47 protein-coding genes (1 of these 47 cut by a window edge) are annotated in these 57,671 nt (G+C 34.8%); 27 read left to right on the forward strand and 20 right to left on the reverse strand.

The genetic code is table 11. The annotated features are described in order from the left end of the window. The 9 genes from QBK95_RS05470 to QBK95_RS05510 all read left to right on the forward strand — a co-directional run. Positions 1-5,062: beta strand repeat-containing protein (locus QBK95_RS05470; protein WP_280931386.1), on the forward strand; the 5,062-nt coding region annotated here is incomplete at its 5' end. A 55-nt stretch (positions 5,063-5,117) separates the two neighbouring features. Next, positions 5,118-5,783 (forward strand): hypothetical protein, encoded by a 666-nt coding sequence (locus QBK95_RS05475; RefSeq protein ID WP_280931388.1) that lies wholly within the window; start codon positions 5,118-5,120, stop codon positions 5,781-5,783. Positions 5,784-5,800: 17 nt separating this feature from the next. Next, positions 5,801-11,284, forward strand: a complete 5,484-nt coding sequence (locus QBK95_RS05480) for a beta strand repeat-containing protein (protein WP_280931391.1) — start codon at positions 5,801-5,803, stop codon at positions 11,282-11,284. Positions 11,285-11,293: 9 nt separating this feature from the next. After that, positions 11,294-12,454, forward strand: a complete 1,161-nt coding sequence (locus tag QBK95_RS05485; protein ID WP_280931393.1) for a T9SS type B sorting domain-containing protein — start codon at positions 11,294-11,296, stop codon at positions 12,452-12,454. Between the two features lie 230 nt (positions 12,455-12,684). Then, on the forward strand, positions 12,685-14,142 hold the full coding sequence (locus tag QBK95_RS05490) for a PA14 domain-containing protein (protein WP_280931395.1): 1,458 nt from the start codon (positions 12,685-12,687) through the stop codon (positions 14,140-14,142). Positions 14,143-14,296: 154 nt separating this feature from the next. Further along, positions 14,297-14,845 carry a ClpP family protease gene (locus tag QBK95_RS05495; protein WP_280931398.1) on the forward strand — a complete coding sequence of 183 codons (549 nt, stop codon included), beginning with the start codon at positions 14,297-14,299 and terminating at the stop codon, positions 14,843-14,845. Between the two features lie 164 nt (positions 14,846-15,009). Next, a complete protein-coding gene (locus QBK95_RS05500) occupies positions 15,010-15,735 on the forward strand; it encodes a M15 family metallopeptidase (RefSeq protein WP_280931400.1) in 726 nt (241 codons plus the stop codon). A gap of 50 nt (positions 15,736-15,785) precedes the next feature. Continuing rightward, on the forward strand, positions 15,786-16,271 hold the full coding sequence (locus tag QBK95_RS05505) for a CAP domain-containing protein (protein ID WP_280931402.1): 486 nt from the start codon (positions 15,786-15,788) through the stop codon (positions 16,269-16,271). A 173-nt stretch (positions 16,272-16,444) separates the two neighbouring features. Continuing rightward, positions 16,445-17,209 (forward strand): M48 family metalloprotease, encoded by a 765-nt coding sequence (locus QBK95_RS05510; protein ID WP_280931403.1) that lies wholly within the window; start codon positions 16,445-16,447, stop codon positions 17,207-17,209. A 65-nt stretch (positions 17,210-17,274) separates the two neighbouring features. Here the strand turns inward: QBK95_RS05510 and QBK95_RS05515 are convergent, their stop codons facing one another. Then, positions 17,275-17,655, reverse strand: coding sequence for an ankyrin repeat domain-containing protein (locus tag QBK95_RS05515; protein WP_280931405.1), 381 nt, complete (start codon positions 17,653-17,655; stop codon positions 17,275-17,277). Between the two features lie 501 nt (positions 17,656-18,156). On the opposite strand from QBK95_RS05515, the gene gpmI reads away from it, so the two are divergent. The 3 genes from gpmI to QBK95_RS05530 all read left to right on the forward strand — a co-directional run bounded on the left by gpmI (position 18,157) and on the right by QBK95_RS05530 (position 21,518). Next, on the forward strand, positions 18,157-19,674 hold the full coding sequence (gpmI, locus tag QBK95_RS05520) for a 2,3-bisphosphoglycerate-independent phosphoglycerate mutase (protein WP_280931407.1): 1,518 nt from the start codon (positions 18,157-18,159) through the stop codon (positions 19,672-19,674). A 178-nt stretch (positions 19,675-19,852) separates the two neighbouring features. Continuing rightward, positions 19,853-20,419, forward strand: coding sequence for an RNA polymerase sigma factor (locus QBK95_RS05525; protein ID WP_280931408.1), 567 nt, complete (start codon positions 19,853-19,855; stop codon positions 20,417-20,419). A 25-nt stretch (positions 20,420-20,444) separates the two neighbouring features. Further along, a complete protein-coding gene (locus tag QBK95_RS05530; RefSeq protein WP_280931410.1) occupies positions 20,445-21,518 on the forward strand; it encodes a FecR domain-containing protein in 1,074 nt (357 codons plus the stop codon). Between the two features lie 404 nt (positions 21,519-21,922). Here the strand turns inward: QBK95_RS05530 and QBK95_RS05535 are convergent, their stop codons facing one another. Further along, positions 21,923-22,786, reverse strand: a complete 864-nt coding sequence (locus QBK95_RS05535) for a hypothetical protein (protein WP_280931412.1) — start codon at positions 22,784-22,786, stop codon at positions 21,923-21,925. A gap of 426 nt (positions 22,787-23,212) precedes the next feature. Between QBK95_RS05535 and map the strand changes: the two genes are divergently transcribed. Both map and QBK95_RS05545 read left to right on the forward strand, forming a co-directional pair. After that, a complete protein-coding gene (map, locus tag QBK95_RS05540) occupies positions 23,213-24,031 on the forward strand; it encodes a type I methionyl aminopeptidase (RefSeq protein WP_280931414.1) in 819 nt (272 codons plus the stop codon). 14 nt (positions 24,032-24,045) lie between these two features. Further along, positions 24,046-24,813, forward strand: coding sequence for a class I SAM-dependent methyltransferase (locus tag QBK95_RS05545; RefSeq protein WP_280931416.1), 768 nt, complete (start codon positions 24,046-24,048; stop codon positions 24,811-24,813). A 26-nt stretch (positions 24,814-24,839) separates the two neighbouring features. Here QBK95_RS05545 and QBK95_RS05550 read toward each other — a convergent pair whose 3' ends face one another. The 6 genes from QBK95_RS05550 to QBK95_RS05575 all read right to left on the reverse strand — a co-directional run bounded on the left by QBK95_RS05550 (position 24,840) and on the right by QBK95_RS05575 (position 32,671). Continuing rightward, positions 24,840-25,442 carry an RNA polymerase sigma factor gene (locus QBK95_RS05550; protein WP_280931419.1) on the reverse strand — a complete coding sequence of 201 codons (603 nt, stop codon included), beginning with the start codon at positions 25,440-25,442 and terminating at the stop codon, positions 24,840-24,842. Positions 25,443-25,941: 499 nt separating this feature from the next. Further along, positions 25,942-26,934 carry an FAD:protein FMN transferase gene (locus tag QBK95_RS05555; protein ID WP_280931420.1) on the reverse strand — a complete coding sequence of 331 codons (993 nt, stop codon included), beginning with the start codon at positions 26,932-26,934 and terminating at the stop codon, positions 25,942-25,944. A gap of 8 nt (positions 26,935-26,942) precedes the next feature. Then, positions 26,943-27,320, reverse strand: coding sequence for a DUF8840 domain-containing protein (locus QBK95_RS05560; protein ID WP_280931421.1), 378 nt, complete (start codon positions 27,318-27,320; stop codon positions 26,943-26,945). Between the two features lie 34 nt (positions 27,321-27,354). Further along, positions 27,355-30,780, reverse strand: a complete 3,426-nt coding sequence (locus QBK95_RS05565; RefSeq protein WP_280931423.1) for a DUF2135 domain-containing protein — start codon at positions 30,778-30,780, stop codon at positions 27,355-27,357. Positions 30,781-31,034: 254 nt separating this feature from the next. Then, the gene (locus tag QBK95_RS05570) at positions 31,035-31,721 is read right to left on the reverse strand and encodes a hypothetical protein (RefSeq protein ID WP_280931425.1); all 687 of its coding nucleotides are present in this window, start codon (positions 31,719-31,721) and stop codon (positions 31,035-31,037) included. A 71-nt stretch (positions 31,722-31,792) separates the two neighbouring features. Further along, positions 31,793-32,671: a DUF4846 domain-containing protein gene (locus QBK95_RS05575; protein WP_280931427.1), complete on the reverse strand. Its 879-nt coding sequence runs from the start codon at positions 32,669-32,671 to the stop codon at positions 31,793-31,795. Positions 32,672-32,860: 189 nt separating this feature from the next. Here QBK95_RS05575 and QBK95_RS05580 point away from each other — a divergent pair, with 189 nt between their 5' ends. Next, a complete protein-coding gene (locus tag QBK95_RS05580) occupies positions 32,861-33,517 on the forward strand; it encodes a hypothetical protein (protein ID WP_280931428.1) in 657 nt (218 codons plus the stop codon). A gap of 65 nt (positions 33,518-33,582) precedes the next feature. Here the strand turns inward: QBK95_RS05580 and nqrF are convergent, their stop codons facing one another. The 6 genes from nqrF to QBK95_RS05610 form a co-directional block, all read right to left on the reverse strand. Then, entirely contained in the window at positions 33,583-34,890 is a 1,308-nt protein-coding gene (gene nqrF, locus QBK95_RS05585) for an NADH:ubiquinone reductase (Na(+)-transporting) subunit F (protein ID WP_280931430.1), read from the reverse strand. Position 34,891: 1 nt separating this feature from the next. Further along, positions 34,892-35,605 (reverse strand): NADH:ubiquinone reductase (Na(+)-transporting) subunit E, encoded by a 714-nt coding sequence (nqrE, locus tag QBK95_RS05590; protein ID WP_280931432.1) that lies wholly within the window; start codon positions 35,603-35,605, stop codon positions 34,892-34,894. A gap of 61 nt (positions 35,606-35,666) precedes the next feature. Next, positions 35,667-36,359 (reverse strand): NADH:ubiquinone reductase (Na(+)-transporting) subunit D, encoded by a 693-nt coding sequence (locus QBK95_RS05595; protein ID WP_280931434.1) that lies wholly within the window; start codon positions 36,357-36,359, stop codon positions 35,667-35,669. Between the two features lie 3 nt (positions 36,360-36,362). Continuing rightward, positions 36,363-37,118, reverse strand: coding sequence for a Na(+)-translocating NADH-quinone reductase subunit C (locus QBK95_RS05600; protein ID WP_280931436.1), 756 nt, complete (start codon positions 37,116-37,118; stop codon positions 36,363-36,365). 2 nt (positions 37,119-37,120) lie between these two features. Then, positions 37,121-38,344: an NADH:ubiquinone reductase (Na(+)-transporting) subunit B gene (locus QBK95_RS05605; RefSeq protein ID WP_280931438.1), complete on the reverse strand. Its 1,224-nt coding sequence runs from the start codon at positions 38,342-38,344 to the stop codon at positions 37,121-37,123. 4 nt (positions 38,345-38,348) lie between these two features. After that, positions 38,349-39,701, reverse strand: coding sequence for a Na(+)-translocating NADH-quinone reductase subunit A (locus QBK95_RS05610; protein ID WP_280931440.1), 1,353 nt, complete (start codon positions 39,699-39,701; stop codon positions 38,349-38,351). Between the two features lie 190 nt (positions 39,702-39,891). On the opposite strand from QBK95_RS05610, the gene QBK95_RS05615 reads away from it, so the two are divergent. The 3 genes from QBK95_RS05615 (at position 39,892) to apaG (ending at position 42,700) form a co-directional block, all read left to right on the forward strand. Further along, positions 39,892-41,160, forward strand: a complete 1,269-nt coding sequence (locus tag QBK95_RS05615) for a type IX secretion system plug protein (protein ID WP_280931441.1) — start codon at positions 39,892-39,894, stop codon at positions 41,158-41,160. A gap of 99 nt (positions 41,161-41,259) precedes the next feature. Then, positions 41,260-42,312: a DUF3667 domain-containing protein gene (locus tag QBK95_RS05620; RefSeq protein WP_280931443.1), complete on the forward strand. Its 1,053-nt coding sequence runs from the start codon at positions 41,260-41,262 to the stop codon at positions 42,310-42,312. Position 42,313: 1 nt separating this feature from the next. Further along, complete coding sequence (apaG, locus tag QBK95_RS05625) at positions 42,314-42,700, forward strand: Co2+/Mg2+ efflux facilitator ApaG/CorD (protein WP_280931445.1); 387 nt, start codon at positions 42,314-42,316, stop codon at positions 42,698-42,700. On the opposite strand, the gene QBK95_RS05630 is transcribed toward apaG, so the two are convergent. Further along, complete coding sequence (locus QBK95_RS05630) at positions 42,675-43,685, reverse strand: DUF6695 family protein (RefSeq protein WP_280932282.1); 1,011 nt, start codon at positions 43,683-43,685, stop codon at positions 42,675-42,677. The two genes, apaG and QBK95_RS05630, sit on opposite strands and share 26 nt — an antisense overlap. Positions 43,686-43,750: 65 nt before the next feature. Then, the gene (locus QBK95_RS05635) at positions 43,751-44,467 is read right to left on the reverse strand and encodes an NRDE family protein (RefSeq protein ID WP_280931447.1); all 717 of its coding nucleotides are present in this window, start codon (positions 44,465-44,467) and stop codon (positions 43,751-43,753) included. A 160-nt stretch (positions 44,468-44,627) separates the two neighbouring features. Between QBK95_RS05635 and pruA the strand changes: the two genes are divergently transcribed. From pruA to QBK95_RS05655, 4 genes are all read left to right on the forward strand, one after another. Continuing rightward, positions 44,628-46,256: an L-glutamate gamma-semialdehyde dehydrogenase gene (gene pruA, locus QBK95_RS05640; protein ID WP_280931449.1), complete on the forward strand. Its 1,629-nt coding sequence runs from the start codon at positions 44,628-44,630 to the stop codon at positions 46,254-46,256. A 106-nt stretch (positions 46,257-46,362) separates the two neighbouring features. After that, on the forward strand, positions 46,363-47,472 hold the full coding sequence (locus tag QBK95_RS05645; protein ID WP_280931451.1) for an FAD-dependent monooxygenase: 1,110 nt from the start codon (positions 46,363-46,365) through the stop codon (positions 47,470-47,472). A gap of 29 nt (positions 47,473-47,501) precedes the next feature. After that, positions 47,502-47,972, forward strand: a complete 471-nt coding sequence (locus tag QBK95_RS05650) for a GNAT family N-acetyltransferase (RefSeq protein WP_280931453.1) — start codon at positions 47,502-47,504, stop codon at positions 47,970-47,972. A 237-nt stretch (positions 47,973-48,209) separates the two neighbouring features. Further along, positions 48,210-49,466 (forward strand): MFS transporter, encoded by a 1,257-nt coding sequence (locus tag QBK95_RS05655; RefSeq protein ID WP_280931454.1) that lies wholly within the window; start codon positions 48,210-48,212, stop codon positions 49,464-49,466. A gap of 156 nt (positions 49,467-49,622) precedes the next feature. Here QBK95_RS05655 and QBK95_RS05660 read toward each other — a convergent pair whose 3' ends face one another. Both QBK95_RS05660 and rsmG read right to left on the reverse strand, forming a co-directional pair. Then, positions 49,623-50,222, reverse strand: coding sequence for a hypothetical protein (locus QBK95_RS05660; RefSeq protein WP_280931457.1), 600 nt, complete (start codon positions 50,220-50,222; stop codon positions 49,623-49,625). 143 nt (positions 50,223-50,365) lie between these two features. Further along, positions 50,366-50,995, reverse strand: coding sequence for a 16S rRNA (guanine(527)-N(7))-methyltransferase RsmG (gene rsmG, locus QBK95_RS05665; RefSeq protein WP_280931459.1), 630 nt, complete (start codon positions 50,993-50,995; stop codon positions 50,366-50,368). A gap of 395 nt (positions 50,996-51,390) precedes the next feature. On the opposite strand from rsmG, the gene QBK95_RS05670 reads away from it, so the two are divergent. The 3 genes from QBK95_RS05670 to QBK95_RS05680 all read left to right on the forward strand — a co-directional run bounded on the left by QBK95_RS05670 (position 51,391) and on the right by QBK95_RS05680 (position 54,210). Beyond that, on the forward strand, positions 51,391-52,491 hold the full coding sequence (locus QBK95_RS05670; protein ID WP_280931461.1) for a fatty acid desaturase family protein: 1,101 nt from the start codon (positions 51,391-51,393) through the stop codon (positions 52,489-52,491). A 43-nt stretch (positions 52,492-52,534) separates the two neighbouring features. Continuing rightward, complete coding sequence (locus QBK95_RS05675; RefSeq protein WP_280932284.1) at positions 52,535-53,722, forward strand: pyridoxal phosphate-dependent aminotransferase; 1,188 nt, start codon at positions 52,535-52,537, stop codon at positions 53,720-53,722. Between the two features lie 209 nt (positions 53,723-53,931). Beyond that, positions 53,932-54,210, forward strand: a complete 279-nt coding sequence (locus QBK95_RS05680; RefSeq protein ID WP_280931462.1) for a hypothetical protein — start codon at positions 53,932-53,934, stop codon at positions 54,208-54,210. Here QBK95_RS05680 and QBK95_RS05685 read toward each other — a convergent pair whose 3' ends face one another. Next, positions 54,211-55,707 (reverse strand): TrkH family potassium uptake protein, encoded by a 1,497-nt coding sequence (locus QBK95_RS05685; RefSeq protein ID WP_280931464.1) that lies wholly within the window; start codon positions 55,705-55,707, stop codon positions 54,211-54,213. A 1-nt stretch (position 55,708) separates the two neighbouring features. Continuing rightward, positions 55,709-57,058, reverse strand: a complete 1,350-nt coding sequence (trkA, locus tag QBK95_RS05690) for a Trk system potassium transporter TrkA (RefSeq protein ID WP_280931466.1) — start codon at positions 57,056-57,058, stop codon at positions 55,709-55,711. A gap of 215 nt (positions 57,059-57,273) precedes the next feature. Between trkA and QBK95_RS05695 the strand changes: the two genes are divergently transcribed. Together QBK95_RS05695 and QBK95_RS05700 are read left to right on the forward strand one after the other, a co-directional pair. Then, positions 57,274-57,537: a hypothetical protein gene (locus tag QBK95_RS05695; protein WP_280931467.1), complete on the forward strand. Its 264-nt coding sequence runs from the start codon at positions 57,274-57,276 to the stop codon at positions 57,535-57,537. A gap of 4 nt (positions 57,538-57,541) precedes the next feature. Beyond that, positions 57,542-57,671 carry the 5' portion of a hypothetical protein gene (locus QBK95_RS05700; RefSeq protein WP_280931469.1) on the forward strand. It continues 158 nt past the right edge of the window, so the window shows 130 of its 288 coding nt (coding positions 1-130); its start codon is at positions 57,542-57,544; its stop codon lies off the right edge, out of view.

The following is a 57,671-nucleotide window of genomic DNA, read 5'->3' on the forward strand; positions in this document are numbered from 1 at the left end:
AGGAATTACAGGAGCACAAGGTGTAACTGGAGCACAAGGAATCACAGGTGCGCAAGGAGTAACTGGAGCACAAGGTGTAACGGGTGCACAAGGAATCACAGGAGCACAAGGAATCACTGGAGCGCAAGGTATCACTGGTGCACAAGGAATCACAGGTGCACAAGGTGTAACTGGAGCACAAGGTGTAACTGGAGCACAAGGAATCACTGGAGCACAAGGTATAACTGGAGCGCAAGGAATCACTGGAGCACAAGGAATCACTGGAGCACAAGGAATCACAGGAGCACAAGGTGTAACGGGTGCGCAAGGAATCACAGGTGCGCAAGGTTTAACAGGTGCACAAGGAATCACTGGAGCACAAGGTGTAACTGGAGCACAAGGTGTAACTGGAGCACAAGGAATCACAGGTGCACAAGGTGTAACTGGAGCGCAAGGAATAACAGGAGCGCAAGGAATCACTGGAGCGCAAGGAATCACTGGAGCACAAGGAATCACAGGAGCACAAGGTGTAACTGGAGCACAAGGAATCACTGGAGCGCAAGGAATCACAGGTGCACAAGGTGTAACTGGTAGCCAAGGTGTAACGGGTGCGCAAGGAATCACAGGTGCGCAAGGAGTAACAGGTGCACAAGGAGTAACTGGAGCACAAGGAATCACAGGAGCACAAGGAATCACAGGTGCACAAGGTATCACAGGTGCACAAGGAATCACTGGAGCACAAGGAATCACTGGAGCACAAGGAGTAACTGGAGCGCAAGGAATCACAGGTGCGCAAGGTGTAACTGGAGCACAAGGAATCACAGGTGCACAAGGAATTACAGGAGCACAAGGAATCACAGGTGCGCAAGGTATCACAGGAGCGCAAGGTGTAACGGGTGCACAAGGAATTACAGGTGCACAAGGAATTACAGGTGCGCAAGGAATCACTGGAGCGCAAGGAATCACTGGAGCACAAGGAATCACTGGAGCACAAGGAATCACTGGAGCACAAGGTGTAACTGGAGCACAAGGTGTAACTGGAGCGCAAGGAATCACTGGAGCACAAGGAATCACTGGAGCACAAGGTATAACTGGAGCACAAGGAATCACTGGAGTACAAGGTATAACAGGTGCACAAGGTGTAACGGGTGTACAAGGAATCACTGGAGCGCAAGGAATCACAGGTGCGCAAGGAGTAACAGGTGCTCAAGGAATCACTGGAGCACAAGGAATCACTGGAGCACAAGGAATCACAGGTGCACAAGGTGTAACTGGAGCACAAGGTGTAACGGGTGCACAAGGAATCACAGGAGCACAAGGTATAACAGGTGCACAAGGAGTAACTGGAGCACAAGGTATAACAGGTGCACAAGGAGTAACTGGAGCACAAGGAATCACTGGAGCGCAAGGAATCACAGGTGCACAAGGAATCACAGGTGCACAAGGAATCACAGGTGCACAAGGAATCACAGGTGCACAAGGTGTAACTGGTAGCCAAGGTGTAACGGGTGCGCAAGGAATCACAGGAGCACAAGGTATAACTGGAGCACAAGGAATCACTGGAGCACAAGGTATAACAGGTGCACAAGGTGTAACAGGTGCACAAGGTGTAACGGGTGCACAAGGAATTACAGGAGCACAAGGAATCACAGGTGCACAAGGAATCACAGGTGCGCAAGGTGTAACTGGAGCACAAGGAATCACTGGAGCGCAAGGAATCACAGGTGTACAAGGAATCACAGGTGCGCAAGGTGTAACTGGAGCACAAGGAATTACAGGAGCACAAGGAATCACTGGAGCACAAGGAATCACTGGAGCACAAGGAATCACTGGAGCACAAGGAATCACTGGTGCACAAGGTGTAACGGGTGCACAAGGAATCACTGGAGCACAAGGTATAACAGGTGCACAAGGAGTAACTGGAGCACAAGGAATCACAGGAGCACAAGGAATAACTGGTAGTCAAGGAATCACAGGAGCACAAGGTATCACAGGTGCGCAAGGAATCACAGGAGCACAAGGAATCACAGGAGCACAAGGAATCACAGGAGCACAAGGAATCACTGGAGCTCAAGGAATAACTGGAGCACAAGGTGTAACTGGTAGCCAAGGTGTAACGGGAGCACAAGGAATCACAGGTGCGCAAGGAGTAACAGGTGCACAAGGAGTAACTGGAGCACAAGGAATCACTGGAGCACAAGGAATCACAGGTGCGCAAGGAGTAACAGGTGCACAAGGTGTAACTGGAGCACAAGGAATCACAGGTGCGCAAGGAGTAACTGGTGCACAAGGTGTAACTGGTGCACAAGGTGTAACGGGTGCACAAGGAATCACAGGAGCTCAAGGTGTAACTGGAGCGCAAGGAATCACTGGAGCACAAGGAATCACAGGTGTACAAGGAATCACAGGTGCACAAGGTGTAACTGGAGCACAAGGTGTAACGGGTGCACAAGGAATCACAGGAGCACAAGGTATCACAGGTGCGCAAGGAATCACAGGAGCACAAGGAATCACTGGAGCTCAAGGAATAACTGGAGCACAAGGTGTAACTGGTAGCCAAGGTGTAACGGGAGCACAAGGAATCACAGGTGCGCAAGGAGTAACAGGTGCACAAGGAGTAACTGGAGCACAAGGAATCACAGGAGCACAAGGAATCACAGGTGCACAAGGTGTAACTGGAGCACAAGGAATCACAGGTGCGCAAGGAGTAACTGGTGCACAAGGTGTAACGGGTGCACAAGGAATCACAGGAGCTCAAGGTGTAACTGGAGCGCAAGGAATCACTGGAGCACAAGGAATTACAGGAGCACAAGGTATCACAGGAGCACAAGGTGTAACTGGAGCACAAGGAATCACAGGTGCACAAGGAATCACTGGAGCACAAGGTGTAACGGGTGCGCAAGGAATCACAGGTGCGCAAGGAGTAACAGGTGCTCAAGGAATCACAGGAGCACAAGGAATCACTGGAGCACAAGGAATCACAGGTGTACAAGGAATCACAGGTGCACAAGGTGTAACTGGAGCACAAGGTGTAACGGGTGCACAAGGAATCACTGGAGCGCAAGGAATCACAGGTGCACAAGGAATCACAGGTGCACAAGGTGTAACTGGTAGCCAAGGTGTAACGGGTGCGCAAGGAATCACAGGAGCACAAGGTATAACAGGAGCTCAAGGTGTAACTGGAGCACAAGGAATCACTGGAGCACAAGGTATAACAGGTGCACAAGGTGTAACAGGTGCACAAGGTGTAACGGGTGCACAAGGAATTACAGGAGCACAAGGAATCACAGGAGCACAAGGAATCACAGGTGCACAAGGAATCACAGGTGCGCAAGGTGTAACTGGAGCACAAGGAATCACTGGTGCACAAGGAGTAACGGGTGCACAAGGAATTACAGGAGCACAAGGTATAACTGGTGCACAAGGAGTAACTGGAGCGCAAGGAATAACAGGTGCACAAGGAATAACAGGTGCACAAGGTGTAACAGGTGCGCAAGGAATCACAGGTGCACAAGGTGTAACTGGTAGCCAAGGAGTAACTGGAGCGCAAGGAATCACAGGTGCGCAAGGTGTAACTGGAGCACAAGGAATCACAGGTGCGCAAGGAGTAACAGGTGCACAAGGAGTAACAGGTGCACAAGGAGTAACTGGTAGCCAAGGTGTAACGGGAGCACAAGGAATCACTGGAGCACAAGGTATCACAGGTGCGCAAGGAGTAACTGGTGCACAAGGTGTAACTGGTAGCCAAGGTGTAACGGGAGCTCAAGGAGTCACTGGAGCACAAGGAATCACAGGTGCACAAGGAATAACTGGAGCGCAAGGTGTAACTGGAGTACAAGGTATCACAGGAGCGCAAGGAGTAACGGGTGCACAAGGAATTACAGGTGCACAAGGAGTAACTGGTGCACAAGGTGTAACTGGTAGCCAAGGTGTAACGGGAGCACAAGGAATCACAGGTGCGCAAGGAGTAACTGGAGCACAAGGAATCACTGGTGCACAAGGAGTAACTGGAGCGCAAGGAATAACAGGTGCACAAGGAATTACAGGTGCGCAAGGTGTAACTGGAGCGCAAGGAATCACTGGAGCTCAAGGAATAACTGGAGCACAAGGTGTAACTGGTAGCCAAGGTGTAACGGGAGCACAAGGAATCACAGGTGCGCAAGGAGTAACAGGTGCACAAGGAGTAACTGGAGCACAAGGAATCACTGGAGCACAAGGAATCACAGGTGCGCAAGGAGTAACAGGTGCACAAGGTGTAACTGGAGCACAAGGAATCACAGGTGCGCAAGGAGTAACTGGTGCACAAGGTGTAACTGGTGCACAAGGTGTAACGGGTGCACAAGGAATCACAGGAGCTCAAGGTGTAACTGGAGCGCAAGGAATCACTGGAGCACAAGGAATCACAGGAGCTCAAGGTGTAACTGGAGCGCAAGGAATCACTGGAGCGCAAGGTATAACAGGTGCGCAAGGAATCACTGGAGCGCAAGGTATCACAGGTGCGCAAGGAGTAACTGGTAGCCAAGGTGTAACGGGAGCACAAGGAATTACAGGAGCACAAGGTATCACAGGTGCGCAAGGTGTAACTGGAGATCCAGCAACTAATATCGTAACTAACTTATCTCAGAATACTACTACTGGAGTTATAACTTATGTAAATGAAAACACTCCAACTCCTGATACACAAACTGCCAATGTAGTAAGTACTGATACAGATAATGAAATAAATGTTGGTTCTGATGGAGGAGCATTCTTTGTTAGTCCTGTAAAGTCTATGGGGAAAGTAGCTGGTAATGGAACCGCAGCAAAAATTTTAAATGCGACTGTCTCTAGAATAGATGAAGGGGATTATCAAGTAACATTTACAAATGCAATGCCTGACGCCAATTATATTATTCAACTTTCTATTTTAGATTGTGATGGAGATTGCCCTGGAAATACTGGTGCAAATTATGACGATCCAGGTATAACTTATTACGATCAAACAACAGCAGGATTTAAAATCAATATTGGGGATAGTGATAATGGTACAAATCAAAAAGATGATATTGATTTAGAATTTATGTTTACTGTGCTAGATTTTTAACATTCAATCTTAAAAACTTATTTCTTTAGCATTTTAAATGAAAAATTATACTAAAATGAAAAAACTACCTATCATAGCATTATTTATTATTCTATCTGCAAACTTATTTGCGCAGATAGGTCCTAACGACGCAAATGCATTAATGGGATTACCAACAGCTACTGATTTAACAGAAATAAATGCAATTCTTAATCCTCAAGTTGGTTCAGTAGTTTTTAATTTGGCCGATGAAGAAATTTATAGATATACTGGAATTACTAATGGATGGCAATTAAGCACGGATGATCAAAATTCGTCTGAAGTACCATTAGCTTCTAATATCGATGTCAATGAAGGAGCAATTGGGTCTCCTACATTAGAAACCACGGTAGAGGAAGTAATCCAAGCCATTGCACCAATTACATCTAAGGCTGCAAGAGTATTTTATCCTCCGTCCATAGAAATCGATGCTTCAGTAAATGGTACTTTTTCTGTAGACCTATACGCAATGTATACAGCACAATTTGGAATTCCAACTGCGGTAAGTACTGGCGCACCTGCAACAGTGCCGTTATATGCAGCAACAGATTTATACTACTATGTTACTTTTGCGGATTCCTCTGTATTTGATACAGCACCAGGCGCTATGACCATAACAGCCGCTGGTGTATTGACCTATACTGTTATAGGACAACCAGCAGATTTTAACACACTTATTAATGTAGTATTTGTAGTAAGATAAATTCAGTAGAGTAGCCAATGAAACTAACAAGTCACATATCCTATCTGCTTTTAGTATTACTAATTGCATTACCAAATATTGATATTTTTGGTCAGGATACATATGAAGATGATTTTGGTGGTGGAGCAATATATAACAACAGTAGTGGTAATCAAGCCTGGACCACAAGTTGGATAGAAACAGGTGACGATGGAACTCCTGGTGGTGGTAGAATATTTGTAAGTGGTTTTGCCGATCTGGAATTCAGAAATATAGATGCCAGAAGTATTAGTAGAGCAATTGATTTATCTACTTATTCTTCAGTTGACCTTTCCTTGGTATACTTTCTAATAAATGGAAATGAGAACATTAATGTTGATTTGTTTAACAGTACAACGGGATTATGGGAAACAGTACTTACTACTGGAAATGGATTTGGAACAACACTTACCCATACCTTAACAGCAAATCAAATTTCCGCGGCATCTGCAATACGCTTCATTTCTGGAAGTGGGAACTGGGGCAATAATGAAACTATTGCTATAGATGATGTATTGTTTACAGCCACTGCATCAACCCCAGAAATATCAATCGATGATGTTGCAGTGAACGAAAATGCCGGAACCTTAGATTTCACCGTTTCACATACAGGAGGAACGACTACTGGAAGTTTTACTGTTGAATACAACACCGTTGATAATTCTGCGAATGCTCCTGGAGATTATACCGCATTTACGGGTGCTACCATAAGTTTTCCTGGAACAACTCTTAGCACCCAGACTATTTCTATTCCTATTATAAATGATACTGAAGCAGAAAATGCTGAAACTTTTTTCGTTAATCTTAGCAACCCAAGTGATGGCACTGTTACTATTGCTGATACACAAGGAATTGGAACTATAAATGCAAACGATGCTATTTCAATTGTTATTGACGATGTATCCGTGAATGAAGCTGCAGGTACGGCTACTTTTACAGTAACATCATCTGGCGGCTCATTGACTGGAGGATATACAATTGATTATGCAACAGCCGATAATACTGCAACTATTGCTAATAATGATTATACTAGTACCAGCTCTCCTCCTTCTCTTACCTTTACAGGGAATCTTGGAGAAACTCAAACAATTACTGTACCTATATTAGAAGATTCTGACATTGAAGGAACTGAAACATATTTTGTAAACCTTAGTAATTCAAGTAGTGCTCTTGTAACCATTACTGATACTCAAGGTTTGGGTACGATTATCGATAATGATGCTGGAATAAGTATCAATGATATATCCGTAAATGAAAATGCTGGAAATGCTACCTTTACCGTTACACTAACTGGAACAATATCTGGTGGTTTTACGGTCGAGTATGCTACAGCTAATAATACTGCAATTGCTCCAGGCGATTATACTGCTACTGGTTCTCCTAATCCCACACTATCTTTTGCTGGAACTGATGGAGAAACCGAAACTATTACTATTCCAATTATTGATGATAATATTGTAGAAGTTACTACTGAAACATTCTTTGTTAACCTAAGTAATCCTAGTGTAGGAACAGTTATTTTAACAGATGCTCAAGGTATAGGAACTATTACAGATGACGATACTGCTTCGATAGCAATTAATGATATTTCTGTTAATGAAACAGCTGGAACTGCTACTTTTACAGTTACTCATTCTGGAGGTGGAAACGTTTCAGGAGGTTTCACGGTTGAATATGCTACTGCTGATAATACTGCAATAGCTCCAGGTGATTATACCGCTACTGGCTCTCCGAATCCTACACTTTCGTTTTCTGGAACTAATGGAGAAACTCAAACTATCATAATTCCAATCATTAATGATACTGACGTAGAAGGAACTGAAACATATTTTATAAATCTTAGCAATATAAGTAATACCTTGGTATCCATTGGTGATAATCAAGGATTGGGTACTATTATAGACGATGAAGCTCCATTTATTATTACCGATTTTATTACAGACAATACTTGTAGTGGAATTTTTGTCGATTCTGGTTCTATAAATGGTCAATATAACAACAATGAAACAATAACTTATACCATTTGTCCAGATACTGCTGGTAGCTCAGTTGTATTAAATTTCACATCATTTGATGTAGAGGACAATTTTGATGCACTAGCTATCTTTGAAGGTACAACTACCACTACATTGATTAGCACTCATGACAATGGTAATATTCCAACTACAATTATTTCTTCGGATCCATCTGGTTGTTTAACGTTTATTTTTACATCTGATGGTTCTGTAACTGGAAACGGATGGCAAGCTACCATATCTTGTACTGGTGCTACTTCTAGTTTTGTCACAGTTAATAATGTAACAGTAAATGAAAATGCTGGTACAGCTACGTTTACCGCAACTCATTCTGGAGGAAATGTTCCTGGTGGATTTTCTGTAAATTATGGTACCATAGATGACACTGCATTTGCAGACTCTGATTTCGTAAACACTACAGGAACCCTAAATTTTTCTGGAACTTCTGGTGAAAGTCAAACAATTACAGTACCTATTATTAATAATATTTTCGGAGAAAATACAGAAACATTTTTCGTGGATCTTAGTAATTCTAGTTCGCCTTTAGTTGGTTTAGTTAATGGAATTGGAACCATACTTGATGATGGTGATCCAGCAGTTTCTGATGATGTTCCATTAACGCTTTTTGATGAGTTTAATGGTTATTATGATTATGCACTAACCGCTGGAACCCTTAGAACTGCAGATGAAGGAGTAGATCCTTGTGCCATTACAGCCTCTTCTTCTAACACTTTAACAACACCTATTGTTGCTGGTTCTACGATTGAGAAGGCCTATTTATTATGGGGACATTCGAGCGTTGCTGCTGATGATGTTGTTACTTTTGAAGGGCAAAGTGTAACTGCTGATGTTGTTAATTCTGCTGCGGGTGGTTTTTATTATGGAATGGTAAGCGATGTTACATCTATCGTTAACAATATTCCGGACCCATCAACCAATACTTATGATTTTTCAGGACTTACTATCGATAATGGTAACGAGGTTGGGTATTGTAATGGTACGGTAGTTTTTGGTGGATGGGCCTTATACATTTTTTATACGAATCCTACATTTCCTGCGGTTAGTATCAACATGTATAACGGTTTTGATGGAGAAATTAATAGTACTACATCATATACTTTATCAGGATTCTTTGCCATTGGTTCTACTGGGTCAAAAACCTCTGTATTGTCGTGGGAAGGTGATGGTGCCAGAACAGGTAATGAAACCATATCGGTTACTACAACTTCTGGAACCACTAATCTAACAGGAGATGGGGATAACAACCCTCCTACCCTTAACAACGTTTTCAATTCTACGATTTATGATGATACCGCAAGTCCAGTAATTAATGATTCTTCTCTATTTGGATTTGACTTAGATACTTATGATATTTCTCCGCTAATAGCATTAGGGGAGACAACAGCCACTACCAATATAGAAACTGGTGGTGATTTTGTTATACTCAATTCTGTATTGCTAAAAGTACCTAGTAATTTAATGACTGGTACCGTTTTTGAAGATATTAATTATCCTGGAGGTGCTGGTAGAGATCTTGCAACATCGTCTGGTATTGGGGTTGAAGGAACTACTGTAGAACTGTATGATAATACAAATACGTTAATAGATTCTGATATAACAGATGTAAACGGAGACTATAATATTGGTGGTATGGCCAATGGTGACTACACACTTCGTGTTGTTAATAATACGGTTAGATCTACTAGAGGTGGTGGTGCTACTTGTACCACCTGTATACCTATCCAAACGTTTAGATCTACGTATACAGCTAGTACTTTAGGAACTGTGATTAATGAAATTGGTGGGGCTAATCCAGCTAATGAAGATGTAGCCGCTGGTATACTTGCAGGTGCACAAACAGCTTCTGCTATTACCATATTTACTGAAGGAGCCGTGGATATCGATTTTGGTTTTAATTTTAATACAATTGTTAACACTAACAGTGATGGACAAGGTTCTCTTGGGCAATTTATAATTAACGCTAATAATATTGATGAAACAGGTCTAAATATAGAGGCAAATAGTATTTTTAACCCAGCTGCAGGAGAAGATACTTCTATTTTTATGATCCCTCCAACAGGAGATCCGTTAGGAAGAACTGCAGATGCTAATTTTGGTAGTGGTTTTTTTGACATTAACCTACCTAACGTATCTCCTCTGGATGTAATTTCGGGTGATGCTACACATATTGATGGTCGAACACAAACTGCTTATTCTGGAGACACCAATACTGGGACTGTAGGATCAGGAGGAACCGCTGTGGGAACATCTGCTACTACCCTACCGAACTATAATTTACCCGAAATACAAGTACGTAGTGACAATGGAGATGTTATTCAGATTCAAGCTTCTAACACTGTAATAAGGAATCTAGCTGTTTATAGTGGAAATAGAAGAGCTATTCGTCAAGATTCAGGAACAGGAAATTTAATTACAGAAAACCTATTAGGCGTTAATGCTCTTGGAGTAGTTGGTCCTGTGGGTGTTGTAAGTTATGTAGATGATGGTTTTGAAATTAATGACGGAACAGTAACTTTAGATGGTAATTATATAGCTTCGAATACTGATTTTGGAATTTCTATAAATGGAGGAACCTCAACACTGATTCAAAATAATCACATTACCAATAATGGATTTAGAAATTGCGAATTTAACATAAGGGCAGTTAACGGAAGTGGTATCGTTATCCAAAATAACTTGATTGACGGATCAGCGTCAACAGGCATTTTTGATAATCAAGGTAACCTAACGATAACAGAAAATACAATAACTACAGGAGGAAGCGATAATGGTTGTGCAAATCTTACAGGAATCAATTTAGCGCAAAATAATTCTTCTGTAACTAATAATATTATTAATAATAATGGTGGAGCTGGTATATCGTTGACAGGTGGAACAACTTCTGGAAATCTAATATCTCAAAATTCGATATTTGCTAATGGAACTGTTGCGGATGCATTAGGAATTGATATAGCTAACGACGGTGTTACTATAAATGATAATGGTGATACGGATACTGGTCCTAATGGAAGTCTTAACTTCCCTATTTTCGAATCTGTTTCGATTAATGGTACAACTTTAAAAATAATAGGCTGGTCTCGTCCTGGAGCAACGATAGAAGTTTTTCTTACAGACATCAATCAAGGAACAGCTACAGCTGGAGATAATCAATTAGGGTTAACAGTAGATTATGGTGAAGGTCAGACATTTATAGGTTCTGGTGTAGAAGGAAGTGGTGGAGATTCTGATGCTACAACATCAGCATACACTGGTGCGGATGGTAATGCAGATAATACAAATAGGTTTAACATAAGTATTCCATTGAGCACGATAATTCCTCCAGGAAGTATGATTACAGCAACAGCAACTGTCTCTAATAGCACTTCTGAGTTTGGAAACGGCTTTGCAATTGGGGTAGGTACTGTTATTACGAATAGAAGAATTACCTATAGAGTGCAACCAAATTAAGCAAACGAAATGAAAAAAATAATAAGTACATATCTGTTTTTATTTTCGCTTGTAGTAAGTGCTCAAACTGCATTTCATAATTTTGGTAATGTGCAGATTCATGATCAAGGTCAAGTAGGGTTTCATTTAGATGTAATTAACGATGGAGCTTTTGATCAAAATGTTGGATTTACTGGTTTTTATAATCAAAATAGCTTAACAATTTCTGGAACAAATCGCCCAATTTTCTTTGATATGGAAATTGATGTTTTAAATGATTTATTTCTTGAAGTTGCCGTGGGTGTTAATAATTTTCAGGAATTTACAAATGGAAGGGTATTCACACCTAGAGATCAAATTAATGTTTCTCTAGATTACATTAATGATGCTCCATATTTAGGTGTAAATAACGACAGACATGTTGATGGTTACGCTTCGATAACAGGTCAGCTTGATTTTTCATTTCCTATAGGAGATGATTTTCGTCATAGACCTGCACGAATTGAAAGTCAGGCAGCAATTAATACAGCACGAGCAGCTTATTTCTTTGAGAATCCTAATTCTCCTAACTTTTTTCCTGATACTTTTGATACCGACGATTTTGGTGATTTATTATTTGGGGTTAGCATTTTTGAATTTTGGGATGTAGACGGAGATCAAGAAACTAGTGTAACCTTAAGCTGGGATACTAATAGTAACATCCCTACTTTAGTTAGTGATTTGCAAGATTTAAGAGTAGTAGGATGGGATGCTAATCTAGAACAATGGGTCAACCTTGGAAACATAGGATTCACAGGAGATCTTGACAATGGGGAAATTACATCTGATCCAATAATCCCTGATAATTATGTAGTACTTACTTTTGGTACTTCTAATAGAATATTAGATGGTGATTTAGAAGTATTTACTGCTGTTTCACCTAACGGAGATGGATTCAATGATACATTTGTTATACAAGGGCTCATACAGTTTCCTGACAATGAGTTGTTTGTATACAACCGTTGGGGGGTTTTAGTTTATAATCGAAAGGCATATCACGAAGTACAACAGACATCCGAGGCATTTAATGGTATTTCTGAAGGTAGAGCTACCATAGCAAAAGGAGAAGAACTCCCTGTAGGTACGTACTATTATGTATTATTAGTAAATGGAGTAAAAGATCGCGCAGGATACCTATATATTAATAGGTAATCAGTGTTTTTTGTTATATCATACTTGTAAAAAGCTTCATTTTTATACAGATCTATTTTTCAACACTTTAAGTGAAATTCAATTTAGAATAAAAAACTTAATTTCGATATTTAACTTTGTATAATAATATTCATTTTTCATCCCCTTATTTATGAAAAAACTTCTACTATCATTATCCTTTTTTTTTATATTGTTTTAATGCATTTTCTCAAATAGATGCGAACTCTGTTATGGGATTGCCCACTGCAGCTACAACTGCAGAAATGAATGGAGTAACTGGTGCAGCAACAGGTGCTATCTTATATAATCTCGAAGAAAACAAAATTTTCGTATTTGACGGAACCAATTGGGTTTCTACTTCCAATGACAACTGGCTCGTTGATGGAAACACTGGATTACCTACTACGTCATTCTTAGGGCATATTGATGATGTAAGAATGGAAATCAGATCCAATAATTTACCTCTCTTACAATTCGGAAGAAGACAAACGCTTGGTTTGGTACAAGGTTTTCCTGATTATACCGATGTCGATCAACCTCTTGTACTTCTTAATGGAGATGGAACAACTTCTGCACTTCAGTTTACTGCAACAGGAGCTAGCTTTTATAGGCCTATATTTTTTACAACAACCAATGGTAGTTTCAGATTAAAAGGTAGTACAGGTGGTACTGACCTATTTGAGATTGGATCTGCTGGACCAGCTAATGATGGAAGGTTAGAATTTATTATTGGTGACGATGGTGCCGAACCGATAATCTTCAAAAGATATGATTATAGAAGAGGACAATTCCACAGAGAGTTTTTTAGAGTGCAGGGAAGTAATAATACTGCTGATGCTACTACACGATTTGGGATAAATTTAAACACTCAAGAAGTACCTATAGATGCTGATTATGATGATTCTTCAGCTGGGTTTACTATTGCTAATTCTACATTCCAGGTAGAAGGATCTATATCAAAATCCATACTTACAACAACTGGAAATCTAACATTGACCGAAAATCATTACACGATCATCTTGGGAGGTATTCATACCATCACTTTTCCAGCAGCAAATACTTGTCAAGGAAGAATCTATAGTATAAAAAACCCTAATAATAACAGTACCACAATTAGTTCCTATGTCTCTACAGACAACTCTAATCAAACTATCATACCCAATGAATCTGTATTATGGGTTCAAAGCGATGGCACTAACTGGATTCAAATAAACAATAATTCAGCTACAAACACATCTGGTCTTCAATACTATACTTGGGATATTCCCAATACTTCCCAGCCAGACATTGATAATATTCGCAGTTTAGGAGTTTCAACCTCTCAAGGCTTATCTTCCATTCCATTAAATAATACTTCTCGAGCGACTATAGCTCCAGATGCAGATGGTTACATCTTATTTTATTCTGGAACTATTAATGTTCAAAATACAGGTCTTTTCACCTTTAATGCCCGATCTGATGATGGTACAAGAATTTACATTGACAATGTACTGATTGTAGAAAATTGGTTTGATCAAGGTCCAACCACCCGATCAGGTTCTGTAACTCTTGCTGCTGGTGAGCACAATATTGAATTTTGGTATTATGAAAATGGTGGAGGTGATTTTATGCAATTTACCTGGGGAGCTAATCCAGATGGTTATACTGTAGGTAGTGATATCGATGCTACTATTTTTTTCATAAAATAATACTTCCCAGCTATATATGATTCTATCAAAAACAAAGGAGTCACTTAGGTGTTTTTTTCCAAAAATAATCATACATTTAACCTTAATGTAGAATAGTAATGAAAAATGACAACGTTATTCAGGTTCATTTTTTATTAAGATTAAAACCTAAAAAATGAAAGAAAAATCAGGAAAAATTCAAGATATAATAGATAAGAAATTTCTAGAAGAGCGTAGTGTTTTTCTATGGGGTCAAGTTGATGATAAATCAGCTAAGCATGTTATAGACAGATTAATGTATTTGGATATGATAAGTAATGAGGAAATTAAACTATACATTAACAGTCCTGGTGGATATGTAACTTCAGGATTTGCAATGTATGATACTATTAAAGCTTTAAAAAGTCCTGTATCTACTATCTGTACTGGACTAGCAGCTTCTATGGGATCGATTCTTTTAAGTGTGGGTGAAAAAGGACGCAGATTTATTCAACCGCATGCTAAGGTAATGATACATCAGCCAAGTGGAGGTGCAAGAGGGCAAGCTTCTAATATTGAAATCCAGGCAACTGAAATCCTAAAAACTAAAGAATTAAGTGCTCAAATTCTTGCAGATAATTGTGGCCAGGAAATTGATAAGGTATTAAGAGATTTTAATCGTGATTACTGGATGGATGCAGAAGAATCTATAGCATATGGCATTGTAGATGGAATACTTTCATAAAAAATTCATATCATTTTTTTAGATATTTACTTTTAAAAACTAAAAATTGCCGCAACAATAATCTAATGTGTAGTTGCGGCATTTCGTTTTAATTTCTTAAATTACAGATGTATCCATAGGTTCTTAAGGATCAATTTTTATAGAAAATATAATTCCCCCAAATAATGAAAAGAAAAAAATTCATTCAAGTAAGTGCTATGGGACTGGTAGGATTATCTTCAGTTTCATTTACCAGTTTTCAATCGAAAATCAGTAAGGACGACCTTATGGGGAAAGGAAACCCTATAATTGTAGGCGAAGGATATAAACTGCGTAAAAAAGCGAATCAAGCCTTTTTAAAAATGAAAAGTGCAGCCTTAAAACAAGGCATTAAAATTAAAGTTGTTTCCAGTTATAGAGATTATGCCCATCAAAACCGTATTTGGGAACGTAAATACGAAAGATATACAGCAAGCGGATTATTACCTACAAAAGCCATTCATAAAATAATCGAATATTCTACAATTCCGGGTACTTCTCGTCATCATTGGGGTTCGGATATAGATATTGTTGATGGAAGTGTTAAACAGCCTAAAGATGTGCTTTTAGAGAAACATTTTCATAATGATGGGCCTTTCGCTAGATTTAAAACTTGGATGGATCATAATGCAAATGATTTTGGTTTCTATCTCGTTTACACAAATAAAAAAGGAAGAAAAGGTTTTAAATATGAACCTTGGCATTACTCCTATGCTCCTACTTCAATACCAATGCTTAAGGAATTTAAAAAACTTGATATCAAAACCGAATTACAAAAAGCAGTATTAATGGGAAGCTCTCATTTTTCATCAGAATTTATCCAACAATATCTGAATGAGAACATCTTGGATATTAATCCTAAATTACTGTAATACATACTAAAAGCTAATTCTTTTAGTTATATAAAAAAGCCCTATACCTCATGAAAAATGTATTAACCTATTTCTGTATAACGCTCGTGCTGTTATCAATCGGATCTTGTTCTTCAGAAGATGATGCCGAAATTACTGATCAAAATGTAATAGAACTTACAAATGACGCTAATATTTCAAATGATATTCTTTCATTGGTAAATGAACACAGACAAAGTATAGGATTATCCGTTTTATTAAAAAATGAAACTGCAGAGGAATTAGCTATTGATCATACAAAATACATGATCTCTATAAGTGAAATTAATCACGCAAATTTTAATCAGAGAAGTGACGTTTTAAATACTCAAGAAAATGCAACTGGAACTGCTGAAAACGTTGCTAAATTTTATCCAGATGCGCAAAGTGTTGTAAATGGATGGCTTAACAGTACGGGACATAAAGCTAATATTGAAGGTAATTATATGTATACTGGTATTTCTGCAATAAAAGATCAAGATGGTCGATACTATTATACACAACTTTTTTATCGCTAACATGCATGCTCAACTATGCCAATTAGCACTATAAGTGTTCAATAGCCCGAACACAATACCTCTAGTAGTTGCTTACCAAAAATGTTATTTACAATTATTGGTAAGCAACTTTTATATTTAGTAACTTTAAGAATCCAAAAATAATTTGTCGTTAACATAAAAATATAATCCTAATGAGACGTGGTGGATTAAAAATAAGAATACTAATAGGCCTTGCCATTGTTGCTTTTGCTTTTATTAAAAAATGCAACAATAAAACTCATAATCAGTATACCGATCGTGTACAGAACATTAATATGACCACTGATCAAGAAATTGCAATAGGGCTTCAGAACGAACCAGAAATGACAAGACAACATGGAGGTTTATATCCCGATCAAAGGCTTCAAAACTATGTGGATAATGTAGGTAACAAGTTAATTAATAACACCATGGCTAGAGAGTCGCCATATCGCTACGAATTTCATCTATTGGCAGACCCTAATACTATTAACGCATTTGCATTACCAGGAGGTCAGATATTTATCACCTATGCTTTATATTCTAAATTACAAAATGAAGATCAATTAGCAGGTGTACTTGGTCATGAAATAGGACATGTTTTAGGAAGACATTCTGCAGAGCGAATAGCAGAGCATGAATTTTGGAAAACCATTTCTACAGGAGCATCTGTTGGCGTAGATGCTGGTGGCCTTGTTAATGGAATTGGACAAAACATACTTTTAGGTAACGGAAGAGATGATGAACTGGAAAGTGATAAATTAGGGGTTTTATTTATGATTAATTCTGGTTATAATCCTCAAGAGATGATTGGAGTCATGAATATTCTTAAAAACGCAGCTGGCCCTAATCGTACTCCTGAATTTCAGAGTACACATCCTGATCCAGATAATCGAATCGAAAAAATTCGCGAGGCAATCGAAACATACAGTAAATAATACAAAAAACTTCGCCTGTACCTAAACAAGCGAAGTTTTCTTAATTTTTCTACGTTATAAACACGCTATGACAGCTTTTTAAGTACAGCCATTGCTTCCTTTGCATTAGATAATTTGGCAAATTTCATCGCTGTATTACCTTTGCTATCTCTAGCTTTTACTTTAGCTCCTTTTTTAACTAACATTTTAATAATATCTACTCTATTATATCGAGCAGCATACATTAAAGGAGTCATTCCTTCAGATTTTTTGTTTACATCGCTTCCTAATTCTATCATTTTCTTTACAGTATCAGTTTCGCCCTTGACGATTGCCATGCAAAAAGTGCTAACTTGGTTAGTGCTAATTTCGTAATTATGACTATCTAAAGTCGTTGATTTTTCGGTTGCAAAGCTTACTGATGTGATGAACATAATAGCCAATGCGGTTACAATTGTTTTTTTCATGATGTTGTTTTTATTAATTTATACTATAGGTTTACTATATATATACAAGACTCCCAACATCACATTTTTGTTACAACAAAAAATTAATATAACATAACTTTAACCTTTTTAATCAATAAATAATTAACTAAATGTGTTAAAATATTAATAATATCTTTACTTATAACTTATTTTATTGCATAATTTACATTGCTATATTTACGCTGATTTATGTAAATAATCATTTTATTTTCAACAATTTATCCTTTTTTACAAATTACATTATCTCTACTAAAAAAGCTTTAAATTTAATAATAACTCATTTTTATTCACGTATACCTCCATCCTTTAACGGTTTAACAATCTCTTACCTTAATTAGAGAATTACTATACACCAAAATCTCATATCGACAACTTTCGTTTTTGGGTGATTATGAATGTATATTGTACTTTTGCCTCTTGTTTTATTTTTGAGCATTGTACTCAACTTTAACCAACCAAAGATTTAAAATTTTAGAAAAAATGAACAAAAAAGTAATCTTAATGATTCTGGATGGATGGGGAACTTCTCCAGATCCTAAAGTATCTGCTATTGATCATGCAGAGACACCTTTTATTGATAGTTTGTACTCTAAATATCCTAATGCTTCATTACGAACAGATGGACTTCATGTAGGTTTACCAGATGGGCAAATGGGTAATAGCGAAGTAGGACACATGAATCTTGGAGCTGGTAGAATTGTGTACCAAGATTTAGCCAAAATCAATATGGCCATTAAGAATAATACATTGAAAAACGAGTCTACCTTAGTAGATGCATTGAATTACGCTAAGGAACATAACAAAAACATTCATCTTCTAGGTTTAGTAAGCGATGGTGGAGTTCACTCGCACATCAATCATATAAAAGGATTGCTCGATGTAGCAAGTGCTAAAGGTTTAGACAATGTTTTCTTACATGCGTTTACAGATGGACGTGATGTAGATCCTAAATCTGGAATTGATCATATTAAGAATATTCAAAAACATATGACTACATCTACAGGTAAATTGGCTTCTGTAGTGGGTAGATATTATGCAATGGATAGAGATAAGAGGTGGGAACGTGTTAAACTGGCATATGATTTACTTGTACAAGGTATTGGAGAAGCAAGTACTGATGCCTCTGAAAGTATACAGAAGAACTACGATAATAATATTACAGATGAGTTTATTAAACCCATTGTAATGCAGGAAAACGGAGTTCCTGTTGCAACAATCAAAAAGGATGATGTTATTATCTTTTTTAATTTTAGGACAGATCGTGGTCGCGAACTTACAGAAATGCTATCACAAACAGATATGCCCGAATATAATACTCATACTTTACCATTGTATTATGTAACAATGACTAATTATGATGAAAACTTTAAAGGAACAAAAGTTATTTATGATAAAGATAATATTACTGAAACTCTAGGAGAAGTATTATCTAAAGCAGGAAAAAAACAAATTCGCATCGCTGAGACCGAAAAATATCCCCATGTTACTTTCTTCTTTTCTGGAGGACAAGAAACTCCTTTTGAAGGTGAATCTAGGATTCTTAGAAACTCTCCTAAAGTTGCCACTTATGATCTAAAACCAGAAATGAGTGCCTATGAATTAAGAGATGCTTTAGTACCTGAATTACAAAAAGGAGAAACAGATTTTGTATGTCTAAATTTTGCTAATGGAGATATGGTTGGACATACAGGAGTTATGGAAGCAGCAATTAAAGCTTGTGAAGCAGTCGATATATGTGTAAAAGATGTAATATCAACAGGATTAGAACATGGATATAGTACCATTCTAATTGCGGATCATGGTAATTGTGAAACGATGATAAATCCCGATGGATCACCTCATACCGCTCACACAACCAATCCTGTACCTATTATTTTAATTGACAAAGATCAAATACAGATAAAAGATGGTGTTTTAGGTGATATCGCTCCTACAATTTTAAAACTTATTGGCGTAGACCAACCCGAAGCAATGACTCAGAAGTCTTTAATTAAGTAATCATTATTATTACATAAAGTATAAGGCAGTCACACTAGTAATGTGACTGCCTTTTTTATGTGCTAGAAATTTCATTTTATTATCTTTAACAGTATCTAAATCAATTTATAAAATTTATACGCAGCGAAATCCTACATTCTCAGTTGTAATTTATGAGAGTAAGCACTAACCCTTATTCATGAATAAAGAAGAGCAAGGCAGACTGGTTAAAGCATGTAAAAAGAATAACCGGGATGCCATGGAAAAAATATATAATGCTTTTATGCCCAGAATGATTGCGGTAAGTTCTCGCTATTGCAAAAATCAATCTGATGCAGAGGATATAGTGCAAGAGGCTTTTATTAAAGTCTTCAAGAATATAAAAAAATATAAACATAATGGTATGCTAGGTAGTTGGATCGAAAGAATTGTTGTCAATTGTGCAATCGACTATTGGCATACCAGAAAGAAAACAGTTTATATTGATAATTCAGAATTAATAGAAGAACGAGATACGCAGGAACTTAATGATATGGAAAAAGAACATTTTTCTGAGCAACTTTCTGCAGAAAAAATAAGAGTATTAATAAATGATTTACCAGAACAATACAGATATGTTTTAAATCTATATGCTATTGAAGGATATTCTCATAAAGAGATAGGAAAAATATTAAAGATTAAAGAAAGTACATCAAGATCTAATTACACAAGAGCAAGGAAAAAACTTTTAGAAAATATGAGAGCACTTGGAATTGAAAAACATTAACCAGTAATCTCTAAATGAGTAACAAATGAAAGAGGACAAAGACCTTTTAAAAGAACTTTTACAAACTAAATTCAAAGATGATGTTATGGAGTCATCTAAGGATCGGTTTGACTCTATTTTTGATGCTGTACAAGAAAACACAGACGATAAAAGTTCTTTTTTATGGCATAAAATTGGAGGTGTCATTATTTTGTTAATTAGCATCATAACCACCTTGTACATCCTTAGAAACAAAACATCAAACCCTCCAACAGATAATACATCTATAGAAAGCCCTATCGAAAATGATGGTGTTGACCTCATCACAAATACCAATGATGAAACAGTTACGACTATAGAAAATGATACTACTGAAGTCATAAAACAAATTAATAACATCAGTACTCCCAAAAAAGTTGATGTAACAACTATAGAACCCGAAGAAGATATCAACGAAAAAGGGGTCATTACAGTAACTTATAAAGCATCGGATAAATATGCTTCAACAGAAGATACTAAATACAATAAACTGCCAGATTTAAGTGCAATTGCAGTTAGAAGAAATAGTAAAGTAAATTTCACAGCATCAAAACAAGGATATCGTAGGGCCGATATTACAGGAACGGCTTTTTTAAACGTTCATAAAGATGAGTCTATGCCATTTATTTTATTCGGAAAACATTCCAAAATTCAAGTTACTGGAAACTCTTTTGCTATTCATTCTGATGCAAATGCTGATCTTATGACTCTTATTGCTGGAACAGCCAAAGTGGTTCACAATATAACTAAAGAAGTAAAAGAATTAACTCCTGGTCAAAGCCTTCGTGTAGATAATAGAGGGATTTCTATACTTGGGGAATCTCCAAATCAGTTTGCATGGAAGACAGGAAGTTTACATTATAAAAATGCAAACATTAATGAAATCATTAATGATCTTTACCAGAATTATGATGCTAGAATTCAATTAAAAAATGTAAAAATCCTTAATTGTAAGTATTCAGGATCTTTTGAACAAGCCAATACAGTAAAAGTTTTAAAAGCGGTAGCGCTTTCATTACGCTTGCAAGTATCAAAAAAAGAAGATCTTTTTTTGATTACAGGAAGAGGTTGTAGTCAATAAGATTATAGATCTTAGTATACTTTTTTACAAAGTAAGCTTAACGTTGATCATGGGTATTACATCAGATATCCTACCTTATAAATGTATATATACAATTACTATCTCTTATTTTCATAAGTATATATAATTCAATCCAATTCATTAACGTAACGGTAGTTTTTCTTGTTATATATAAGTTTTTAAGTTCACGGTACGTATATTATATTTAGGATCTTATTGCTTTCTGTAAATTTTCCTACTACTACCAATATCTAAAGTTTAACAATTTCATCAACAGTAATTTCTTTTCATTATTTAAAGGGTTTTGATAATAATTAACGAGGCTTTTGATCAAAAAAAAGCACTAAAAAACCGCCTGTAGTAAAATTTACAGACGGTTTTTTATCATTAACTAACCTACTATCTTATAAATCGAATGTAATTGATTCTCCATTCTGACCTGTTAACACAACTTCTTTATCACAAGCTCCATCTCCAAAATCGATATTAAAATTAACATCAAAACTACTAGAAAAATCCATAGAACCTTGAACAGGGTATTTCAAGAAATTTACTCTATCAAAACATGCTATTTTATACACTAAAGGCGCTCCATCTAAAGATTCAGTTCTCATAAAAAATGTCTGATTTATTCCTTCTAAAGAAGAAGATTCATCAAGGGTGATAACTTCTTCTGGAGTAAATCTATTTTCAAAAACAAAATTTCTGTCTGTTGTATAACGATATGAATCTCCATTTGGATCTGTAATAACACCATCGATTACAACGTCAAATACTTTAGTAGTTTCGTTGCTTAATGCTTCATTTTGTTCAGCTACTCTATAACCATCAAACACATAGCCATCATCTCCTCTAACGTTCTTAAAAATCGTAGAATCTTTCCACTTAGAATTAAATACTCCAGCTACATAATACTCTACTTTACCACTCCAATCATCAAATTGACATTGCTCCTCTGTATAATCCAGAATCATTTTGCTATAGAAATCATAATTATCAAAACCTGGCAATGTATTATCTTGATTGGAAGCTAATAGTTCAATAGATACACAACTACTTTTAAAACTCTTAGAAGATCCCTGAACATCTACAGACGCCTGTTCTGAAATTGCATCAAAACCATTCATAGCTACATCTAGATTGTTAAACAGTTCAAATTTCTCCTTATCATTATTTTGGTCAGAGCTATCGATAGTATTATCAACATCCTCTACGGTACAACTTACAATTAATCCTAAAGTCAATGTACAAATCAAAAAATTTCTCATGGTTTACTTTTTTTTAAATGAATATTATATTGGGTTTTCTATTTACAAAACCAGAAAAAAAGAAAACGCTGCGCAGGTTTATGTTTTTTTTTCAAAATTTTCTATTAAATCAGTATAAATAACTGATTACTAACTATTTAATTTGTTATAAAAAAATGAAATTAAATAGTCATGAATACTCTCTTAGTATCAAGAATTAGTAAAAACTATATAAAAAACACCTTTGGGAATACTATTTTTAGTACTTATTAAAGATGAAAAGTAACTTGACCTCTATATTGCGTTCCTAAGAGAAGTCATAATAAAAAACCAATTGATTTGTAATTTCTAAAAAAACTGTATAACATTACAATGAAGATTAAAATAAGATGAACTGATTGAATCTTAATATTCTTTGTAAATTTGCCATCCCTAATTAGGAATACTATGATCATTACCAAAACACGTGAAGAAATAGAATTAATGCGCGAGAGTGCATTGATTGTCTCTAAAACATTAGGTATGCTTGCTTCTGAAGTAAAACCAGGAGTAACTACATTGCAATTAGACAAACTTGCTGAAGAGTTTATTAGAGACCACGGTGCGATTCCTGGGTTTTTAGGGTTATATGATTTTCCAAATACTTTATGCATGAGTCCAAATGCACAAGTTGTACACGGAATTCCTAATAATACTCCATTAGTAGAAGGTGATATTATATCTATAGATTGTGGAGCGATTAAAAATGATTTCTATGGAGATCACGCATATACGTTCCCAGTAGGAGAAATTTCACCAGAAATAGAACGGTTATTAAAAGTTACAAAGGAATCTCTTTATATTGGTATTGCAGAATTGAGAGTAGGTAAACGTGTTGGTGATGTAGGGTATGCAATTCAAAAATATACTGAAGAAGCTGGGTATGGAGTTGTTAGAGAGCTAGTAGGACATGGATTGGGTCGAAAAATGCATGAAGATCCAGAAATGCCTAATTATGGCCGTCGCGGAAGAGGTAAAAAACTTATTGAAGGGATGGTTGTAGCTATAGAACCCATGACCAATATGGGAACTCATCGTATTAAACAACTAAGAGATGGATGGACCATACTTACTGCAGATGGAAAACCAAGTGCTCATTTTGAGCATGACGTAGCCATCATAGATGGTAAACCCGAGATTCTTTCTACCTTTAAATACATTTATCAAGCACTGGGTATCGAATCTGACGAAGAAGATGCATTTAGACAAGAATTATTAGCTGTTTAAGTTTTTTCTAAGGAATGAAAAGACTCTTTAAACTTATATTAAACACGATTCCGAGACCGTTATTAATTCGATTGAGTTATATAGCCAGACCTATAGTTTCTTTTTTCCTAAGAGGAAATACTTATACCGATCCTATTGATGGCAAAAGTTTTTCAAAGTTTTTACCATATGGATATGGGACACAAAGAGATAATGTCCTTTCTCCATCTACGCTATCTTTAGAACGTCACCGATTGCTTTGGTTATATCTTCAACAAGAAACCAATTTTTTTTCTAATGAAGCTAAGGTGTTACATTTTGCACCAGAACAAGCTTTTTATAAGAGATTTAGAAACCTAAAAAATATAACCTACATCACTACGGACCTTAATTCACCACTTGCTGATGTAAAAGCAGATATTTGTAATTTACCTTTTGAAACGAACAAATATGACGTTATATTTTGTAATCATGTATTAGAACATATACCTGATGATACGAAGGCGATGCAAGAAATTTTAAGAGTCTTAAAGCCAGGCGGAATGGCAATTTTGCAAATTCCTCAAGAGCTTCATCGCGCTACTACTTTTGAAGATGATAGCATTACTGATCCAAAAGAGCGGGCTAAAATTTTTGGTCAATATGATCACGTAAGAGTATACGGAAGAGATTATTTTGAAAAATTGAGATCTATTGGTTTTAGAGTTGATGAAATAGATTACACCAACATTCTTTCTAAAGAAGAGGTTACCCGATATTGTCTTGCTCCTGGAGAAATACTGCCTGTTTGTTATAAGCCTTGAGGATATATTTAAACCTCAATGTAATCTCAAGAAACGATTCTATTTACCTTGTTTGAAGTTGATCTTATAGCAAGTTCGGCATATAATGGATCTTTTTCAATCATTTCCATAAGGTATTTTTTACATTCAAATTTTTTCTTTCTAACATAGCCTTCAGAATAATTTAGTATTACGCCAATTTCTCGCATACTTTTTCCTTCAAAAAACAAAGTAAGTATTCGTTTGCATTTACAATTAAGTTTTGAAAAGTGTTTTCTATACAATTGTTCCCTTTCCATTTGTTCGATATCATCTATAAAATCTGTATGATGTTCTAACATCAAATCATCAATTGCACCGCAACAAGAAACTTTATGTTTTCTTCTTAATTTACTTCTCCACTTGTTTTTACAAATTCCATAAAAATATGTATGTATAGAACAAGTTATATGAACTGAATCGGTATTAAGTTTTTGATATAGTACAATCAGTCCATCCTGAAATACATCTTCAGCATCTTTTTCGTTTCCTGAATTTTGCAGAATAAATTTTTTAACTACTACAAAGTTCTTCCTATAAAAGTTTTTTAAAACCTCTTCATTTCCTTTTATTATACCATTAAAAATTTTGATCTCATCATTGTACCCCATATTGATGATTTAAGAATTAGCCAGTTGTTTTTTCCCTCATAATATCAGTATCAATTTTCGTTCCATTGTTACAAAAGAGATCCAATCTCTTCAAAAAAATTCAAAATCTTAAATTTTCATTGATATTAGTAAGTATATAATAAAACTAGAAGATAATTCCTGAGAATGAAAGTAATAATTAGCTAACAGACCATTACAATGAGTTAACTGCTCTTATCAAAAGACTAACAAATAATATAAGAAGTTTACTTAAACCAAAGAACGAATAACTTCACAATCGTAACCAAAATATATACTTTAAAAACCGAAAGTTTTTACACTTATTACGACTATTAGTATTTAATGTATATGGAAATATTTGAATATCTAACAGGAAAAGGAGGTTTACTCATATTAGGCCTTATTGCCGTTATAGCACTTCTTTATAAAAAGTATCAAAATTGGCGATACTTTAAAAACATGGAAAAACGAAGAAAAAATAAGAACTGAAATTACATTTCTACTTCTCAGGAAAGTTATTTAATGTAAGTGTTTTCAATTCGTTATACTCATCTTCATAAATAAAAAAAGCACTTAGATTTGTATGAGATTTTAAAAACTGTGTAGATTTTTCTAAGCCCATAGACATCAACGCTGTAGCATACGCATCCGCTTCCATGCAAGATTCAGTTAAAACAGAAACACTTAAGAGATTAGATTTATGGGGATATCCAGTTTTAGCATCAATAATATGTGCATATCTATTTCCATTGGTATCTAATTTAAATTTACGATAACTCCCAGAAGTTGCCATCGCTTTATTTTGTAATGAGATCACTTTACTATAAGATTGAGTTTCATCAAAATTAGGATCTTCTACTCCGATTTTCCATGGTTTTTGTTTAACAAGGTTACTTCCTTTTCCCTTAATCTCCCCACCAATTTCTACCAAATAATTTTTAATCTCCTTTTCATCTAAAAACTCTGTAAACACATCTACTGCGTATCCTTTTGCCAATGCATTAAAATCTATAAACGTACCTGGATGTTCCTTTATAATTTTACCTTTCTCTAATCTAACCTTATCTAAACCGACCGATACCAATAAACTATCTATCTTAAGACTATCTAAAGTTACTATTTTGCCTTCAGGCCCAAAATCCCAGGCATTTACTATAACTCCTATTGTAGGATCAAAAACTCCTTTTGTCTCCTTATAAATGTTTTTTGAAGTTGTAAATACATTCTTAAAATGGGTATCAATAGTAATGGTAGTATCTCCTTTATTAATTCTGGAAATATCAGAATCTTTTTGATAAGTGGACATAGAATTATTAATAACTCCTATAATACTATCATAAGATGAAGAGAAATCAATCTCAGCAGTAGCTATAAATTGAACCGAAAAAGTTGTTCCAAAGGCATTCCCGTTGGCATAATTAAGCTGTAAATCGGATGTTTTTTTACAAGAAAATATAAACCCAATCAATAATAAAATTACGAGTGTACGCATTATATTGTTTAATTCAGAGATGTTTCTATAACTTGTAATCCAGCATACTCCAGCATATATTCTTCATTTAAAAAAACTGGTTTATTAGGGTTTTCGGAGTTCTGTAATCCTACACCTGCATAAAATACTTTTGCTTCTTGCTCTCTTGCATGTTTTTTAAAGGCTTCCATCCAAACCATATCATAATTATGTGGGTTATCTGGATAGGCAACAGCTTTTACAATCACAAAATATCGCTGATTAGATTTATCAATACATACAAACTGAGGATGTTTACCTAATGTACTATTGATTGCAATAAATTCGAAGCCTTTTTTTTCTAATTCCTCACCAACAATATTCATTGCCAGATTATGTAATTCTTGTTTGCTTAGTATTTTTGTCATAGCAAAGCAAAGATACTATTATTAAGGTATTTTTTTAAAATATTAAGTTCCCTATCTCCATTTCTTTCTCTTCTTTACCCAATCTAACGATGCTTATTTTTCTTGATTCATTCTTCTTACCGTAATTGGTAAATAAAGTTACCTTCAATACTGTTGGGCCTGATATTTTCTGAACGTTATCTGCAAAATAATCTATCATTACTTTATATTTTCCTTTAAGGGCATTTTTAAGCATAAACTCTTCTGGTCCATACCCTTCTGTCATATCTGATGATAACCTACCTCCTATTTCTGTCTCGGAATTACTATAATAACCTTTTTCTTTATTAGGATCTATCACCCATAAATCTATATCTGTATCATTATGATTCCAATCTATAACCACTCTTACATCAACTGGAGTTTCTTTAAACTGCTTTCTTATCGATTTCGATAATTTCAGTTTTCTTTCATATTTATATACTAATCTATTAAGCTCTACATACGCTAATTCTTCAATTCCTAAAAAGCGTTCATCTTCATCTTTTTCTAACAATTCTCCATCATAGATTTTATATAATAAATCAAAACTTTTTTGATAAGCTTCATCATATTCATATGCTAGTGCTAAATCTCTATATGATTGAGGTTCTTCGGGTCTAAGTTCTAATATTTTCTCATATACAATAACAGCTAGATTATATTGCTCAAAATATTCTAGTTTATACGCTAAAGCTCTCATTAATTCGTGATTATCTAACTCCACTTCCATAAGATTCGTCAATATCTTAATTGCTATATCGGAAGCTTTTCTTTTGTCAAAAAAATCAGCAACATCAAGATAGAAAGCTGGTGTATTAGCATATTGATTTCTTATTTCTAAATACTTACTGTAAGCTAATTCAATTGTTTTTTCTTGTTCTAAGGTTTTTAGGTATGGTGTATCTGGATTCCATGATTTTAATTCTATTTTATCTGAAATTTTTTGATTCAAGGCATCTATTTTTTCTTTATTCTCGATTTTACCCGTTTTAGTAGTAATTACTACAACTCCATTACTCCCTTTTGCTCCATACAAAGCATTTCCACTTTCTCCTTTTAAGATTTGTATCGATTCTATTTCATCTGGCGACAATGTACCAGTTGGATTATCATTAACTGGTATACCATCAAGTATATAAAGAGGTTGAGCACCCGAAATAGATGAAACACCTCTAATCTGAATTGATGAATTTGTTTCTGGTTGTGAGTTTTGAACACTAATACCCGTAACCTTACCCTCTAAAGATTCTGATGTAATAGTTGAAATGGTAGTACTTCGCGTCATTTTTTGAGTGGTTATTCCTTGAGCCATAACTACAACTTCCTCAAGCATAGATGCATCTTCTGTTAATTTAACTTGTATAGCACCCGAATTATCAGCAGTAATTTCCTTAGTTGTAAAGCCAACATATGAGATTACCAACTCTTGATCAGTTTCAACATTAATCATAAAATTACCATCAAAATCTGTTTGAACACCACTTGCGGTCCCTTTCACAATAATATTTACACCAGGCAGTGGAAGACCTTCATTATCTGTAATTACTCCCGATACAGTTCTTTTTGTAGGATCAATTGTATTCTTTCTAGATTCAACAGGAGTATTGGTAGTATTATTGGTTGGTTCTTGAGAGGTATCGATACTAGCATGTTGGACTGTAGCACTATTACTTTCATTTACAGAATTCGTTTGATTTCTTGGTTTTTCTATTTTCTCAGGAAACTTTGTATTATACCACGTCAATAACTTCTCATATCCTTTAAACAAATATATCTTTCGTTCTTCTAACTCTTCTTTTTTATATAATTCTTCTTCCTCGATATTGGCTATTCTTTCCTTATATGCTTCTTTTAATTCATTTGGTGGTTCTATTCTATACTTAACATAATCTTCTATTCTATCTAATATCAGCATGGATGTATAGTCTGTTATCAATTTATATTGCTTCGCTAAATAGATAATATCACGCTTATTTTCTTTTGTATTTTTACTTAAGGATTGTAACTTTTGCTTTGCCCATAATCTTCTAGTTATTTTATCTTCGGTTTTATTACTTATTGGAATTTCTATTTCTTTTGTTATCTTATTCTGATAACCAAAAAGTAATTTAATAGAAGTATCTTCTGAAAATTTTCCAGCCAAAGAGAAATCTGACATAACATTTGTATTATGATTAGGATAGACTTCTTCTATAGCTTTGTTGTTTGCAACTCCCAAAAATTGATAGGTCTCATATTTCAAAATTTCTAAAGCATTTTTGATAGAATATCTGCTAAGGTTTATATAGTTTCCTCCAGAACTAGTTGCAATTTGTTTCATAAATCGATGATCTCCAGAAACAGAAGAATTAATTACATAGATGCTTCTTTTTATTTTTCTAGTAAATCCTCCTAGATTTGCTAAACCATCAGTAAAAAGTAGGACTTCATCAGATTTTATTTTGAGTTTATCTAAAAAACTTAAAGAAGTACCTCCATCATATACTATATTTTCTATTTCATTTTTTAAAATTAACCAATCACCATTGGATACTTTAAAAGTTTTATTGACATCCACTGAACTATTAAATGAAATTAATTGAACTTCGCAATTCTGTAGGTATTTAAAATATAAATCAAGCACACCTATTTCTTTTTCAATCTTTCTTTTATTAGTAGAAAAAGAAGAATCCCATAATACTGTTACTTTTTTTGGTTTTTCTTTTATTCTAGAATCTGGTTCTAACCTATGATTTATATAGAAAAAATCCCTAAAGCTCAGTATTTGAAATGAATTCTCGCTATTAGGAATTTGTATTGTTATCGAGGAAGAAGGAGTATAATCTTGTTTATATAATGTCGCGTGGTATTTATTATTCGTCTGGGCAAACACCAAATTATTGCTTGTATCTAATGGTTTCGCTCCTCCATATTTTTCTATGTTTACAGAAAATTCATCTAAATTTTCGGTAAAACCTAGAGGAAGTTGGTACATTTTAAGATCATTATTATCAAACAGTACTTGTTCGTACGTAATTACTATACGTTTATAGTTTTTAGGCAAAATCGGATAGATTCTAGCTTTATAATTATTTCCTTGTGTTTTTTCTAAAAGACCTGGATCTATATTTTGCCTAACTGTACTTTCATACGCTACTCTTGCCAGTTCTTTTTCGACAATTACAGCTTCTCTCATTTTTCCATTAACATCCATAGAAAACCCCGAAACTGATTGCCCTTCACCTAACGGAAACATTAATTCTCCCTCTAATGTTCTATCTAATTCATTATAGAATTTCATATCATACACTGTGGTAGCAAAGTTTCCAACAATTTTAACATCTACCTTTAATGCAGATAATTTTAATTGCGTTGAATCATTTAACTTAACTTTAGGTGTCTCCTGAGAATATATCTTTACAAAAAATATAAGAAATAGAAAGAGTATAGAATTTTTCATGGTGTTTTTTTTGGATTTACAGTAAAGCTCTTAATAAACTGTAATTCGTAAAACCTATAATGAGTAAACATATCATTTGAATGAGCAAACGGTCTTACAAACAAAAGTCATTTAAATCCAACACTAACATTTTCTTAAATCACAACGGAACCAAGATGAAATACTAGATTACGAAGTTCATGTTTTGTTAATATCTGAGTCATAAAGAGGCAAAGATATTATTTGAATTCCTGAACTAAAATTCAATGTATTGACTAAGGAAGTGCTGGAATACTACTAGGGTTCATTCTGAGAAAATTAGCTAAAGATATTAACCTACCATCATTTAATTCAATCAAAACATCACTCGTGGTTCGATCTCTACCTAAAGTTTCAAAAAAAGAATGTCTTATACTTAAATATCTAGGATTTTGACTACTAAAAAAAAGCATAATTTCTCGGTTAGCACCATTCATTTGAAAATTGAAACGTATAGTTGGATCATTGAGCCAGTTGCTTAGTAATTGTACATCGCTATCAAGAGCTAGATTATGAGATCTAGCATAAACCCGACGTCTCTGTTGAGGTCCCAATAACACATATCCCATAGTAGCAAATCGTTCTGTAAGCAGGTGCATTAAGCTTAATTGAAAAGAATGATCAGAAGCATTCAACATATCATCTATATCTACAGCTCCACTGGAAAAGCTATCTATTATTATTGGGGTTCTATTTACAAAACGCATAGAAACTCTAACAGGTGTATCAATAAACTGCATAATGCCACGAATAAAATTAGTCATTTTTGGTACACTATTGGGTCTAGCAGCATATCGCAAAAGGTTATTCAAGATATAAAACGTAACTACTCCATTTGTTGTCCGAGTTAAACGTTCTAAAAATTGATCTACCAATGGATTTTGAATATTCTGACCTGCACCAAGACCTGTTATTGAAATCATCTGTATTTAAAAAGTTTCTAGTTATTAAAATTACAGAATCTTTATTAAGATCACAATGGCAAATTGTAAAATTACTTAAACCTAATAAACAATGCTTTTTCAAAATGATAACTGGGTGTATACACAGCTTCATTTTCTACAAATCTATACCAAGGTGAAATACTAGTATCTTCAAAATTCTTAAGCAGACAGACATTTTGGGCTGGTGTATTTCCTTGCGCTAACAAAAACAGTTTATCTCCTTGATCATTCACAATCTCATCAACTATCATCTCTATATGTCCTGGTGAACCAGGTTTTACCAACATATCGCCAATAGTCAAATCTTTTACTTTTACTTTAGGTAGTTCTGTGTGCAAGGACAAAGTGCCTGCATACGTATAAATCAAGTTCAGATATTTATAAAAATTGCTTTTAGAAGTATTGGGCGAAGCTGTTTTATGAAATGTGACTTTATTTCCCTTAATTTTTGGTCTAAAGCCTTCAGCATATTTTTTCCACGAACAATAATGGCCAGAAGTAAAGTTAAACCCGACTTCATCTTTTCTATTCGCATCCCATAAATATTCTGCCCTCATTCTCATAAGTGCATCCGCACATTGTTGTAATCCATTTGATGGAACAGGAACTTCTAAAATTGCATCATGCCAATGCTGTGCAAAATACTGTGTATTGTCATAATTAATAATCGGAGATCCATGCTTTTTTAATTTATAGTTCCGTAAATATTCCTGAAAAGAACCTTTAACATATTTTGTTCTTTGATATCCTTTTGGCACTACAACTCTTGTTGAAATCGAATCTCCTTCTTCATGAATATAATCGGGAATAGAAACGATATTTTTTACAACCCCTTTTACGTGATTGGTAAGATGTTTCCCATTTGATGTTATCCTAAAAAGTAGCACAGCAGCAACAATTACAACACACACAAAAACACCTTTTTTCATATAGTTAAATAGCACATTAGAAACTAAAAAATGTTAGAGATTCATATGATTTCCCTGAAATCTAATTAACTCAAAATATAAATACAATATTTATTTTAACAAATAATTAACAAACGTGTGATTTTTAACAAAGGTCTTTTAAGCATCATTCATAAATCAAAAAATTCATTTAATCAAAAAACGAACAGTATGAAAACATTATTTTTATTACCCATTTTAATACTCACAATTCTTAGCTCAAGAGCTCAGGATGACACTTCGAATCTTTTTAACAAAGGGGATTTTTTTATTTCGGGAACTGTAAGCTATAGAAACGCTACTAAAGAAGACCTAAGCTCTAATTCAGAATTTAATAATGAATATGTAACACTCAGTCCTGAGCTTGGTTATTTCGTTAACAATAATTTGGCCGTCGGATCCAGAGCAAGTTTATTTTCCAATAAAAACGAATCCGAGAACAGCATAAGTAGAATAGAAGGTTATACCTTAGGAGTTTTTGGTAGATATCATTTCGACCTAAGTAATAGACTGCTTTTATTTACAGAACTTAATTTAAATTATACTAGAACAGAAAACGGTTATTTATTCTCGGGAGATGATTTTACGAATAGAACTGATTCCGTTTCGAATGAATATGCTGCAGAAATTATACCTGGGATTATGTTTTTTCTATCTAAGAATTTTGCATTAACCTCTAGGCTCGGTAGTATTAAATATAGTATCGGAGACAGTTATGATTCTAGTGTGACCGATACATCCTATAACTTCTCTGATCAAGATTTCGACTCTTTTTCTGCTAATTTTAATCTTAACAACCTGCATTTCGGTATTCTATATCGTATTTAATAAATCAAAAAAAACCGATACAAATTGTATCGGTTTTTTTTATTTTACAAAGAGATAGAATGTGTCTACCCTCCAAAGTCATCAAATCTGATATGTTCATCTGGAATACCAAAATCTTCTCCCATTTTCTGAACAGCTTTGTTCATTAATGGAGGTCCACAGAAATATAACTCTATATCTTCTGGCGATTCATGATGATTCAAGTAATTATCGATCACACAGTTATGTATAAACCCTACAAATCCATCTCCTTCTGCATTGATATCACTTTTTACTTTCCAATTATCTTCTTCCAAAGGCTCAGAAAGTGCTAAATAGAATTTAAAATTAGGGAAGTTTTTCTCTAAATCATAAAAATGCTCTAGGTAGAATAATTCTCTTTTAGAACGACCTCCATACCAATATGTAACTTTACGTCCAGTTTGTAAAGTTTTGAATAGATGATATAAATGAGATCGCATTGGTGCCATACCAGCTCCTCCACCTACATATAACATTTCTGCTTCTGATTCATTGATAAAGAATTCCCCATAAGGTCCTGAGATCGTTACCTTATCTCCTGGTTTCTGAGCAAATATATACGATGATGCCACACCTGGATTTACATCCATCCATCCGTTTTTATTTCTATCCCAAGGTGGAGTAGCTATACGTACATTCAACATAATCTCTCTTCCTTCTGCAGGATAAGAAGCCATAGAATATGCACGCTCTACAGTTTCACTGTTTTTCATGACTAATGGCCATAAACCAAACTTATCCCATTCTGCTTGAAATTTATCTGGAGTTTCATGTTCTTCAGGGTGTGCAGTAATATCAATATCAGCATACTTAATCTCACATTGTGGGATTTCAATCTGAATATATCCACCTGCTTTATATCCCATATCCTCAGGAATACGTACAACGAACTCCTTAATAAATGAGGCCACATTATAGTTACGTACTACTTCTGCTTCCCATTTCTTAATTCCGAATACTTCTTCTGGAACCTCGATATTCATATCTTGTTTTACCTTTACCTGGCAAGCAAGACGTGCTCCATGTTGTAACTCTTTACGAGAAAAATGCGGCGTCTCAGTTGGTAGTGCTTCTCCTCCACCTTCTAGTACGTGACACTCACATTGAATACAAGTTCCTCCACCACCACAAGCTGATGGTAAAAATATTTTTTCATTCCCTAAAGTAGATAGTAATGTTCCTCCTGAAGCTACTTCAATCTCCTTTTCACCGTTAATAGTTATTTTAACGGGTCCAGATGGTAATAATTTATCTTTTGCAAATAATAAAATCCCTACTAAAACTAAGGTTAGAACCAAAAACGAAATAATGGTAATAACGATTGTTCCAATTGTCGATGCTAAAAATATCATGTTATTTAAGTATTGAAACGTTAGTATTTTCTGCTACTTCTTTAGCAGCTTTCTCTTCTACCTGAACAGTTTTTTCTTTCTTTGCTTCCTCTTCATCACCTCCAGTTAGCATTCCTCCAAAACTCATAAAACCAATGGCCATAAGTCCAGTTAGAATAAAAGTAATTCCTAATCCTCTTAACGGAGCAGGAACATTAGAGTATCTGATCTTTTCTCTAATAGCTGCTATGGCTAGAATTGCCAAGAACCATCCGATTCCAGATCCAATACCATATACACCTGCATGAGTAATAGTTGCAAATTCTTTCTGTTGCATAAACAATGATCCACCAAGGATGGCACAGTTTACCGCAATCAATGGTAAGAAAATACCTAAAGAGTTGTATAATGAAGGTGAGAATTTCTCAACCACAATTTCTACTAATTGTACCATGGTTGCAATAGTAGCAATAAATAAAATAAAGGTTAAGAAACTTAAATCATAATCTGCATATTCTGGACCTAACCAAACTAAAGCACCTTCTCTAAGAATATACTTATCAAGTAAAAAGTTTAACGGTACTGTAATTGCTAAAACGAATATAACTGCTGCTCCAAGACCAACAGCTGTTGACACCTTTTTGGATACTGCTAAGTATGAACACATTCCTAAGAAGAATGCAAATACCATGTTATCTATAAAGATTGATTTTAAAAATAATTCTAAATATTCCATTTTTTATACGTTTTTAGTTTTAGTTGAAACTATAAAGTTCCAACCTTAACTGTGAACTTTTCTAGTGATCTTCGATTAGTGCTTTATTTCTACTTCTCTGAATCCAGATAATAATCCCTACGGTAATCAAAGCCATTGGCGCTAGTACCATAAAACCATTATTTTCATATCCATAAGCATATAATCCAGTTTTCTCAATTGGATCTCCTAATACTTTAGCTCCTAGTAAAGTTCCAGATCCCAATAGCTCTCTAAAGAAAGCTACTATAATCAATAAAACTCCATAACCAGCAGCATTACCAATACCGTCAAGGAAAGATTTCCAAGGCCCGTTACCTAAAGCAAATGCTTCAAAACGTCCCATAATAATACAGTTCGTAATAATAAGACCAATAAATACCGAAAGCTCTTTACTTAATGTATACGCAAATGCTTTCAGCACTTGATCTACTACAATTACCAAAGCTGCTACTACTACTAATTGTACTATAATTCTGATTTTGGATGGTATGATGTTTCTCATCAATGAGATTACCACATTACCAATACCTAATACAAAAATTACAGAAATTGCCATCACAATCGAAGGTTTCAACTGAGCAGTAATTGCTAATGCAGAACAAATACCTAATACCTGTATAGTAATTGGATTGTTATCTGTAAGAGGATCTGATAGTAGTTTCTTGTTTTTCTTCGAAAACAAAGGCTCCTTTGGCTCTTTTACTTTAACTTTTTCTTCTGTTACTTCAGCCATCTGTTATTTTTTTAAAGTTTCGAAATAAGGTTGATACATTTTGATACCTTTCTTCACCATTGCCGTAACACCGTCTCCAGTAATTGTAGCACCAGCCATAGCATCTACTTCATTATCTCCTTTATCAATGTTTTTAGGATCTGCATTACCTTTCTTTACAGTAATTCCTTTATAATTACCTGATGCATCTAATATGCTTTCTCCTATAAAGTCATCTCTAAAATAAGCTTCTTTGATGTTAGCTCCTAAACCAGGTGTTTCTCCTTTATGGTCAAAAAACGCTCCTTTTACGGTCTTAAACTCTTTATCTAAAGAAACATATCCCCAGATCGCATCCCAAAGACCATTACCTCTCATAGGTACTACATAAAACTCTTCTCCATCTTTCTTACCTATAAACAAAGGAAGTTTTCTTTGGTAATTAGCATCTTGCTTTACCTTATCATTTTCTTTTTTAACCTCAATATTAAAAGCATCTGAAGTTTTCTCTGCAGAGTTACCAGTAATGATATATTGCTCATCTCCTACATATTTATCAAATAACTCCTGAGCTTTCTCAGCAGGTACAAACTCATTAGGATCTTCTGTATCAGCAATCCCCATTGCAAACAAAATATTCTGTTGCTTTTCTGTGATTTTATTAGCTGTAATATTAGGTTTCAAAACCGAAGATATACCTGCTAATAAGGAACCTACCACAACTACCATAGCTACGGCAAAGATTATTGTATATGAATTTTTATCTGTATTAATCGCCATAACTAAGCAGTTTTTAATTTTAGACGTTTCATTCTCTTCTTGATATTTCCTTGCACTACATAGTGATCAATAGTTGGAGCAAATACATTCATTAATAGAATAGCAAGCATTACTCCTTCTGGATATGCTGGATTGAATACTCTGATCAAAATCGAAATAAATCCTATTAAGAAGCCGTATATCCATTTTCCTTTATTAGTTTGTGATGCAGTTACAGGATCAGTAGCCATAAACACTACTCCAAAAGCAAAACCTCCAATAATTAAATGATGCCAGAATTCTGTACTCATTAAGCTATAAAACTTACTTCCAGAGCCAATCCATTCTGCACTCACAACTCCATTAAAAATTAATCCCATTGCCAAAGCACCAAGAACAGCACTTAGCATAATTCTCCAGCTTCCGATCTTAGCAAAAATCAAAAACAAAGCTCCTAGTAAGATTAATACTGCAGAAGTTTCACCTACTGAACCAGGTATAAATCCTAAGAACATATCAGACACAGAATACGTAAATTCTTTTCCTTGAGCTAAACTACCTAGTACAGTTTCTCCAGATATTGCATCTAATTGCGCACCTCCTGCAATTTCATTCGCTCTTTCTACTGCTCCGTGTACCCATACTTTATCTCCTGACATCCAAGTTGGATATGCAAAGAATAAAAATGCACGAATCGTAAGCGCTGGATTTAGGATGTTCATTCCTGTTCCTCCAAATACTTCTTTACCAATAACTACTCCAAAAATTACAGCCACTGCTAACATCCATAAAGGAGTATCAACAGGCACAATTAATGGAACTAACATCCCAGTAACTAAATATCCTTCTTCTACTTCATGCTTCTTAATAACAGCAAATATAATTTCTACTGTAAGACCTACCACATAAGAAACAACTAGTAATGGTAGTACTTTCCACAATCCAATTATCAAATTATCAAATGACCAAAATGAAGTACTAAAAAAACCAATAGCTTTTTCTATTTCTCCTTCTGCCAAATTATGCTGATATCCAGCATTAAACATACCGAAGATCAAACAAGGCACTAATGCCATAATCACCGTATTCATCGTACGCTTAAGATCATCAGCTCCACGAACGTGTGCTCCAGAATGCGTAGTTTCATTCGGCAGGTATAAAAAAGTATGGATTGCATTAAATGCAGGGGCCATCTTTTTATCTTTATACTTAAGTTTTAAGTTATGTAATTTACTTTTTAAACCCATGACTTTATCCTATTTCTTTTAACATTAAATCTAGTCCTTCTCTAATGATCTGCTGATGTGGTTGCTTAGAAACACATATAAACTCAGTCAGTGCAAAATCCTCTGGAGCTACTTCATACATTCCTAATTGTTCCATGGCGTCAAGATCATTAACTGCACAGGCTTTTAGGATTTGTAATGGATAAATATCTAAAGGAAAAACCTCTTCATAATTACCAGTAACTACAAATGCTCTATGTTCACCATTAGTATTTGTATTTAGATCATATTTCTTATTCGGAAATAACCAAGAGAAAGTCAATGCTCGAGACGGAGAAATCTTATTAAAAATCGGCTTATTCCATCCAAACAATTCGTAATCATTCCCTTCTGGTATTACAGTGATATTATTATGATAATATCCTAAATTTCCATCAGGTTTTACATTATCACCAGTAAGCACATTACCACTGATCACTCTAATATTATTATCTTTTACTCCAGAATCGTATACCACAGAAGAAACCTCTGCTCCAATTTTGGTTTTAAAATATTTCGGATTCTTAATAGACGATCCTGCCAAGGCTACAATTCTTTCAGAATTGAATTTTCCAGTTAGCAATAACTCTCCTATAATCACAAGATCTTGTGGAGTAACAACCCAAACAACTTCTCCTTTATTAATAGGGTCTATTTTTGCTATTTGCACGCCTACATTTCCAGCAGGATGTGGGCCGCTCACATTATGAAGCGTAGTATTATCTAATCCAGAGAAAATTGAATTTTCTTTTTTACCAATCGATACGTGAACATCACCTTCTGTCAACTTACTTAATGCTGTTAGCGCAGTCTGAAGCTCTCGTTCTTTACCTGCCAACACGTGCTCTAAATCTGCAGCTAACGGAGCTGTCACATAAGCAGATACAAAAATCGCTTTAGGAGCAACATCAGGATTCGCGATCACATCATATGGTCGTTGCTTAATAAAAGGCCAACAACCAGATGACAATAAGTGAGATTTAATTTCATCTCCGCTCATTCCCTTTACATCCTTTGTTCCAAAGTCTGTAAATTGTTGTTCTTTATCGGCTAAAATCTTAAATGCTAATATTTTTCTCTTGGCTCCTCGAATAATTTCCACAACCTCTCCACTTACTGGTGAAGGAAAAAGCATTTTTTCATTAGATTTTGAGTGGAAAAGTGGTTCGCCGGCTTTAACTTCTGTACCTTGCTTAGCAATAACTTTGGGTACGATACCGTGAAAATCGTCAGGCTTAATTGCGTAAACATTACTTTTGGTGGCTTCTACAGTAACTTTTTCTGCTTCGCCAACAAGCTTAATGTCCAAGCCCTTTCTGATACGAATGTCTTTTGACATATTTGTAGTCTATGTTAATTAACTAAAAAAATCGTGCAAATTTACTAATTAAAACACGTAAGTGAAAGCTGGCACTGTTATAAGATTTTATTTATAACGTTTCTAAATAGTAGTTTTTCCATCTTAAAAAAACCACCAATATCTTTAGGCACACATTTTGTTTATCTTTACGCAGTTAACTATCAAATTAATGTCACAAAAATTTAAACAATTCCTGTTAATTCTAGGACTATACAGCTGCTCTTTATCATTTATTAATGCTCAGGAAGTGATAGAAGAAGTAAATCCACCTGAATTTATTAAAACAATTCAATTGTTTGGTAACGAAGAATTTTCTGGAACACCTATTTTAAAACTCGGTGAACCACTAAGTCTTGGATTTGATGATATTAATGGAGATGAGACAGATTATTACTATAAAATTACTCACTATAATTTTGATTGGACTCCTTCTGTTTTATATAAAAACGAATACTTAAATGGATTTGATGACATTAGAATTGTTACTTACGAAAATTCATTCAACACCTTACAAATGTACAGCCATTACACTCTTAGGATTCCCAACGAGGATACCAAAGGATTAAAAGTAAGCGGCAATTACATGATTGAAATATATGATGACAACGATGAAATTGTGTTTTCCAGAAAGTTCATTGTGTACGAAAGTCTCGCCAATGTAAAAGTGTACACCAAGCGATCCAGAGATTTAAAGTTCATTAATAGTAAACAATCCGTGCAGTTCGAGATAAGTTCGCCAAACGAGATTCTTAAAAACCCGAAACGAACTGTAAAAACACTAGTCATCCAAAACAATGATATAAAAAATGCTATTACAGATCTTGTGCCTCAATTTACAATTGCTAATAGCCTGGTATACAAGTATGATGTTGAATCTAGCTTTTGGGCCGGTAATGAATTCCTCTTTTTTGATACTAAAGAAGTAAGAGCATCTACAGCTAATATTAGAAAAATTGAGTTGCAGGACATTTATCATAATCATCTATACACTGATATCGTTAGAGGTAATAGAAACTATACGTATTATCCGGATATTAACGGTAGTTTCGTAGTCAGAAATCTAAGAGCTGAAAATAGTAATACCGAAGCTGATTATGTATGGATGCATTTTTCTTTAGAGTGCTATGAACCGTTGGACAATGGAGAAATTCACCTTTATGGTAACTTCAATAATTATGTTATTGATGAATCTACAAGGCTAACCTTTGATGCAGAAAATGCAATTTACTACACTAAAAAATTATTCAAACAAGGGTTTAACAACTACAAATATGTCTTAGTAAGACCAGACGGTACTATAGACCCAGGTTTCATTAGCGGTAATTTTGACGAAACTGAAAATGAATACATGGTAATTCCATACTACAGAGCTCCTGGAGCACGATATGATCGTGTAATTGGAAAAGGCATAGGAAACTCCAGAAACATTACCAATTAAAAATTAGTTTAACATAGTACCAACATAGGTTTTTGATTTATTTTTTGATTGTAACAAAATACTCTTAATTTCGTCCAGCGCAGAAACTATCAACTAAGAATGAAAGAAAAGGGGAGATTTCTTAAAAAGTATAGAGGAAACGAATGCCTTAATTGTGAAGTTCCTTTAGACATTATCGATCGCTATTGTCATAATTGCGGTCAGATTAACACCACTAAAAAACTTTCTTTTAAAGATTTTTTTAATGAATTTTTCGCTAGTATATTTTCCTACGACTCTAGGTTGAGACACACAATAGTTGGGTTGTTATTCAAACCTGGAATAGTTTCAAAAGATTATGTAGAAGGAAAAAGAATAAAGTATGCCAATCCTTTTAGGTTTTACTTAAGCGTTTCGATATTGTTTTTTATCATAAGCGGATTATTTATTGACTTTGAAAGCGTTATTCCACAAAAAAATGATCAAAACAAAGAGTTAATAGAAGTTGACACATCTGATCAAACACCAGACAACAACACTATTACTAATGATTCCCTATCAAAAATTCAAGACACCGATGAATCCGTTTATTTCAATGAAATTCAATTGGATACCATGGGTACTTTTAAAGCTGTTAAAAATCGCTGGAAAACCTATAAATCTTATTACAAGAAAACAGGAGAGCTGTCCGCGAATAAGGCTTTGGATAGTTTGCATCATAATAAAAACGGGTATACAAAATATTTATACAAAAGAAGCATTAGGACTAAAAACTTAAATGAAAATCCAATGGAGCTTTTGAAGTTTGTTTTTAATAAGCTACCATTTATCATATTTTTCTTTCTTCCGTTTTTTGCATTAACCATTTGGCTATTATACATAAGAAGATCTTTTAATTATATGGAACATCTTGTATTTATTTTCCATACACAAACCATGTTTTTTATATTAATGGGAATTGCCATTTTGATCGATCAAATTACAAAAAGTGAAGCCGCATCTGGCATCGCTATGTTGGTTTTCTTATTCTATCTATATAAGGCTATGCGTAATTTTTATCAGCAAAAAAGAGCTAAAACTATTGTTAAATTTCTGTTAGTGAACGTATTATTTTTTATCTTAGCAAGCATAGGTTCTTTCGTTACTATTATAGGATCAATGTTTATATTTTAATATGGTTGAGCAAATAACCAGAGGCATAAAAATTTCGGTGGATACCACCTTTGAAGGTACGTTCTTTAAGAACTATAAGATTCATTTTGCCTTTGGGTACCGTATCACTATTGAAAACCAGAGCAAAGACTCTGTACAACTCACTTCGCGTTTCTGGGAAATTAAGGATGCCTTGAGTGGAATTGAAATTGTAGAAGGAGAAGGTGTTATTGGTAAAAAACCTGTACTAAAGCCAGGAGAATCGCACACTTACAATAGCGGATGCCTATTAAGCGCTCCTTTTGGAGCCATGAAAGGACACTACAATATGGTTAATTTCACCTCTACTAGAAAATTCAAAGTAATGATTCCGAGTTTTAAACTTAGTGCTCCTTTTGCTCTGAATTAATTCTTTTAACCAAATCAAATCTTATTCTTTTCCCTTCTTGTTCTATATGACAATAACTACAATGAGAGTCGTATACAAACTTATGCTCTTTGCTGTAATCAAACGGAGATCTTGGTTTAAAAACACCTCTAAAATCTTCATCTCCATACTCAGTATATCTTCTGATTTCAAAAAAACCTTCCTGTAGCGCAACCTCTTTAATTGTAAAGTAAGCACTACTACCTATTCCATCAAGAAAATGAGCTTCTTTTAAATACTCCGGCAACACAGCATCTTTTTTCTCTAAAGAAGGAATTTTTTTATCAAAATAGTTGGTTAAATTCTCTTTAAATACAGAATTTGGATATTCTATCAAAACTCCTTTTTCTACTTGATATATTTTATTTCTCATAGACCCTTTTTCTACATTACCTAAAGGACTAGGAGTAAATAACTTATTTCGTAACAAGGGTGTTCTTATTCTAGAAACATCAGTACTTGCCAAAATAGTATCGGTTACTATCCTCGAGCAATTACTACCTTCTTTCCTAAAAGTTGAATAAGGAATACTCCCTTTACGCTGAGTTTCTAAAACATATGCCTTAGCTTGATCATAAAAAATATAATCACAAACAGAAGCCACCAATCTTCCGCTACCATGTGTTTTCTCTGGATGCGCTTCTAACCACAATAAAAATTCTGCAATATTATCTAATTTCCCATCGACTGTAAAAGTAGCCTTAAACGGTATTTCAAGCTCTATATCAGTAACAGCACTTCGTACTCTTCCTTTGCCATTAGGCGTAATATATCTCCCAAAATCGTAATACTCAGCAGCACCTGTTTCATTTTCGATCAGTACAAAAGCTGCATGACCCGCTTTGATAATTCCATTTTTACCTAATCCAAAGAATTGTAATACACCAGTAGATTTTTTTTCTTCATCAGAAAATCGAACAAAAGTATCTGGAAAAGCTAGGGAAATTATTTTGCCCGTGTAATTCATCACACGACTAAAATTTTAATTAGTAATTTATTTTAAGAAAAATCCAAACTAACAATGTTGTTTGTCTATACTGTTATCGCTTCAAAAGCAACAACATTCACCTCTTTATTCTGAAGATCTTCATAGCGCATCGTAAGTTCATCCTCATTTTTAACGATTTGAGTAATACTTCTTGTTTTCAAGAATCCTCTATCAATTTGCAGATCAACATCCTTATCTCCAATTCCATAATTTTTATGAAAGTCTAACAAAGAATCTACAGTTAACATATTGTTTTGTTCAAATGCATCAAACCAATCTTCTCTTGTATTTTTCATCTCTTTAGTATATAATGTAGAAGATGACCAAATATGAGTTTCTTTAGGCAAAGCTCTGAAATATTTTTCTTTACCATCCCAAACCAATTCAAAAAACTCCAAATCCGATTGCCAATTTGCAGCTACTATAGTAAAAGGCTCAATACCTTTATAATTATATTCAGAGATTGCTTTTTGCAAATCATCAGCCTCCAACAAATCTTTTACTACCACTCCTCTACTTTGTCTATATGACGCATGTCTCTCATGAATTTCGAATGCACCATTAAGTAAACAAATCATAGTGTTTTTATCACTAAGTCCTATCCATGTTCCTCCAGCTACCGCGTCTTTAGGGAATAACATTCTGGTATCCCCAATCTGATAAAATTCAGGAAGTAAAGTTTTTCGATTAATAGCCTCATCACGATTAGAGGTTAATATAAAGTTATTTTCCTGCGTGGGGATCAAAGTTACTGTACACATAGATTTCTGGGTCGCGTAAATATCGCACAACTTACAAAAAAAAATACACACTATAGATGTTTATAAAAGGTTAAAATGAATATTACCCTTCATAATTTTCTATCTTTGTCGCTTTAAATATATGAACGCATCTTACTAATTTAAACTAATATACTAAATCATGGGAAAAGGTTTTTTTCAAGTTCCTACAGCGATAAACGAGCCTGTAAAGTCATATGCTCCAGGCACTCCAGAAAGAGAGGAAGTTTTGGCAACGTATAAATCAATGTATAACACATCCATTGATGTTCCATTATATATTAATGGAGAAGAAATAAGAACTGGTGATACAGGAACTATGTCTCCTCCTCACGATCACAAGCATTCTTTAGGTACTTATCACAAAGCTGAGAAACAACATATTCAAAAAGCAATAGATACTGCGATAGAAGCTCGTAAAAAATGGGCAGATTTAGCTTGGGAGCAACGTGCTGCTATTTTCTTAAGAGCTGCAGAATTAATTGCAGGACCTTATAGAGCAAAAATTAATGCCGCTACAATGTTAGCGCAATCCAAAAATATTTTTCAAGCAGAAATAGATGCAGCATGTGAGTTTATAGATTTCTTACGTTTTAATGTAGAATTTATGACTCAGATTTATGAAGATCAACCAGATTCTACTTCTGGAGCTTGGAATCGATTAGAGTACAGACCGCTAGAGGGTTTTGTTTATGCAATCACTCCTTTTAACTTTACCGCAATTGCAGGAAATTTACCAGCAAGTGCTGCATTAATGGGAAATACAGTAGTCTGGAAGCCTAGTGACAGTCAAATTTATTCTGCTAAAGTGATAGTAGATATTTTTAAAGAAGCTGGTGTTCCTGATGGAGTTATCAATGTGGTATACGGAGATCCTGTGATGATTACAGATACTGTACTTGCAAGTCCTGATTTTGCTGGTATCCACTTTACTGGTAGCACCCACGTATTTAAAGATATTTGGGCCAAAATCGGAACCAACATTCACAACTATAAAACGTATCCTAGAATTGTTGGAGAAACAGGAGGAAAAGATTTCATTATTGCACATCCAAGCGCAAATGCCAAGCAAGTAGCTACAGGAATTTCTCGTGGAGCATTCGAATTTCAGGGACAAAAATGTAGCGCAGCATCCAGAGCATATATTCCAAAAAGTTTATGGGCTGATGTAGAAAAGTTCTTAAAAGCAGATATCAAATCCTTTAAAATGGGATCTCCTGAAGATATGGGGAATTTCATTACAGCAGTGATCCACGAAGGCTCTTTTGACAAGCTTGCAAAGTTTATTGATCAGGCCAAAGAAGATCAGGGAGCAACCATTATTGCAGGTGGTGGATACGACAAATCCAAAGGATATTTTATCGAACCAACAGTAATCCTTGCAGAAGACCCTAAATACACTACAATGTGTACAGAGCTTTTTGGCCCAGTTATTACAATTTACGTATACGATGATGCCAAATGGGAAGAAACTTTAGCTTTGGTTGATAGCACTAGTGAATACGCCCTTACAGGAGCCATTTTCTCTACAGACAGATATGCTGCAGCAGAAGCTACCAAAGCATTAGAAAATGCCGCAGGTAATTTCTATATCAATGACAAACCAACAGGTGCCGTTGTTGGTCAACAACCATTTGGTGGAGCCAGAGCTTCTGGTACGAATGATAAAGCAGGATCATACCTTAACTTATTACGTTGGGTATCTCCTCGCACAATCAAAGAAACTTTTGTTACACCAGCAGATTATAGATATCCTTTCTTAGGAGAATAGTTTTTATAAGACCTATTAAAAAAAGCGCCAATTGGCGCTTTTTTTTGTTTGATTTGAAAAATAAAAACAACTAAATTCACAGTAAAATATATACGAACACAAAAACATGAAAAAAATCTTACTTGTAGGAGGAGGAATAGCTGGACTTACCATGTTACGTCTTCTACAAAACAAGGGACATCATATACGACTCATCGAAAAACAGCCAGAATGGCAAATCTCTGGAACAGGTTTATATATGCCATCTAACGGTGTTGTAGCTTTGGAGAAAATAGGTCTTGGTGATGTGGTAAGACAAAAAGGATTTATAGTTAGCACTCGTCATATTATGAATGCCAAAGGAAATATGATATTGGATCTGGATCTAGAAAAAATATGGAACCGAGAAAAACCATGTCTAGGCATCAATAGAAAAACACTACACGATATCCTTCTGAAAGGTATAGATCATACAAATATCACTTTAGGGCTTACCATAGATAAACTAAAGGCAAATCATGACAATGTGGATGTGACTTTTTCTGATGGAAAAACTGACACCTATGATATTGTTATCGGTGCAGATGGATTACATTCTAACACCAGAACACTTACTTTAGGAAATATTCCGTTAAGAAAAGTAACTGCGCAAATATGTCGTTTTATTATTAAAAGACCTCAACATATCAATTCGTGGTCGTTGTACATAGATACTATTGGACAATTTCTAATCATCCCGATGAATGATACAGAAGCATATTGCTATGTCAATAGAAAAACTAAAGGTTTTAAAACATTCGACAAAAAAGAATATATGAAACCTTTCGAAAAATTCGCTGCTCCCGTTTCTACTATTCTACAAGATTGGAATTCAGAAACTTCACATTGGGATGATCTCGAGGAACTATCTCCTTTATCCATAATGGGAAAAGATCGTATTGTTCTAATTGGTGATGCAGGACATGGAATGCCTCCTTTTATGGCACAAGGTGGCGCATTGGCACTAGAAGATGCTGTAGTACTATCTACATTGCTAGAAAATAAAGATTGGAGTACGATCGCCACTAGCTTTACTAAGCATAGAACCGATAGAATTAACTGGACCAGAACTCGAAACAGAAAACGAGAAAAACTTTCTAAGCTCCCATTTTGGATAGCTAAACTTGGACTAAAAAAAGTAGGAGAAAAAAACTGGACAGAAGATTACAGACCTCTTGCTGAATCTCCAAACTGGTGATTTGAAATTAACGATAAAAACTCAAAACAATGATCATACGTGCTGCAACAATTGAAGACCTGCCAATTCTACTTGATTTTGAACAAAAAATCATAGAAGCAGAAAGGCCAATGGATCCAACGCTAAAAACCAATGAGAAAATCAGTTATTACGATCTTGGAGAATATATTAAAGCAGACCATACAGAAGTCGTGGTTGCAGAGGTAAATCAAGAAATTGTGGGTAGTGGTTATGGTCAGATTAGAGATCGAAAAGAATATTTTACACAAGAAAAGTTAGGATATATTGGTTTTATGTATGTAAAAGAAACCCATAGAGGACAAGGAGTCAGTCAGCAAATCATTCAATATTTATCCGACTGGTTTAGCACTAGAAATATAGAAGAAATTCAACTTGATGTCTATGATCAAAACCCAAGAGCAATTAGAGCCTATGAAAAAGCAGGTTTTGAAAAATACCTGATTCGAATGCGAATAAATGTAAAAGATACACCGCAATAAACAGGCTAAAAACGTTCAACTTTCTTTGTCTTATTTTGGATTCCGTCTACTATTGATGATAAGAAACACCATCCTTATTATCCGTTCTCATACTGAGCAAATCGAATTGTTGTCGAAATGCAGTAAAAAACATTTTGCTGATGCATAGAAATACTCAGCGTATAGTAAAAACAATTACAAACACTATCTTTAAGCAAACATATACACTTGTACTTGAAATTCTAATCTCATCACCATATGAATCAAAAAAAAGCTCCCTGGTATTTTCTAGTACTACTTATTTTGGCTGGAGAATCGGTTTTTATTCTTCCTTTCGTACTTGCACGGGTCTTTAGACCAACAGTACTTGAAGCCTTTGGTCTGGACAATTTAGAATTAGGGCTTTGTTTTTCTGTCTATGGAATAGTAGCTTTACTATCATACCTTTTTGGAGGACCGATAGCAGATAAATTTCCGCCAAGAAAACTAATTGCCGTAGCACTATGGATGACAGCTCTTGGTGGATTGGTATACGCTACATTTCCTGGATACACAACGTTGAAAATATTATATGGGTATTGGGGTTTCACCACAATTTTTTTATTCTGGGCGCCAATGATCAAAGCTACTCGAGTTTGGGGTGGATCCACTTCACAGGGGAAAGCATTTGGTTTTCTTGATGGTGGACGCGGATTGGTAGGAGCGCTATTTGGAGCTATGGGCGTCTTAATTTTCTCATTATTTATTACTTCTGATATTGCAGAAGCTACCCTTTCAGAAAGTAGAGCAGCATTTAAGCAAGTGATATTAGTATCTTCTGGCATTGTCAGTTTTGTAGGTATTCTTGTTTGGTTCTTTATGAAATTAGATCAAAAAACCGAACAGGAGATTATCTTAGAAAAAATCACCATTTCGCAAATTACGTCCGTATTACGTTTACCTTCTGTATGGTTACTAATGATCATTATTTTATGTGCTTATGTAGGATATAAAATCACCGATGTATTTTCTTTATATGCTACAGATGTGATGTTATATGATCAGGTAAAATCTGCGCAGGTAGGTACTTTTTTATTATTTATTCGCCCCGTGATTGGTGTATTGATTGGGGTATTGGCAGATCGTACACAAACCACGTTCTGGTTAGTGGTTAGTTTTGTAATCTCTTTCTTTGGAGCTTTATTATTCGCTTTGGGTCTGATCACCGCATCGGCAACCACATTGTTCTTTATATCTATATTGGTCGTAGCGACTGGAGTGTATGCCGCCCGCTCGTTATATTTTGCAGTGATGCAACGCGGTCAAATCCCGCTGGTTCTTACTGGAACAGCTGTAGGTCTTATCTCTTTAATAGGATATACTCCTGATATTTTTGCTGGTCCTGCTATGGGATATCTTTTAGACAAGTCACCAGGAATACAAGGACATCAACATGTATTCTGGATGCTAGCGTTGTTTTCTTGTATTGGTGGTATTGCAGCCTGGTGTTACTATCGTTTATACAAAAAGAAATAATGAAATTATTTAAAAAAACTTGGTTCAGAATTATAATTAGACTACTTGGAGGAGGTATGTTTACCTAACTAATACATATAACTACTGGGGATCCAAACCGACCAATGGAATTTAATCCAAGTTTAACTATGATATATACTTTGGATCCGTAGTTTTTTACTTTGCCTTTTTTCTCAATAACCAGGACAGCTTCATAGCCAATGTACCATATGCCGCTCCAATTCTCATTTCTCTCTTATAAGGAGCTATTTTAGCTTCTATACGTATCGGTGATTTTGATTCCCAAACAATATTTTTTGGGTTTGCTACCTCATATATTTGAAGTGCCACTTCTATTTTACACGGCTGAGAAAAACCGACATTATATCCAGGATATATCCATAATGTCTGAATATGTAAGTTGTATTTTGCATTGGGATTACTTCTTGAAACTACAATTTTTCTTTTTTTAGGTAGTGCATAGTTCAAGTTTTCAATAAATAACGGAGCATATACCGTATCTCTATCTGCAAACCACGAACCCTTAAATTTTTCACCAGATCCAGGCTTATGTTCTTCTCGTATTCGTACCTTATCTTTTATAAACTCTTCTTCTGAAGAATAGCCATGTACGTTCATATTATCATACCCAAAAGATACCGACAGTTCTTTTTCACCAGCTAGTATAGAAATATCTCCAGAGGCTGTTTTTATTTTCTGACCTAAAACAGGTAGCGTACAAAAAATAATTAAAAGTATACCAAGTAAGTTTCTCATGCCCTTTTATCTATCAATTAAGTTAACAAGCTTAATAATTATGTGATGTATTAAAATTAAAAATATGTCTTTTTGTTTTTCTGTCTAATCATTCTCCTTCTGCTAGTTTGCGAATAACATCTTAGCATAGCTCATCTCTATCTTTACAGCTTATACTTTAACGGAAGATGTACCACTTTTTTGGTTTCAAAGAAATCTTCTTCAAAATAATCCGGTAAATTATATTGCGTTGCTTTTGGGAACAATCCTAATTCTTCAGTTAAATCTCCACCTTTTAGGTACAAAATCCCATTTGGCAATTCATGTATTGATTTTTTAGTCACATTTTTACGAACCCACTTTACAAAATCAGGCATATTGGTCACTGCTCTACTCACTATAAAATCAAAACGATCTTCGAATGTTCCAGCGCGTCGTTGTTCTGCTTTTACATTGGTTAAACCTAAGGCACTTGCCACTTCATTAACAACTTTTATTTTTTTTGCAATCACATCTACCAAATAAAAATCAGTTTCAGGAAATAGTATTGCCAATGGTACTCCTGGAAATCCTCCTCCTGTACCCACATCTAACACTTTCGTACCTGGCTTAAATCCCTGTATCTTTGCAATCCCCAATGAATGTAGTACATGCCTTTCGTATAATAAATCGATATCCTTTCTGGAAATCACATTGATCTTGGCATTCCAATCCTTATACAAATCGCCTAATTGCGTAAACTTATCTATCTGATCATCTGTTAATTCTGGGAAATATTTAAGTAAAATATCCATTGATTACATTTTAAAGCGCAAAAATACATGTAAACTTGAGATTCTATTCTATTTTTCTAAAAGATCCATCACAAACAAAATCACCAAAGGCTTAATCATTTATAACACTATATTCCCAGTTATTACTTTTAACATGGGTTTCTATCTATTGTTTGTTAATTTACATCATGTCACAAAAAAATATGTTAAACACCTAATAATCGACTATACTTAGATTCTAATATGTTATTCTGAAGGCTTGCACAAAAAGCATTAACCATTTTATTTACAATATTTTAAGAATATAATAAATGAAATAAAAAAAATAGAGCGAGTGAGAAGTTAGAAAAATATAAATACCTAACTTTACCGAATAATTTATGACAAATAACGTTTAGTCATAAATACGAAAGCCCATGACTACACCTAACGTAAAATTTAGCAGAGCAGATTCAGCAAAATTCTTCAGAACACTGAACAAACGCGTGAATCAGTATTTCAAAGAAAATAACATCAAACGAACTGGTAACTGGAAATTACACCTAAAGACCATCGTTATGTTTTCTTTATTTCTAACACCTTATTTCTTAATGCTCACCCTTGATATTTCGCAATGGTGGATGTTATTACTAACGATCATAATGGGAGTTGGTATGGCTGGAGTAGGAATGAATGTAATGCATGATGGAAATCACGGATCTTATTCTTCTAAAAAATGGATTAATAAGTTGATGGGAAGCAGTATGTATGTGTTAGCTGGTAATGTATATAACTGGCAGGTACAACACAATGTTTTACATCATACTTATACCAATATTCATGGTCATGATGAAGATATGGATGCTGGTAGAGTTATTCGTTTTACAAAACATGCTAAATGGGAACGATTTCATAAGTTTCAACATTATTACTCTATTTTCTTATACGGTTTACTAACTTTTAACTGGGCATTAACCACAGATTTTACACAAACCAAAAGATATCTGGCGCGAAAACTTGCGTATGGAAAGCTACCAAGTCCATTAAAACAATGGAGTACGATTGTAATTACTAAAATTATTTATGTAATGATCTGGATAGTAATCCCTATGATTATTATGTCCATAGCCTGGTGGAAAATTTTAATTGGATTTTTTGTGATGCACTATGTTGCGGGTCTAATACTTAGCGTTGTATTTCAATTAGCGCATATGGTAGAAGAAGCACAAATGCCATTGCCAGACACTACTGGAACCATGAAAAACACATGGGCAATACATCAACTATTTACTACAGTAAATTTTTCTACTAAAAACCGATTAGTGAATTGGTTTACTGGAGGATTAAATCATCAGGTAGAACACCACATTTTTCCAAATATCAGTCATGTTCATTATACTAAAATTTCAAAAATAGTGAAACAGACCGCTCAGGAATTCAATCTACCATATAACGAATACAAAACCACCCGCAAAGCGATTATTGCTCATTTCAGACATCTAAAAGAAATGGGGATAAAACCCGCGATGCAACCATAACTTTTATTTACCAAGTATCAAAATGAGCACACAAGTATCGGAAATGAGCATTCAATTATCAGACAAAATTAACAAACTGAAAGCTTCTGCAACATTAGCAATGGCTGCAAAAGCTAGAGAACTTAGAGCAGAAGGAAAAGATATTATCGGACTTAGTTTAGGAGAACCCGATTTTAATACACCAGATTTCATTAAGGATGCCGCAATACAAGCGGTGAATGACAACTATAATTCATACACACCAGTAGATGGTTATGTAGAATTAAAAGATGCTATTATCACTAAGTTCGAAAGAGATAATAACTTAACATATGATCGTTCTCAAATTGTAGTCTCTACTGGAGCGAAACAATCTTTATACAATGTTGCGCAAGTATATCTTAATCCAGGTGACGAAGTTATTCTACCATGTCCTTATTGGGTAAGTTATAGTGATATTATCAAATTAGCAGAAGGAGTTCCTGTAGAAGTAAAAACTTCTATAGAAACTGATTTTAAAATGACTGCAGCGCAATTAGAAAAAGCTATTACTCCTAAAACCAAAATGATTTGGTACAGTTCTCCCTGTAATCCAAGTGGTTCGATTTATAGCAAAGAAGAATTAAGAGCATTAGCAGATGTATTGCAAAAATATCCAGATATTATTGTAGTTAGTGATGAAATCTACGAGCATATTAATTATGTGGGAGATCACGCATCTATGGCGCAATTTGATGATATGTATGACAGAACAGTTACTGTGAATGGCGTTGCCAAAGCGTTTGCGATGACTGGATGGAGAATCGGTTATATTGGAGCTCCACAAGCCATTGCCAGAGCATGCAACAAAATGCAAGGACAAGTAACTAGCGGTGCCAACTGTATTGCACAGAGAGCAGTTATTACTGCCTTAGAAGCTCCTGTTAGCAAGATTCAATATATGGTAGATGAATTTAAAAATCGAAGAACATTGATTTTAGATTTATTAAGAGCGATTCCTTGGTTTGAATGCAATGAACCAGAAGGTGCTTTTTATGTTTTTCCAGATATTTCTTATTACTTCGGAAAAACAATTCAGGGAACTACTATTAAAAACGCCTCAGACTTTTCTATGTTTTTATTAGAACAAGCTAATGTAGCAACTGTAACAGGTGATGCTTTCGGAAACGGAAATTGTATTAGAATCTCTTACGCAGCTAGCACGGAACAAATCAAAGAAGCAGTTAGCAGAATTAAAACAGTACTAATCTAGTACAATCTGCTTTATGTTTTAGAAAATCATAAAACTTCTATTAAAAAACCGATGATTCCATAAAAATCATCGGTTTTTTATTTTTTGAAAATAAATTGACACTTTCGGAGTTATTACTTTAATATTTTAATTGTTTTGGGGAAAACATTTAAGAAGAGATCATTGTAGTTTGAAGATATTTAACAATCTTAAAACCTACTTTTGTATTTATGGACATTCTTGAAAAAGAACGTATTGTTCAAAAAAACGTGCTTGAAATTTTCAAAGAGAATTTTAAAAGCCCTTACACTGAAGATGCTATTCTAAACCACACACCTTCTGATGTACAAAACACTATATCGTATTACGAATCTATCTTGGATATATTTTTTATCGAACCAGAATATTTACAAAGCGTAAAGGGACGTGTAAAAGATACGATTAAGAAAGTTGCTGAGCTTTGGCATATTAATCCTTATGCCTTTGGTCCTTGGGAAGAATCTTTCTGATTACCTATTCCTCCAAAAGAAAGGTGTTAGCAAGATTAACACTGTAAACAATTCTAATCTTCCGATAAGCATTAGAAAAGAACACCACCATTTTCCAAAAGCTGGTAATACGTCAAAATTATTTACTGGACTAAGTTTACCCAATGCTGGACCAACATTTCCTAACGAGGAAGCAGCTCCACCAATGGCAGTTTCAAAATCTAAACCAAGCATTCCCAACACCAAAGAGCCAATTATAAATGACAACATATATAAGATAAAGAAAGCCAAAACATTAAATACAATCTCTTTAGATACTGCTCTTTTATTATATCGTACAGGTAAAATTGCATGAGGGTGTAATGTTCTCTTAAATTCTAAGATACCATTTCGTATGGTGATTAGGTGTCTCACAATTTTCATTCCTCCAGCAGTAGAACCTGCAGAACCACCCAGAAACATAAGACCAAAAAATACTATCTTTAAAAAAGGAGTCCAAACTGTAAAATCAGCAGAGACAAATCCAGTAGTGGTAATGACCGCTAACACCTGAAATAATCCATGACGAAAAGCACTTTCTCCCTCTCCTAAAACCATAGGATGATCTATAACAGAATTAGCAGGATCAGCTTTTAGGTAAATAATCAACGCTGCAACTGCAGTAAATACAATTAAAAAGATGCCGTACCACTTAAATTCTTCGTCTTTTGCAAATTTTTTAAACTTCCCTTTAAAACCGAAATAACTTAATATGAAATTCATTCCAGCCAAAAACATGAACAACATGATAATATACTGAATCAATGGTTGATCATTCCAATATGCAACACTGGCATTTTTAGTAGAGAATCCACCAGTAGATAGTGTACTCATTGCATGGTTTATCGCATCAAAGAAATCCATTCCTGCAACTTTAAGCAGTATCGTTTCTGCTGCAGTATATCCAAAATAAATCAACCACAATCTCTTAGCTGTATCTGTAATTCTAGGATGAAGCTTATCTGCGCTTGGACCTGGAGCTTCTGCAGCAAACAACTGCATTCCTCCGATTCCCAATAACGGTAAAATCGCTACAGCCAGCACAATAATCCCCATTCCTCCGATCCAATGCGTAAGACTACGCCAAAACAATACTCCTTTTGGGATAATTTCTATTTCATTAAGAATAGAAGCTCCAGTAGTCGTATACCCAGACATGGTTTCAAAAAAAGCATTCGTAAATGATGGAATTGCTTCAGAAAACAAATATGGTAATGTACCACTTAACGACATAAATATCCATCCAAAAGTAACAACAATATACCCTTCTCTTTTATTGATTGATTTTTGATGTTCTCTGGTAAGAAACATTAAAATTATTCCAACAAACATGGTAGACAATGCAGCTAACATGATCTGCATAGTAACTCCATCCTTATACGCAAAGCTTACAATCGTAGCAATAAGCATAAATCCACCATTACAGAGCAATAAAAGCCCCATAATATGAGTAATAATTTTAAAGTTTAGTCTGGACATGCTATAAGAAAAGTTTTTCTATTTTCTTGATGGACTTAGGCAAACAGCAAACTACGACTCGATCACCTGCTTTTATATAAAAATTTCCAAGTGGGATCATTCCAACTCCATCTCTGATCACACCTGCTATAATAGCCGAACGAGGAAAATCCAAGTCCTTAATTAAATTATCGCTCACTTCCGATGTAGGTTTCACAATAAACTCTAACAACTCTGCATTCATGTTGTTAAGCTTGGTCATTGCCACTACCTCTCCTTTTCGTATAAATCTAAAAATATTATTTGCGGCTAATAGTTTTTTATTAATCAACGTATCAATTCCTATAGAATGTGACAATTGAAAATAATCCATATTCTCTACAAGAGCAATCGTTTTTCGAACTCCTTTTGATTTTGCAACCAAACATGACATGATATTAGTCTCAGAATTACCTGTCACAGCAATAAAAGCATCCATATCATTTATGTTCTCTTCTTCCAATAGTTCTACATTACGACCGTCACCATTTATAATCAATGCATTAGGAAGATCGTCTGCCAGATCAAAAGCTTTATCCTTATCACTTTCTATAAGCTTCACTCTAAATTTGTGATCACATAGATCGCAAGTTGTTTTATAACCAATCTTACTACCTCCAAGAATCATCACTTTTTTGATCTGCTCTTTAACCTTACCTGTTAGCTTATACAGTTCATCTACTCCTCCTTTAGAAGTAACAAAATACACCTGATCTCCTTCTCTAAATTTTGTATCTCCTCTAGGTATAATTGTATATTGAGTACCTGATCGCTGAATAGCAATGGGCATAAAATGAAGTTCGGGAAATATATCAGCAGCTTCTCTAACCGTTTTATCAACAAACAATGCAGTAGCGGATAAGGTAGTACCTACCATAGTTAACGCACCATCTTCAAACTCATAACTATCACTAAAAGCGGATTGATTTAACAGCAATTCGATTTCGCTGGCAGCCAACGCTTCTGGAGATATCAACTCATCTATTCCAAATTTAATAAAACCAACCTCTTCTTTGTTTTCTATAAACTCTGTATTAGAAATTCTGGCAATAGTACGTTTGGCACCTAATTGTTTTGCCAATACACAAACAGTGATATTGGTAGTTTCACTAGAAGTGACACTAATTACCATATCAACATTTTGTACTCTTGCATCTTTTAGGATACTAATAGAAGTGGCATCTCCTTTAATTACTCTGATATCCAAATGGCTATCCGCATAATTCAGGCATTCCTTATCAGGATCAATAAGTGTAATATCCTGCGATTCAAATGAAAGTAATTTTGCCAAATGAAATCCTACTTCACCAGCTCCGGCAATAATAATCTTCATCCGTATTTTTTATTGTGTATCATCAAAAAAGATAAAATTAGACTTCAACAAAAACTTCCTAATAATGAGGTGGAATTTTTTTGCTAAAAAATAAAAGCCTACAAAGATAGTGGAATTTCAGAAACTGGTGAAATTATTAGTGATCACTCGTCATTATGATTTAATTTATGTACGTTCTTGTGAGTGGTTTATTATATCTGAAATTTTACATTATTTTGACAATACTTTATTTTAGAGCCTTAGTTTGGATGACACAACTTAATATAGAAGGTTTTATCGACAAGAATATTAGTAAAATTCCTAATGCGACATTATTGTATGGAGAGGACAATCCATATACCAATACATATACACTGAAGGGAAATTTTGTTTTTTTAGGCAAAACATACAATATGATATATTTTATAACAGATAAAAGTGGTATCATAAAGAATTGTAGTTTTGGTATTAACGGTATTATAGATACGTCTTTTTTATAATGCCTTGGTAACAGAATATGGTACTCCTGATGAAATAACAAAAAAGGATCATATCGTAACTGAAAAACCGTCAAAATCACCCAACGGAATTACATCTACAGAAAGCACATATACACTTAAGGATTGTACTTTTG

It is taken from the genome of Aquimarina mycalae, assembly GCF_029906345.1.
In the GTDB taxonomy this organism is placed as follows: Bacteria; Bacteroidota; Bacteroidia; order Flavobacteriales; family Flavobacteriaceae; genus Aquimarina.

Excerpts from the sequence above, each read along its gene's own strand:
- QBK95_RS05560 (WP_280931421.1), bottom strand. The coding sequence starts at position 27,320 with ATGACAAAAATACTAAGCAAACAAGAATTACATAATCTGGCAATGAAT.
- QBK95_RS05495 (WP_280931398.1), top strand. The coding sequence starts at position 14,297 with ATGAAAGAAAAATCAGGAAAAATTCAAGATATAATAGATAAGAAATTT.
- apaG (WP_280931445.1), top strand. The coding sequence starts at position 42,314 with ATGGTTGAGCAAATAACCAGAGGCATAAAAATTTCGGTGGATACCACC.
- QBK95_RS05645 (WP_280931451.1), top strand. The coding sequence starts at position 46,363 with ATGAAAAAAATCTTACTTGTAGGAGGAGGAATAGCTGGACTTACCATG.
- QBK95_RS05565 (WP_280931423.1), bottom strand. The coding sequence starts at position 30,780 with ATGAAAAATTCTATACTCTTTCTATTTCTTATATTTTTTGTAAAGATA.
- QBK95_RS05650 (WP_280931453.1), top strand. The coding sequence starts at position 47,502 with ATGATCATACGTGCTGCAACAATTGAAGACCTGCCAATTCTACTTGAT.
- QBK95_RS05570 (WP_280931425.1), bottom strand. The coding sequence starts at position 31,721 with ATGATTTCAATAACAGGTCTTGGTGCAGGTCAGAATATTCAAAATCCA.
- QBK95_RS05505 (WP_280931402.1), top strand. The coding sequence starts at position 15,786 with ATGAAAAATGTATTAACCTATTTCTGTATAACGCTCGTGCTGTTATCA.
- QBK95_RS05580 (WP_280931428.1), top strand. The coding sequence starts at position 32,861 with ATGAAAACATTATTTTTATTACCCATTTTAATACTCACAATTCTTAGC.
- QBK95_RS05655 (WP_280931454.1), top strand. The coding sequence starts at position 48,210 with ATGAATCAAAAAAAAGCTCCCTGGTATTTTCTAGTACTACTTATTTTG.
- QBK95_RS05475 (WP_280931388.1), top strand. The coding sequence starts at position 5,118 with ATGAAAAAACTACCTATCATAGCATTATTTATTATTCTATCTGCAAAC.
- gpmI (WP_280931407.1), top strand. The coding sequence starts at position 18,157 with ATGAACAAAAAAGTAATCTTAATGATTCTGGATGGATGGGGAACTTCT.
- rsmG (WP_280931459.1), bottom strand. The coding sequence starts at position 50,995 with ATGGATATTTTACTTAAATATTTCCCAGAATTAACAGATGATCAGATA.
- QBK95_RS05630 (WP_280932282.1), bottom strand. The coding sequence starts at position 43,685 with ATGAATTACACGGGCAAAATAATTTCCCTAGCTTTTCCAGATACTTTT.
- QBK95_RS05680 (WP_280931462.1), top strand. The coding sequence starts at position 53,932 with ATGGACATTCTTGAAAAAGAACGTATTGTTCAAAAAAACGTGCTTGAA.
- QBK95_RS05490 (WP_280931395.1), top strand. The coding sequence starts at position 12,685 with ATGGGATTGCCCACTGCAGCTACAACTGCAGAAATGAATGGAGTAACT.
- QBK95_RS05510 (WP_280931403.1), top strand. The coding sequence starts at position 16,445 with ATGAGACGTGGTGGATTAAAAATAAGAATACTAATAGGCCTTGCCATT.
- QBK95_RS05660 (WP_280931457.1), bottom strand. The coding sequence starts at position 50,222 with ATGAGAAACTTACTTGGTATACTTTTAATTATTTTTTGTACGCTACCT.
- QBK95_RS05545 (WP_280931416.1), top strand. The coding sequence starts at position 24,046 with ATGAAAAGACTCTTTAAACTTATATTAAACACGATTCCGAGACCGTTA.
- nqrE (WP_280931432.1), bottom strand. The coding sequence starts at position 35,605 with ATGGAATATTTAGAATTATTTTTAAAATCAATCTTTATAGATAACATG.
- QBK95_RS05595 (WP_280931434.1), bottom strand. The coding sequence starts at position 36,359 with ATGGCTGAAGTAACAGAAGAAAAAGTTAAAGTAAAAGAGCCAAAGGAG.
- QBK95_RS05525 (WP_280931408.1), top strand. The coding sequence starts at position 19,853 with ATGAATAAAGAAGAGCAAGGCAGACTGGTTAAAGCATGTAAAAAGAAT.
- QBK95_RS05550 (WP_280931419.1), bottom strand. The coding sequence starts at position 25,442 with ATGGGGTACAATGATGAGATCAAAATTTTTAATGGTATAATAAAAGGA.
- QBK95_RS05535 (WP_280931412.1), bottom strand. The coding sequence starts at position 22,786 with ATGAGAAATTTTTTGATTTGTACATTGACTTTAGGATTAATTGTAAGT.
- nqrF (WP_280931430.1), bottom strand. The coding sequence starts at position 34,890 with ATGATATTTTTAGCATCGACAATTGGAACAATCGTTATTACCATTATT.
- QBK95_RS05480 (WP_280931391.1), top strand. The coding sequence starts at position 5,801 with ATGAAACTAACAAGTCACATATCCTATCTGCTTTTAGTATTACTAATT.
- QBK95_RS05675 (WP_280932284.1), top strand. The coding sequence starts at position 52,535 with ATGAGCATTCAATTATCAGACAAAATTAACAAACTGAAAGCTTCTGCA.
- pruA (WP_280931449.1), top strand. The coding sequence starts at position 44,628 with ATGGGAAAAGGTTTTTTTCAAGTTCCTACAGCGATAAACGAGCCTGTA.
- QBK95_RS05670 (WP_280931461.1), top strand. The coding sequence starts at position 51,391 with ATGACTACACCTAACGTAAAATTTAGCAGAGCAGATTCAGCAAAATTC.
- QBK95_RS05575 (WP_280931427.1), bottom strand. The coding sequence starts at position 32,671 with ATGAAAAAAGGTGTTTTTGTGTGTGTTGTAATTGTTGCTGCTGTGCTA.
- QBK95_RS05530 (WP_280931410.1), top strand. The coding sequence starts at position 20,445 with ATGAAAGAGGACAAAGACCTTTTAAAAGAACTTTTACAAACTAAATTC.
- QBK95_RS05620 (WP_280931443.1), top strand. The coding sequence starts at position 41,260 with ATGAAAGAAAAGGGGAGATTTCTTAAAAAGTATAGAGGAAACGAATGC.
- QBK95_RS05555 (WP_280931420.1), bottom strand. The coding sequence starts at position 26,934 with ATGCGTACACTCGTAATTTTATTATTGATTGGGTTTATATTTTCTTGT.
- QBK95_RS05500 (WP_280931400.1), top strand. The coding sequence starts at position 15,010 with ATGAAAAGAAAAAAATTCATTCAAGTAAGTGCTATGGGACTGGTAGGA.
- QBK95_RS05685 (WP_280931464.1), bottom strand. The coding sequence starts at position 55,707 with ATGTCCAGACTAAACTTTAAAATTATTACTCATATTATGGGGCTTTTA.
- QBK95_RS05610 (WP_280931440.1), bottom strand. The coding sequence starts at position 39,701 with ATGTCAAAAGACATTCGTATCAGAAAGGGCTTGGACATTAAGCTTGTT.
- QBK95_RS05635 (WP_280931447.1), bottom strand. The coding sequence starts at position 44,467 with ATGTGTACAGTAACTTTGATCCCCACGCAGGAAAATAACTTTATATTA.
- map (WP_280931414.1), top strand. The coding sequence starts at position 23,213 with ATGATCATTACCAAAACACGTGAAGAAATAGAATTAATGCGCGAGAGT.
- QBK95_RS05515 (WP_280931405.1), bottom strand. The coding sequence starts at position 17,655 with ATGAAAAAAACAATTGTAACCGCATTGGCTATTATGTTCATCACATCA.
- QBK95_RS05615 (WP_280931441.1), top strand. The coding sequence starts at position 39,892 with ATGTCACAAAAATTTAAACAATTCCTGTTAATTCTAGGACTATACAGC.
- QBK95_RS05605 (WP_280931438.1), bottom strand. The coding sequence starts at position 38,344 with ATGGGTTTAAAAAGTAAATTACATAACTTAAAACTTAAGTATAAAGAT.
- QBK95_RS05600 (WP_280931436.1), bottom strand. The coding sequence starts at position 37,118 with ATGGCGATTAATACAGATAAAAATTCATATACAATAATCTTTGCCGTA.
- trkA (WP_280931466.1), bottom strand. The coding sequence starts at position 57,058 with ATGAAGATTATTATTGCCGGAGCTGGTGAAGTAGGATTTCATTTGGCA.
- QBK95_RS05485 (WP_280931393.1), top strand. The coding sequence starts at position 11,294 with ATGAAAAAAATAATAAGTACATATCTGTTTTTATTTTCGCTTGTAGTA.